The organism is Acetobacter lambici (genome assembly GCF_011516885.1).
In the GTDB taxonomy this organism is placed as follows: Bacteria; Pseudomonadota; Alphaproteobacteria; order Acetobacterales; family Acetobacteraceae; genus Acetobacter; species Acetobacter lambici.
In genome coordinates this window covers 56337-99839 of record NZ_WOTD01000009.1, presented here as the reverse complement: position 1 = coordinate 99839, position 43503 = coordinate 56337, and the positions used below count along the sequence as shown (strand labels likewise).

Below are 43503 nucleotides of genomic sequence, written 5' to 3'. Positions count from 1 at the left end.
GATACTGCGCGCGGGTGATTTCAGTCCAGGCCATCTTGATCTCATCAGGTTATCGCAAACCCATGAATCATAATCCACTGAAATCACTCAACTCATTTTCGGTCAGACACTTATATTAACCCACCCATACTAATACCAGAAGAGAAAAAGCAAAAAAAACAGCCAACTCATCAAAAAAACTGGTTAGCCACCCCTAATTTACACCGGGTTTCTTACTCTTGGTAAATCTTTAGAGAACTATCGCTCCTGTTCCACACATAACCAAATACTTTGGCGTTTGACCTTCCCTGTTTTTATTTACCACGCTTTCGAGCGTGGATTTTACGTGCCGCAATAGGTATAGGGTACGACCTCGTCGGGTTGAGGGGGTGTTGCGTAGTCTTCCATATCTGGCTGTTCCACATAGGGGGTTGCCAGCACACGCAGCATTTCCTCGAACAGCGCGTAATCCTGCCGTTTTATGGCGGCCTGAATCATGGCCTCCACTTTATGGTTGCGCGGAATGTAACATGGGTTGACCTGCTGCATGGCGTGGGCGCGGGCCACATGGTCCGCCCCCCCCTGCTGCACCACACGCGCGCGCCACTGGGCCAGCCACGGGCCAAAACTGGCAGGCAGACCCGTGGGGGGCACATCCCCCCGCACTACCCCGGCGTGGCTGAGGGCACGGAAGGTGTTGGTCATGTCCAGCTTTTCCGCCTCCATCTGGTCCAGCAGGGATTTGAACAGGGCTTCGTCCGCATCATCCTCGCCCACCAGCCCCAGCTTGGCCCGCATGCCTGCAAAATAGGTCGTGTGGAAATGGGGATGAAACTCCGCCAGCACCTGCTGGGCTATGGCAATGGCCTGATCGTCCTCCTCCGCCAGCAGGGGCAGCAGGGCCTCGGCAAGGCGGGTCAGGTTCCACAGCGCTATGGTGGGCTGGTTGGTGTAGGCATAGCGGCCGCGCTTATCAATAAAGCTGAACACGGTGGCGGGGTTGTATGTGTCCATAAAGGCGCAGGGACCATAATCTATGGTCTCACCCGATATGGCCATGTTGTCGGTGTTCATCACGCCATGAATAAAGCCAACCAGCATCCACCGGGCTACAAGTGCCGCCTGCGCCGCAACAACACCCTGCAGGAGCGCAACATAAGGCTGCTCCGCCACAGCCGCCTGCGGGTAAAGCCGGGCAATGGCAAAATCGGCCAGAGCGCGCAACGCCGCCTCATCCTGCCCTGCGGCAAAAAACTGGAACGTGCCAACCCGGATATGGCTGCGCGCCACACGCGCCACAATAGCGCCGGGCAACGGTGTTTCACGGTAAACGCGCTCGCCCGTTTCCACCGCCGCCAGAGCGCGGGTGGTGGCTATGCCAAGGGCTGCCATGCTCTCGCTCAGCAGATATTCGCGCAGGACGGGGCCAAGGGCTGCCCGTCCATCTCCACTGCGTGAATACGGGGTGGGGCCGGAGCCTTTGAGCTGGATTTCATGCACCTGACCGTGCTGGTCGGTCACATCGCCCAAAAGCAGGGCGCGGCCATCACCCAGTTGGGGAGAAAAATGGCCAAACTGGTGCCCCGCATACACCGTGGCCAGCGGGTCCATGCCCTGTGGCACCTGATTGCCCGCCAGCATGGCCAGCCCCTGTGGCCCTGCCAGCCAGCCCACATCCAGCCCCAGTTCAGCAGCGAGCGGTCTGTTCAGCGCAATCAGCCGGGGCGTGGCAACCGGAGTGGGCTGCGTACGGGCATAAAAACGGGGAGGCAGCGTTGCATAACCCTGCCGGATGGAGGAATGGGGCATTGTTGCGCCTCCTAGCAAAAAAAGCTCTGGCCTTGCACGGCGCGGACGTTAAGCCCTGCCTCAGCCGCACAACACACAGGAACGAACCACATACGCACACGTTCGCACCTGTCTGGCACAGACACGGCGAACATGATAGGAAAGAGCCCAACCGGGCCACCGGCAGGCTGCGTTCTGACGCGCCTGAAACAACAGAACAAACCGTATATCGGAGCAACCAGGCCCCTGGTCCCCATACCAGCGCCGCGGAAGACGCGAGAACACCATGACCACCGTAGCTGACAGCATTGCCTTCAAGATCACTCGCAAAACGGATGGCACCCCCGCCGCCGAGCGCGAAAGCCTGATCGCCAACCCCGGTTTTGGCCGCGCTTTTACCGATCATATGGCTGTTGTCACCTACACGGAAGGCAGGGGCTGGCACTCGGCCGAAATTCTGCCCCGCCAGCCGCTCATGCTCGACCCCGCTGCCTCCGTTCTGCACTATGCGCAGGAAATTTTTGAGGGCATGAAGGCCTACCGCGCCCCCAATGGCAGCGTGCAGCTCTTCCGCCCCGAAGCCAATGCCCGCCGGTTCCAAAAATCGGCCGAGCGCATGGCCATGGCCGAACTCCCCGAAGACCTGTTCCTTGAGGCCGTAACCCAACTGGTCAAAATCGACCGTGACTGGGTACCCGCCCCCGAGGTTGGCACGCTCTACATCCGCCCGTTCATGATCGCGACGGAAGCAGCCCTTGGGGTCAAGCCCGCATCCGAGTTCAAGTTCATTGTCATTGCCTGTGCGGCGGGGGAATATTTCTCCAAGGATGCAGGCCCCGTTTCCGTGTGGGTGGAAACCGACACCGTACGTGCCTCCCGCGGGGGCACGGGCACAGCCAAGTGTGGTGGCAACTACGCCGCCAGCCTGACCGCACAGATGGAAGGCAAGCACCACGGCTGCCAGCAGGTATTGTTCCTTGATGCGGAAGAACGCCGCTGGCTGGAAGAAATGGGCGGCATGAACGTGATGATGGTGTTTGAAGATGGCACCCTGCTGACCCCCCCACTGGCAGGCGGGACCATTCTGCACGGCATTACGCGTGATAGCCTGCTGACACTGGCGCGTGATGCGGGGCTAACCGTCAAGGAAGAACGCTACGCGCTCGACCAGCTTTTTGCCGATGCCAAGTCGGGCAGGCTGCGCGAGGTATTTGCCTGCGGCACGGCGGCTGTTGTGTCCCCCATTGGTGCGTTCAAAAGCAAGACGGACACCTGCACAATCAACAACAACAAGGTGGGCGAAGTCACCGCAAAGCTGCGCCAGAACCTGTGCGACATTCAGTTCGGCCGCGCACCCGACCCGCACAACTGGATCAGCACCGTAGCGTAAGGCCGCAGCCTTAATCCACTTGGCACACACCCCGGCTCACCGCCGGGGTGTTTTTGTGTAAAGCCCCCGGCAGACATGCTGGACAGACCGCCCCAAGCGGCATATCCCAAAGCCATGCCTGCTTTTTTGTTCGCCCTCCCTCGCACACGGTTCCCCCAGCCATGACAGACACACCGCATCTGGTTCTTGTGGATGGCAGCGGCTTTATTTTCCGCGCTTTTCATGCTCTCCCCCCCATGACCAGCCCCGAGGGGGTGCCGGTCAATGCGGTTTATGGCTTTACCAACATGCTGGCCCGCCTGCTGCGCGACCATGTAGGCACCCATCTGGCCGTACTGTTCGATGCCAGCCGCCAGACCTTCCGCTCCGAGATTTACCCCCAGTACAAAGCTCACCGCCCCGAACCACCCGAGGACCTGCGCCCGCAGTTCAGCCTGATCCGTGACGCCACGCAGGCTTTTAACGTCCCGGGGATAGAACTGCCGGGCTGGGAGGCGGACGACCTGATTGCCTCCTACGCGGTGGCCGTGCGCAAAATGGGCGGGACCTGCACAATCATCTCCTCCGACAAGGATCTGATGCAGCTTGTGGGGCAAGGCGTGTGCATGCTCGACCCCATCAAACAGACCCCCATTGGCCCGGCGGAGGTGGAAACCAAGTTTGGTGTGCCGCCAGAAAAAGTGGTGGACGTGCAGGCCCTTATGGGCGACCCGACCGATAACGTACCCGGCGTGCCCGGCATTGGCCCCAAAACAGCCTCTGTCCTGATTAACGAATTCGGCACGCTGGAAAACGTGCTGGCCAGCGCCCCGGATATGAAAAAATCCAAAAAGCGGGACATGCTGATCGAGCATGCTCAGGCGGCCCGCCTCTCTCTCCAGTTGGTCACGCTGGCAACCGACGTGCCCCTGCCCGTGCCCGTGGCAGAACTGGTCACGCGTGAACCGGACAAGCTGGCACTGGCCGACTGGCTGGACAGCATGGGGTTCCGCTCCGTCATGTCGCGCATGGGCATGGGCAGTGCGGCTGGTGCCCAACTCCACCGCGCGGCCCGCGCCTCCGCCCATGCCAGTTCCGCCGGACAAACCGGAACCAGCGCCAAAAGCGGGGCGGACGAGCAAAACACCTCCACCTTATCCGATGCAGCCCCCCCCACCGGCCCCGCCAACCTGCTGAGCGCACCTTATGCGGAGTACGAGACCGTACGCACCGCCGAAGCCCTGCAAAAATGGGTCAGCACCGCGCAGGAAGCCGGTGTGTGTGCGGTGGATACGGAAACCGACGGGCTGGACCCGCTATCGGCCAATATGCTGGGCTTCTCGCTCGCCACAGCACCGGGCAAGGCCTGCTATGTGCCCCTACGGCACGAGGGCACGCTGGAAGCCCCGACGGGTGAGCAGCTAACCCCCACACAGGCACTGGACCTGCTGCGCCCGCTACTGGCCGACCCCAGTGTGCTCAAGGTCTTCCAGAACGCCAAGTTCGACCTGCTCGTACTCGACCACGCAGGCATTGACCACGCCACCATTACCCCGGTGGATGATACAATGCTGATCTCCTACAGCCAGTCCGCCGGGTTGCATGGGCAGGGCATGGACGAACTGTCCGCCCTGCACCTCAACCACACGCCCATACCGTACGACGCCATGACCGGCACGGGCCGCAACCGCATACCCTTTGCACAGGTGCCGGTGGACAAAGCCACCACCTACGCCGCCGAGGATGCGGACGTAACCCTGCGCCTGTGGCACGTCTTGCGGCCCACCTTGCGCACCAACAACGCGCTGGCCCTGTATGAGCAGGTGGAACGCCCGCTGGTGCAGGTGCTGGCCACCATGGAAAAATGCGGCATTGCGGTGGACCGTGCGGAACTGGCCCGCCTTTCCGCCGATTTTGAAAGCCGCATGAAAAGCATGGAACAGGGAATTTACGCCGCTGCGGGCCGGGAGTTCAACATTGCCTCCCCCCGCCAGCTAGGCGAAATCCTGTTTGATGAGATGGGGCTAAAAGGCGGAAAACGTGGCAAGGCCGGTGCGTGGAGCACGGATTCCTCCGTGTTGCAGGACCTTGCCGACCAAGGGCACGACCTGCCGGTGCGCGTGCTGGAATGGCGGCAGCTTGCCAAGCTCAAATCCACCTACACGGATGCCCTGCTCAAGCTGACCAGTAAGGAAAGCCGCGTCCATACATCGTTCCAGATGGCCATTACCACAACAGGCCGTCTGTCCTCCTCCGACCCGAATTTGCAGAACATTCCTGTCCGCACGGAGGAAGGTACGCGCATCCGTCAGGCCTTTGTGGCCCCTGCCGGGCGCAAGCTGATCTCGGCCGACTACTCCCAGATCGAACTGCGGCTGCTGGCCGATGTGGCCAACATTCCCACCCTGCGTGAAGCCTTTGAACTGGGTCAGGACATTCACGCCCGCACAGCCTCCGAGGTCTTCAACATCCCGCTCGAAGGCATGGACGCCCTGACCCGCCGCCGCGCCAAAGCCATTAACTTTGGCATTATTTACGGTATTTCCGCTTTTGGTCTGGGCAAGCAGCTTGGCATTCCCGCGGGGGAGGCAAAAAGCTACATAGATGCCTATTTTGCCCGCTACCCCGGCATTCGGGACTATATGGAGCAGATCAAGGCCGAAGCCCGCGCCAACGGGTATGTCATGACCGCCTTTGGCAGGCGCTGCTATGTGCCCGGAATTCACGAAAAAAGCGCTGTCCGCCGCCAGTATGCAGAGCGGCAGGCCATTAACGCCCCCCTACAGGGCGGGGCTGCAGACATTATCAAACGCGCCATGGTGCGCCTGCCCACAGCACTGGAACAGGCTGGGCTGAATAGTGCGCGCATGCTGCTACAGGTCCATGACGAACTGTTATTCGAGGTGGACGACGCACAGGCACAGGCCGTAGCGGAAAAAGCCAGAACCATTATGGAAGCAGCGGCACAGCTCAGCGTGCCACTGGTGGTAGAAACAGGCATTGCCCAGAACTGGGCGGAGGCACATTAATCCATGACACCAGCAGGAAAACGCGTTGCCCTGATCAGTGTGGGCATTCTGGCTCTTGCCGGGGCTGGCGGCTTTTTGGCCACCAGTCTTGCACTCAAACACAGCATTACCCTCAACTCCTACGGCAACCCGGTAGGGGGCTCCTTCCGCCTGATGGACGCCACAACCGGCACCATGACGGACAAGAGCTTTGCTGGCCGGTGGATGCTGGTGCTGTTTGGCGCCACCCATTGCGGGCAGGATGCCTGCGCCCCCGCCCTGCGCGCCATGTCTGCTGCCATGGACGAGGTTGATCCGGGCAAGCGCAAGATGGTCATTATTTTTGTAAGCCTTGACCCCGACCGTGATGACGCCGAGCGCCTGCGCCAGTATGGCGAGACCATAAGCCCCCGCGTGGTGGCAGGTACCGCCGCCCCCTTTGCGCTGGCCGACCTTGCCAAGGAATACCACGCACCAATTGAAAAAGTGAGCGACCCGGAATGGGAGTACGCCATGCGCATGTCCCCGCAGTTTGTAGTCATGGACCCGCAGACCCGCTACCGTGGCACGATTGATGCACAGGCCGACCAGTCCGCCATGGTAGCCAGCCTGCGCCAGATCATGGCAACAGACAAACCCGTGCCCTGAGCACACCCCCCAACCACCCGTTCTGTGTTCCTGCAGGTCTTTACGTGCCCCCATGCCGATGTCTCCCTCATCCGTAAGTGCCTCGGCGCGCTTTTATGCCTCCCTGTTGGTAACAGGGGGCGTTTTTGTCGTGCTGGACGCGGGTTCTTTTGTGCTGCGCCACACCTTGCCCGATGGCGTGCGCCGCAGGCGGGTGGCCCGGCGCTGGCTGTGCACCATGGCGCGGGTGGCCGTGCGTTACCTGCACGCAGCCGGTATTCTGGACTGTGACATGGCGGAACTGGGGGCCATTGCCCAGCGCCGGGACCTTGTGCTGGTTGCCAACCATCCCTCCCGGCTGGACTGCCTTATTCTGGCATCCGCTCTGCCGCATATGGTGTGCGTGACCAAAGCCTCCATATGGGAGCGCGGGGTGCTGGGCAGCACATTACGCACCGCAGGCTACGTGCGGCACGATACATTGCTCAAAATTATTGGCCCGGCCTCGCAGGCCTTGGGCGAGGACTGCCAACTCCTGCTGTTCCCCGAAGGAACGCGTTCGCGCGCGGGAGCGGAACCGGGGCCAATACAGCCCGGCTTTGCCGCCATAGCCCAGCGGACACGCGCAGATGTGCAGGTTGTTCTGATAGAAACGCCGTCGCCCTACCTGTCGCAGGGGTGGTCGTTTTTAAAGCGTCCGCCGCTGCCCATGCGCTACCGCATCAAGCTGGGGCCGGACTTTTCCGCCCCCAAACGGGACGAGGCCAGCGGGCGGGCCCTGATTGACGCAGTGGAAGACTGCTTTAAAAAATCCTCCCTGTTTGGCAGGGAGGATCTTGAACACTCTTAGTAAATTTCGGGAACAATCATGTTCTGTGGTGTAGGCAGGCGTTCGTAATCAGGGTGATACGCACGCGGAGGCAGTTCAACCTCCGGGTGAGAAACAGACTGATAGGGCACCTGCGCCAGAAGATGGTTGATGCAGTTCAGGCGCGCGCGCTTTTTGTCCACGGCCTGCACAACCCACCACGGAACTTCGGGAATGCTGGAGCGCTCCAGCATGGTTTCCTTGGCTTTGGTGTAGAGTTCCCAGCGACGGCGGCTCTCAAGGTCCATCGGGCTGAGTTTCCACTGCTTCAGCGGGTCTTCAATCCGGGCACGGAAGCGGGCTTCCTGCTCATCATCCGTGATGGAAAACCAGTATTTTACAACCTGAATACCACTGCGCACCAACATGCGTTCGAACTCTGGCACGGAACGGAAGAACTCTTCGTATTCTTCATCCGTGCAGAACCCCATAACGCGTTCCACACCGGCACGGTTGTACCAGCTCCGGTCAAACAGAACGATCTCGCCAGCAGCGGGGAGTTGGGCCACGTAACGCTGGAAGTACCACTGTGTTTTTTCACGGTCCGTGGGAGCGGGCAGTGCGGCCACGCGGCAGATACGCGGGTTAAGCCGCTGGGTAATACGCTTGATCGCGCCGCCCTTGCCTGCTGCGTCTCGTCCTTCAAACAGCACCACCAGACGGTGGCCCGTATCCTTTACCCAATCCTGCAAACGCACCAGTTCGCCCTGCAGGCGCACCAGTTCGCTAAAATAGGTATGGCGAAAGCTGCGGTCAGACGGAGAGGTCTCGCCCCCCAGTCCCTCTTCCTGCAATTCGAGTTCGATCTCTTCATCCAGATCGTCAATGATCTCCTGCCGCATACGTTCGCGTTCACGCTCGGCGGCAGAAAGGCTGTTCACATTGGCATCAGACATGATCTTGCCTTCGCAGTTTGGAAGAAACATCGTCTGGCGTGGCAGAGCGCCACGCCAGACCGGAGGTTTTTAGAAAATGTGGCGGAACACCACATACAGCACGCCACTGATCAGCATGGCGGCAGGCAGGGTGGTAATCCATGCCATGCCCATGGCGCGCAGTGTGCCCCATTGCAGGCCACCGCCACCGGCAGCCATGGTGCCGGCAACACCGCTGGAGAGGATGTGTGTAGTGGAAACCGGCAGGCCATAGCCTTCGGCCAGACCAATGGTGCCCATGGCAACAAACTCGGCGGAAGCACCCTGAGCATAGGTCAGGTGGCTTTTGCCGATTTTTTCGCCCACGGTTACAACAATGCGCTTCCAGCCGACCATGGTGCCAAGGCCCAGAGCAAGTGCCACGGCAATTTTAACCCAGACGGGAATAAAGCGGGTGCCTGCGTTAAGCTGCTTCATGAACTTGGCCAGTTCACCATCTTCTTCAACAGTAAAGGACGTTGCCTTACCCATGTTGTGAATGGCTTCGGCTACCAGATACATGTCGGTACGCACGTTAGGCACGGATGCCGCCGGAATTTCGTGCAAGGAGTGATACCCGCTTACGGCCTGCGCAATGTCAGCCGAAAGAACAGACAGGGCGGCATACACTTCGGGGCGGGCAACGGACTTGACGCGCAGGGCATCAGTCACCTGTGCGCGGGCTTCTTCAGCCGTGGGCTGCTTGAGCATGGGCTGGGCATGCACGTCAAACACATGGGATGCCTGCTGTGCGGTTTCCACAAAGCCGGGCATCATGCTGTCTGGCATGGCGCGGTTCAGGGCGTAAGCGGTGGGGGCTGCGCCAATCAGGATCAGCATGATCAGGCCCATGCCCTTCTGCCCGTCATTGCTGCCGTGGAAGAAGGAAACACCCGTGCAGGTGCCAATCAACAGGCCACGGATCCACATCGGGGGCGGGGCGTCGCCTTCTGGCGCACGGTAAAGAGCGGCATTGCGCACCACAACGCGCAGCACCATGAACAGGCCAGCAGCAAGGATAAAGCCACACAGGGGGCTGAACAGCAGGGCGGAGAACACCTTTTTAACCTGCATCCAGTCCACGCCATACAGCGCGCTACCCGAGGGGGACATAAGCTGGTTTGCAAGGCCCACACCCAAAATGGAGCCAACCAGTGCGTGTGACGAACTGTTGGGAATACCAAGTGCCCATGTTGCCAGGTTCCACACAATGGCGGACAGCAGCAGGGCAAAGATCATGGCATGGCCAGCGCCACTGCCGACCTGTAGAATAAGCTCAACCGGCAGCAGCGTAACAACACTGTACGCCACAGCGCCGGAGGAGGTCAGAACCCCAAGCAGGTTCCACATACCCGACCAGACCACCGCAACCAGTGGCGGCAGGCTGTTGGTGTAAATAACGGTTGCGACCGCATTGGCCGTATCGTGAAAGCCGTTCACGAATTCAAAGCCCAGAGCAATAAGCAACGCCAGAGCCAGCAGGGCGAAGGCCCCGGTCGCTATGCCACTGGTACCAACCGCGTGCAGGTCAGCCAGCACGCTGTAACCAACAAACGCCAGAGCTGCTGCAATCACTCCCAAAAAGAACATGCGGAAAGCCTGATGCTCCCCCTTACGCATATTCGGACGTCCTCCAACCGGAGAACTCAGCATTGTATCTGACATAAAAGCACCCTGCGCAGAAAAAGATGGGCGCAAGATAAAACTCTTTTTACTCAGGTTGCGTTAAGAAATTGTGAAAGAAAAATCCCTTTTACATCAAGTATATAATGCGTTCCGCGTTAGTATTGATTCACTCTTGAAACAAGATCAGCGTTCGTTCTGCGCAATCCACTTGGTCTCCTGCGGGGGGTGCCACCGCGCCAGCCCGTCAAGCAGGTCCTCGGGCGTTTTGCCAACCTGTAAAATGGCCCTGTGCGCGGGCTTGAGGAAACCCTCCTCCACCACATGATCCAAAAACGTGCCCAGAGAGCTGTAAAAGCCGTTCACATTCAGCACACCGCAGGGTTTGGCGTGGTTGCCAAGCTGGGTCCATGTCCAGACTTCAAACAGTTCCTCCAGTGTGCCAATGCCACCGGGCAGGGCGATAAACGCGTCGGACAGGTCCGCCATAAGAGCCTTACGCTCGTGCATGGAGCCCACAACCCGCAAATCCTCCAGCCCGTTATGGGCCACTTCGCGCTCCACCAGTGCCTGGGGAATAACACCCGTTACCTGCCCCCCACCTGCCAGCACGGCATTGGCCACCGCCCCCATAAGCCCGACCGACGCACCGCCATAAACCAGCCCTATGCCACGCTGCGCCATGAGCAGGCCAAGCTGCTCCGCCGCATGCAGGTAGGCAGACCCACGCCCGGCACTTGAACCACAAAAAACACAGATCCGTCGCACGACTATTCATCCTCCCAGCAAGTCTTTGGTGTTGCGCCCCCGCCCACGCGGCCTGCGCACAACGCCGCCCGATACCCCACACTCAGGGTGCGAACACACAACAGTGTTGTTTTTTTCATGCCCCAAGTAAGGGGACAACCCTTTCCAAACTGCAACAAGTGGGAGTAGCCTACCCCCCTCTCCAACAAAGAGGCTTGATATAACACAATAACTTTTCGCCAACGCCCTTTGCGGACGCCAAAACAAGAACAATAAAAACAGAAAGATAACCAGCGTGCTTCCCTCTACAGCTCCCCTTTCCAGCTCACATCAGCGGTTCCTGTATCTTCAGGTTCTGGTGGCCGTGGCGGCAGGTATTCTTGTCGGCGCACTGTTCCCGTCCGTTGCAACACTGCTCAAACCGTTGGGCGACGGGTTTGTCAAACTGATTAAAATGGTGATCGCGCCAGTTATTTTTCTGACCGTCAGCACCGGCATTGCAGGCATGGCGGACCTTAAGCAGACGGGGCGTGTGGCGGGTAAGGCCATGCTGTATTTTTTATGCTTTTCCACACTGGCGCTGGCTGTGGGCATGGTGGTGGCCAATATCGTGCGCCCCGGTGCGGGCATGCATATCCGCCCGCAAAGTCTGGACAACTCCGCGGTGGAACAGTTTGTTCAGGCTGCCCATGGGCATTCCTTTACCGATTTTTTACTTCAGATCATTCCCTCCACCACAGCGGGGGCTTTTACCTCGGGTGAGATTTTGCAGGTGCTACTGGTGGCCATTCTGTTTGGCATCAGCATGGCGCAGATGGGTCAGGCGGGAGAGAGCGTGCTCAACCTGTTCCGCAGCCTGACGGAAATGGTGTTTGGCGTGGTCCGGCTGGTTATGTATCTGGCCCCTATTGGCGCGTTTGGCGCCATGGCGTTTACCGTGGGCAAGTTCGGCCTTGGCTCCATTGTGCATCTGCTTGGGCTGGTGCTGACCTTTTACTTTACCGCGGGCGTATTTGTGCTGGTTATTCTGGGGGTTGTGGCCCGTCTGGCGGGGTTCAGCATCCTGCGGCTGCTGATGTTCCTTAAGGAGGAACTGCTGATCGTGCTGGGTACCAGCTCGTCCGAATCAGCCCTGCCCGGCCTTATCAGCAAGCTGGAACAGGCCGGGTGCAAGCCGGGCATTGTGGGGCTGGTTGTACCAATGGGGTATTCCTTCAACCTTGATGGCACCAATATTTACATGACCCTTGCCGCCCTGTTTATTGCACAGGCAACGGACGTGCATCTGGGCTTTGGCGAGCAATTGGCCCTGCTCCTTGTGGCCATGGTCAGTTCCAAGGGGGCCGCGGGCGTTACGGGGGCGGGCTTTATTACACTGGCCGCCACCCTGTCCGTTGTGCCGAGCGTGCCCGTTGGTGGCATGGCGCTCATACTAGGTATTGACCGTTTTATGTCCGAATGCCGCTCGCTCACCAACCTTGTGGGCAATGCCGTGGCAACCATTGTGGTAGCCCGGTGGGAAAACGCGCTGGATACAGAGCAACTCCACAAAACCCTGCATGCCCCCAAAGGCAACGCCCCCACCACCTGACCCTGCACCCCCTGAGCGGGGGAACAGGTTAATCCGGGCCTAGTTCGGGGTTTCGGTTTTTTCCGTACTGGCTTTGTGGTGTGCGTGCTTGCCATGCTTATGCTTGCCGGTCTGCTCGGCATGCTGGCCGCTGGCGGACTGCTGGGTGCTCTCGGCCGAATTGGCGGGCCGGTCATTGGGCGGAGGCTGGGTACCGGGCTGTTCCGCCTCTGTGCGCGGGTTGTTCCACAGCTTCTGGGATGGCTCCACCCGCTTACCGTTTTCATCCAACGCAGCGGGAGGGGTCTGGCCAACCTGTGCGGCTGCGGACCCGGCTGTGGGGGCGGTTGGGGGCGTGCTGCTGTCCTGCGCAAAAGCGGGTGTTGCCAGCAATGTGGCACCAAGCAGAAGGGTGTAAAATCTGGCTGTCATGGTCGACCTCTCTTGTATTGTTGTCGCCTCCTTACAAAACGAGAGAGTTTTCCACGGGTTCCCTTATTTTATTGGGCCAGTTCGCAGCGGCGGGCTGGTCAGCCTGGCTCCCCCGCGCACAGGCGGGCAGCAAGCTGGTTATGCCGCCCCACCAGACCATGCAGGTCCAGGCGAGAAAAATATCCGTCCTGCACAAGCACATTCCCGTTTGCCATGCTCATGGAAACCTGCGTGGGTGAGCAGAACACAAGGGCGGCCACCGGGTCGGTCTGGGCACCCGCATGGGCCAGACCGCGCACATCAAACGCCACAATATCGGCTGCCATGCCTACGGCAATCTGGCCGATATCATCACGCCCCAGAACGGCGGCCCCCCCGCGCGTGGCAAGGGCCAGTGCGTCACGCGCGCTCATCATGCCCGGTGTTTGCGGGCCTTCTGGCAGCAGGCGGGAGAGCAGCATGGCCTGCCGGGTTTCTCCCAGCAGGCTGGCCCCATCATTGGAGGCGGACCCATCCACCCCCAACCCCACGCGCACTCCGGCGGCCTGCATCTGCCGCACCGGGGCTATACCCGATGCCAGCCGCATGTTGGAGCATGGGCAGTGGGCGACCCCGGTGTGTGTGCGGCCAAAGCGGGCCATGCCATCGGCGTCCAGTTTAACGCAGTGGGCATGCCACACATCTGCCCCGACCCAGCCCAGAGCCTCGGCATATTCTGCCGGGGTCTGGCCAAACCGTTCGCGGCTGTAGCTGACATCATGATCATTTTCGGCCAGATGTGTGTGCAGCATGGTGCCTGTGGCGCGCGCCAGCTCCGCCATGTCGCGCATGAGTTCACGGCTGACCGAAAAAGGCGAGCAGGGCGCACCCGCAACCCGCAGCATGGCAAGGGGGGCTGGGTCATGGTACGTCTCGATCAGGCGTTGGGTATCTTTTAAAATATCGGCTTCGCGCTCCACCAGCGCATCAGGGGGCAGGCCCCCTTTGCTCTCACCCACACTCATGGCCCCACGGCAGGCATGGAAGCGCATGCCCATGGCAAAGGCCGCCTCGATCTGGTCGTCCAGCCTGCATCCGTTGGGAAAAATATAAAGGTGGTCACTTGTTGTGGTGCAGCCAGAAAGCAGCAGTTCGGCCATGGCCGTGCGGGTGGAAACCTGCACCATCTCGGGCGTAAGACCTGCCCATATGGGGTAAAGCGTTTTAAGCCAGCCGAACAACGAGGCATCCTGCGCCTGCGGAATAACCCGTGTGAGGGACTGGTACATGTGGTGGTGGGTATTGACCATGCCCGGCAGCACCACATGGCCGCGCAGGTCTATAACATGCTCGGCACTGGGTGGGGGTTCATGCCCTCCCCCACCCAGTGCCACAATCTGCCGCCCTTCGACCAGAACCCACCCGTTTTCCAGTTCGGTGCGTGCATCATCCATACACACCAGTCTGGTTATGTTCGTGAGCAAAGTGCGGCGAGACATGCAAACTCCTGTCGCACCCGGCAAAACCGGGTGCGCTGGTTAACTGATCAGAAGGACGTGGAGACGGAACCTACCATGGTAAAGCGTGGTTCCACCATGAACGAGTTGCCGTAGCCTGTGCCTGCGCCATTACTGCCGCTCCATACCGAATGCGAGTTTCTATCACTCCCAGTATATACGGCCCCCATGGCACCAGTACGGACAATGGACCCTGTCAGGTTGGTAAAGTTCAGCTTGAACGTAGGCGATTTAAGAAAGCCGAATGGTTTGAAATGATACCCAAGCGAAAGCGTGTTGGTAACATACCCCGGAATACGCTGGTCATCGGCGATACTGACGGACTGCGGACCTGTGTAATGCACAGCACCGTTAGCAAAAAACCCTTTATAGGTATAGGTCAGACCAAAGTTAGCCATAACACGTGGCGCCATGATCGCCTGCGTGCCTTTGGAATGGATCATCGTGCTATTGTCGGGGTCCCATACATTGCTATCCTGCGTGGCATGCAAATACTCGACCGATGCATAGGGGCTGAAGCCATGGTAGGATGTGCCTGCAATCATGAAGTCAAACCCACGCATGGTCTGGCTACCAATAGACATGGGGCTAAAGCTGTTCATGCCCATATACTGGTCAACAATGCGGTTTTTCACATTGTAGTTGAACAGAGACATGTCAATCATGACGTATTTGTTGTGGAAGCGGTAGCCTAGCTCTTCCTTAACAGAATACTGGTTTTTCAGCATGGGCTTACTTGTGTACATCCACCCCATATCCGTAGCACTTGGCTGGCGGTAATCCCCTTCCGCGTTCACGTAAATCTGGTTGTTCTCGTTAATCTGGTAGCTGATGGACAACTGGGGCAGCGGCTCGGTCGTGTTATTGCGCTTACTATTGCTCGCACCCGGAAGCATATTTTTGCTGTCACCACTCCAGCTCTTGTTCCATGCGTTGGACATAACAAACTTGAACCCTGCGTTAATCAGCAGGCGGTCGTTCAGGTAACGCGACTGGTTTTGGATGAACAGGGAGTGCAGTTCATAGCCTGCGGTTTGCCCAAATACAGGACCATTAATGGTATTCCCCGACGCCGTGGGCCCAGAAGCCGCCCCACTCGCTGTAACGGTCGCCGTGGGGTAGGACTGAATGGTCTGGTTATTTTCGTACCAGTAGCCAAAGCTCAGGTGGTTATGGCGGTCAATATCATACCCCAGCTTGGCAACAGCACCGACCTGCCGGGCTTCGTTTTCCAAGAAGTAGCTGGTGAGGTTCGTGCCTGCAGCAACATTGGTACCAGTGCTGTTGTATACATATGAGTTAGTACCATCAGCCTGCCCACCGGGGGAAGCATCCCAACCCTGCCCGAAGCTGAAGTAGGGCTGGATGTCGAATGTCAGCTTTTTAGGCAGCACAATATGCACAGGAGCCGTCAGAAAAATCTGGTTCCAGTGGTCATTGTTGTTGCGCCAGTAGTTGACGTTTTTCGAATCGGCGGAGCGGCCGTAACCTTCGCCCGTGTGCTTGTATTTATAAAACTGATCCGCAGTCGGGTAGTTGTCGATCACGAAGTCTTCGGAGTTCCAGGACAGGAACAGGTGGGCGTTGGACCCATTTTCCCAATCCTTACGCACGCCAAAGTCAATGTGTTTGCGCTGGTTGGAACCAGCACCCATCCAGCTCCGGTCATGCGTATTGGAGAAGGAGAAATAGCCTTTGACCCCGGTCTTGCCGATCTCGCCCGATTCCAGACGAATGAACTCGCGCGAGAGGTTGTTGGTGCCATAGGAAAAATCGACCATACCGCCCATTTTGTCGGACGGCATATGGGTGCGCGAGTTCATGACCCCGCCTGCAGCGGACATAACCGGCAGGTCACGTGCAGCACTGCCGGGGGTTACGCTGACTTCGTCCAGATTTTCCGAATCAATATCTTCGGTCATGTATTTGGCAGCGGCTGCGGGGGCACCGTCCACCATAAGCGCCATATCAAGGTCCGTCAGCCCACGGGACTGAATGGAACCACCCTGCATACCCGATGCATCGGGGGTCATCACGTTCATGCTGGGCAGGTTCTTGACCAGATCCAGCGGCGTGGAGGTGGGGCTGCGCATGTTAATGTAGGCTTTGGTCACGGTCTGCACCGCGTGGGGGGCCACTTCCTGGCGCATCATGCCGCCACCGCCCGAACGGGCCGTGCGGTTGGATGCAACCGAAATTTCTTCCGCACCAGAAGCCTGAACCGAGGTGTTAGCAGGCTTGGCATGCGTGTGCGCGGCGGATGCTTTGGCCGAGCTATGCCCTGCCTTGCCAACAACTGGTGCTTTCGGGTCGGTCGTGGCGGCAGATGCCTGCCCCACTCCCTGAACACTGGCGCAAAAACCGGCAACACCGGCCAAACAGGTCAAGGTCGCAAGGCGCTGCCGATACGTCAGGGGCGAACCGACGGAACGACGCATGGGAAAAAATCGGGAAGGCATGGCGTAGTCTCCCAAAAGCAGAAGCTGGAGCAGGGGTGAAAGCGGCGGGTGCAGGCATTATTGCGGTGAGTTACCCCTTTGAGTGTGCCTAAGCGGGGGTGCGTTCCGAACTCTGCCCATAAACGATACGATTCCGATATATAATTGTGAGTTCCCTTTCTCACAAAATAAAAAAAAGCACTTTCTCATTGCTTTTTTCAGCACGGGGGCTGCGCTCAATTTTGCAACGCGAAATTGCCTTTTTTGCTTTTGGGAGAACGGACCAAACCCGTCTATGATTGACAGACCATCGCAGCCACTTCTGGCTCCCCCCGATCAGGCTTTTGCGCACCAAGGACGAAAAAAATCACCCCGACCCCGCCCTCCCCTAAAGGCCTGCCAGAGGCCACCAGAGCGGACTCCCGTCCGGTCAACCGGTGTGACCACCTTGGCGCACACCCGTTTTCGGACACGCAGGACGGTCTTTTTCGCGCATATCTGTCCGATGCCTACGCCGCCACCTGCAAACAGGTCGCCCAGTGGATGCACGAGGCAGGCATGACCACCCGCACGGATGGCGCAGGCAACCTGATCGGCCGGTACGAGGGACAAACGCCCGGCGCACCGGCACTCCTTATTGGCTCGCATCTGGATACCGTGCGTAACGCGGGTCGGTATGACGGCACATTGGGAGTTATGCTGGGCATAGAGGTGGTGGCCCATTTTGCCGCCCATGGCGAACGCCTGCCCTTTGCTATTGAGGTCATCGGTTTTGGGGATGAGGAAGGCTCGCGCTTTCCTGCCTCCATGCTGACCTCCCGCGCGGTGGCTGGCACGCTCGACGCACTGCCCCTTGATGCGGTGGACGCCAATGGTGCGACCTTGCATGAGGTGCTGCACAAGAACGGACTGGACCCCACACGCTATTTGGAAGCCGCCTACAGGCCCGAACAGGTTGTGGCCTATATGGAAGCCCACATAGAGCAAGGCCCCGTGCTGGAGGCCGCCAACCTGAGCGTTGGCGTGGTCAGCGCCATTGCCGCACAATACCGCTTTAAGGTGAGCATACAGGGGGTGGCGGGCCACGCAGGCACCATGCCCATGTCCCTGCGCAAGGATGCGCTGGCAGCGGCGGCAGAGGCTATGGTCGCCATCGAACGCATTGGTGCCGCCGGCCCCACGGACCTGGTGGCGACGGTTGGCCAGTTGCATGTAGGGCCGGGGGCCAGCAATGTTGTGCCCGGCCAGACCACCTTTAGTCTGGACATCCGCGCAGGCACGGAACTGGTGCGTGATCAGGCTGCCGCCGAAATTTGCGAGACCTTGCAAACCATTGCGGACAAACGCGGCGTGGGCCTGAGTATTGAACTCCAGAACGACCTGCCCGCCACCCCCTGCAACCCGGACCTGACCACGCAACTGGCCGCATCCGTAACCCACATGACCGGGCAGGCAGCACGCAAACTGGTCAGTGGCGCCGGCCATGACGCCATGGTCATGGCAGCGCTAACGCCGGTGTGCATGCTGTTCCTGCGCTGCCATCAGGGGATCAGCCACAACCCGGCAGAAGCCGTGCGGCATGATGACGTGCACACCGCCCTGCTGGTCATGCTTGATTTTATACGCACATTTGCCACGACCACGGCACACAAACCAACGGAGTTTTCTGCATGAGTTCCACTTTTTTCCGGCAGATTGACCCGCCCCAGCGGATGTTGATGGGCCCCGGCCCCATTAACGCGCACCCCCGTGTGCTGCGTGCCATGTCCGCCGACATGCTGGGCCAGTTCGACCCGGAAATGACAGAGTACATGAACGAAACCATGGCTCTGTACCGTCAGATTTTCATGACGCAGAACCAGTGGACCTTTCTGGTGGACGGCACGGCTCGCGCGGGTATTGAAGCAGCTCTGGTCTCCCTTGTGGAACCGGGCGATAAAATCCTGCTTGTGCGTGCGGGGCGTTTTGGCCTGCTGCTGTCCGAAATAGCGGAGCGCATTGGCGCACAGATTTGCGCGCTCGACCTGCCATGGGGCGAAGTGGCCACACTGGAGCAGATAGAAGACGCGCTTAAAACCCACAAACCCAAAGTGTTCGCCTGTATTCATGGTGACACCTCCACCACCATGGCCCAGCCGCTGGAAGGCGTGGGCGCACTTTGCCGCAAATATGGTGCGCTGTCCTATACAGATGTTACGGCAACGCTGGGTGGCATGGCCATCAACACAGATGGCTGGGGGATTGATGTGGTCTCCGGCGGATTGCAAAAATGCATGGGCGGGCCACCGGGATCTGCCCCCATTACCGTGTCCGACCGGGCAGCGGAACATATTATGGCCCGCCGCCACGTGGAGGCCGGAATCCGGGCCGAAGGGGCAACCAACGGCAACCGGGCGCGCATTTTGTCCAACTACTTCGATCTGGCCATGGTCATGGACTACTGGTCGGAAAAACGCCTCAACCACCATACAGAGGCCACAACCATGCTCTACGGTGCGCGCGAGGCAGCACGCATTGTGCTGGAGGAAGGGCTGGAAGCCCGTTTTGCCCGCCACGCGCAGGCCAGCGCCTGCCTGATTGCCGGGCTACGCGCCATGAACCTGCGCATTTTTGGCGATGACACACACCGCATGACCAACGTAACCGGCGTGTGGATTCCCGATGGTGTGGACGGCGAGGCCATACGCACCCGCATGCGTGATGATTTTGGCATAGAAATCGGCACCGCCTTCGGCCCGCTGGCCGGGCGCATCTGGCGCATTGGCACCATGGGGTACAACGCCGTCAAACATAAGGTTCTGCTGACCCTTGGCGCGCTGGAAGCCTGCCTTGCGGCACAGGGCCACCCCCTGCCCCGTGGCGCCGCCGTGGATGCCGCACTGGCGGAATGGCCATAACCCGTAGTCCACTGACAAAAGGACCGCACGCGCATGAAACTGGATGACGCCCGGACCATTCAGGCACTCACACACTGCTCGGACCAGTACGAACACGCACTGGCCGAGAACGATGTAACCGCACTGGACGTCCTGTTCTGGCAAGGGCCGCAGACCGTGCGCTACGGGGTGGGAGAAAACCTTTATGGCGCGGCCGAAATTGCCGCATTCCGCCGTAACCGCACGGGCGGTTCACCCCCACGCACCATGCTGCGCCGCACCATAACCCCCATTGGCACAGATGCGGGGGTTGTCAGTCTGGAGTTCCGCCGCATCGGCTCCACCCGCACGGGTCGGCAGATGCAAACATGGATCAACACCCCCAATGGCTGGAAAATTCTGGCGGCCCATGTGTCCATCATGGCCGAACAGCCAGAAACCGAACGGCCCACACTGTAAGGAACGGAGCATGCCATGACCACGCCTCCCTTCTCTGATGAGGTTCTTGTTGCCGCCCGCGCGCAGGCCATGGAGCTTGACCTCCCCCAGGCCTGCGTTGCCGGTGTTATTTCCAACACACACGTATTGCAAAACTATGCTGCCCTTGTAATGGATTTTGCACTCCCTGACACATGCGAACCAGCGGGGGATTACACGCCATGACCCGCTTTGCAAGTGCGCTGGGCATTGCGCAGGATATCCGTAGTGGCAAACGCAGTGCCGCCTCCATTATGCAGGCCGTGCTGAGCACCATAAACCAGCATGATGCCGCCATTCACAGCGTGACCCACCTGTTTGCGCAGCAGGCCATGGAACAGGCTCGCGCGGTGGATGCCAGACTGGCCCGCAAGGAAGCCCTGCCCCCGCTGGCGGGTGTGCCTTTTGGGGTCAAGGACCTGTTTGACATTCAGGGCCACGTAACCACCGCAGGGTCCATTGTGCTGCGCAATACGCCTCCCGCGGCACAGGATGCCGCCATTGTGGCCCGCCTGCGCACCGCCGGGGCCATTCCGGTGGCAACGCTGAACATGGACGAATTTGCCTACGGTTTTGCAACAGATAATGCCCATTACGGCATTACCCGCAACCCGCATGACACAAGCCGTATGGCCGGTGGGTCCTCCGGTGGGTCGGCGGCGGCTGTTGCCGCGGGTTTTCTGCCGCTCACGCTGGGGACAGATACAAACGGTTCCATCCGTGTGCCGGCATCGCTTTGCGGGGTATGGGGGCTAAAACCCACCATGGGCCGTCTGCCGCGTGAGGGCGCATACCCTTTTTCCGCCAGTCTGGATGTTGTGGGGCATTTTGCTGGCACACTGGATGACCTTATGGCCGCCTTCTACATTATGGCGGACAGCCCGGCCGAACCCGAACCCCAGAACCTGCGCGCGGCATGCCTTGGCGGCTGGTTTGCCCAAAATCTGAGCCCCGCCCTTGCCGCTGCCATAGGCCGGGTCTGCCAGCACCTTGGTCTTTCGGGCACGATAGAACTGCCACAAACACCAACGGCGCGGGCAGCCTCGTTCCTGATAACGGCGGCGGAGGGTGGCACGCTCCACCTGCCCCGCCTGCGCGCGGCAGCCGAGGAATACGACCCTGCAACCCGTGACCGGCTATTAGCGGGCGCCATGCTGCCCGCCAGCACCTATGTGCAGGCCCAGCGTTTCCGCCGCTGGTTCCGCCAGCAGGTGCATGCCATATTTGAACAGGTGGATGTGCTGATCGCCCCCGCCGTTATGTGCGAAGCCCCCCGGCTGGATGACCCGACCGTTATAGTGGATGGCAAACCCGCCTCCGCCCGCGCCAATCTGGGCCTGTACACCCAGCCGATCAGCCTGCCGGGTCTGCCTGTGCTCTGCCTACCACTCGACAACACCGGCACCCTGCCACTGGGCCTGCAACTGATTGCAGCACCCGGGCGGGAGGCTGCACTGTTCAGCCTTGCCCGCAAGCTTGAACAGGCAGGTCTTGCCGGTCGCTGCCCGCTGAACGCACAACAGGCGGCCTGATAAAAAACCATGTGCCGGGCAGGTATTTTGCCCGGCACATGCCCAGACCCCGCAGGGCCAAGTGTGCTGGCATTGGCTTTATTGCTGCATTATTTGTGGGGTTTAATCAGGCTTTACCGACAACCAGTCCACCCAACATATCCCTCAGCAGGCGTTACGCGCGCCAAGGAATACATCAGGCACTGGCACCAAGGCTGGGGGTAGCAAAACCCTGCTCCTGCTGCGCGGGGTGGAGCAGTTTTTCCACCACCTCGGCCGCCACCAGTGCGGCTATGATCTCTGGCCGTTTATCACGCACGCCCCGATCGCCTATGGGGCAAACCAAAGCGGCCAGTTGTTCTGACAGAACCCCTATTTCCAACAAAGACTTTTCAAACCGCAAACGTTTTGTGCGTGAGCCTATAAGCCCCACATAGGCCAGACCGGGATGCTGGAGTGCGGCCTCCACAATAAGCGCATCAAGCGTGTGCGATGGGGTCAGCACCAGCACACCAGCGCCCGGCGGGGCTGTTGCCAGCACATCCTCCCACGCGGAGGTCACGCAGGCTTCCACCCCATCTGGCACATTACCAAATTCATGCGCGCGCGGGTCCACCCAGACCAGCCGCAACGGCAGGGGGGCCAGTGCATAGGCCAGCGCCCGCCCCACATGCCCCGCCCCGAACAGGAACAGGCTTGGGCGCTCGGCGGCCTGCTGTGCAAGCTGCTGCTCAAGCTGGGCACATAAGGGGGGGGTCAGCACCTCCAGCCGCACGGCCACACGGCCACCGCAGCACTGGCTTACGTTTGTGCCCCCCAGCACAATCTGTTGCTCGCGCAGGGCCTCGCCCGAGTGGAGCATGGCGCGGGCATGCTGCTCACATGCCAGTTCCAGAGCGCCACCGCCAACCGTGCCCGCAACAACAGTGTGCCCTACCAGCATAAAAGCCCCTTCCTCACGCGGGGTGGAACCACGGGTTAGCGTTACGCGTGCCACCACAAGGGGCTGGGGGGCCTGCCGCCACTGGCGAAGCAGAATGTTAGGTGTGTACCTGCGCATGACCTACTCCACCTTTTGAGCGCAGGCGCTCGGCCACGCGCAAAATCTGTTCGGGCGTTGCCGGAGCGTTCAGCCCCGGGTAGGTACGGTAATCATCCACGCTGGCCAGCGCATCGGAAATAGCGTGCAATACGGCCAGACCATGCACAAAGGGGGGCTCACCCACCGCCTTGGAGCGGAAGATGGTCTCCTCCCTGTTGGGCAGGTTTTCCATGAGTTTGACATTAAAAATGCGCGGCCGGTCGGAGCAGGCGGGAATTTTGTAGGTGCTGGGCGCATGGGTGCGCAAACGGCCCGATGGATCCCAGAACAGTTCCTCCATGGTCAGCCAGCCCGCACCCTGCACAAACCCGCCCTCTATCTGCCCAATATCAATATCGGGGTTAAGGGAGAGCCCGGCATCGTGCAGAATATCCACCCGCTCCATGCGGTTTTCACCCGTCAGCAGGTCCACCACAACCTCCGCACAGGCAGCACCATAGGCAAAGTAATAAAATGGCCGACCACGCCCGGTCGCAGCATCCCACGAGATTTTGGGTGTTTTGTAAAACCCTGTGGAGGACAGGGAGATACGCGCCATATAGGCCGCATTGACCAGCGTTGCAAAAGGCACCAGCGTGTCCCCCACACCAACGCCCTCGGCTGTAAACCGCACCTGTTCGGGCAGCACCTGCCATTTGGTCGCGGCAAAGGTGATCAACCGGTCCTTGATGGTACGCACCGCAGCCAGCACGGCCATGCCGTTCAGGTCCGCACCGCTGGAGGCCGCCGTGGCAGACGTGTTGGGGACTTTGCCTGTGGTCGTGGCGGTAATACGCACCCGATCCTGCGGCAACCCGAATTCGCGCATGGCAATCTGCACCATTTTGGTGTGCAGGCCCTGCCCCATTTCCGTGCCGCCGTGGTTCACCTGCACCGAGCCATCAGTGTACACATGCACCAACGCTCCGGCCTGATTGAAATGCGTGGCCGTAAAGGAAATACCGAACTTGACCGGGGTTAACGCAATACCGCGCCGCATGTGCGGGCTTGTCTTGTTAAATTCCCTGATCTGTGCGCGGCGTTTTCTGTAATCACACTCCTGCGCCAGTTGGGTCATGACCTCCCCGGCAATGGAATCCTCCACAGTCATATGGTACGGGGTTATGTTGCGCTCGGTGATGCCATACACATTGCGCAGGCGCACATCCAGCGGGTCCAGCCCGGTGACAAAGGCAATTTCATCCATCACCCGTTCGGCTGCGGCTGCCCCCTGCGGGCCGCCAAACCCACGGAACGCGGTGTTGGACTGCGTGTTGGTGCGCAGCGGCATGGAACGCAGGCGCACATCGGGGTAGTAATAGGCGTTATCGGCATGGAACAGGGCGCGGTCAGTGACCGGGCCGGACAGGTCCGCTGACCAGCCACACCGCGCGGCCAGCTCCATATCCACCCCCAGAACATGGCCCTGCTCGTCAAAACCCACGTCATAATCAATTACAAAATCATGGCGCTTGCCGGTGATCATCATGTCGTCATCACGGTCAAGGCGGAGCTTGGCGGGGCGACCTGTGCGGGCGGCGGCAAGGGCTGCAAGGCAGGCCACAATGTTGGCCTGAGTTTCCTTCCCGCCAAAACCACCGCCCATGCGCCGCACTTCCACGGTCACAAGGTTGTTGGGGCAGCCCAGCACATGGGCCACCATATGCTGGGTTTCGGTCGGGTGCTGGGTGGAGGAACAGACGCGCATCTCCCCGTCCTCGCCCGGCCATGCAAGGGCGGCTTGCCCTTCCAGATAAAAATGCTCCTGCCCGCCAATGGCAAGCTGGCCCGCAAGCCTGCGGGGGGCGCTGGCCAGCGCCTGCACGGCGTTACCGCGTGTCATTTCCAGCGAGCGACAAACCAGAGCACTGCCCTGCGCACGGGCCTGCTCTATGTTCAGGACCGCTGGCAGGTCCGCATATTCCACCTTTGCCAGAACGGCTGCATGGCGGGCGGCGTGGCGGGTCTGGGCCACCACGGCAAACAGGGGCTGGCCGCAAAAAAACACATGGTCTTCGGCCAGCAGGGGTTCATCCCCCGCACCCACGGAGCTGATCTGGTTATGATGTGCAATGTCATGCGCCGTAAGCACACACACAACGCCGGGGTAAGCCTGAACAGCCCCCAGATCCATACTGAGAATGCGGGCATGGGCACGGCTGCTCAGGCCAAGGGCCACATGCACGGCATTGGGGGGGAGTGGCACGTCATCCACGTACCGGGCCTCGCCCGCTACGTGCAGATGGGCACTTTCATGCCGCAAGGAGGAGGACGCCCCCCCCGCCACAAGTGTGGGGCCATGTGGGGGCACGGCACCCGGCTGGGCTTGGGCTTGGGCTTGGGCTTGGGCTTGGGCTTGGGCTTGGGCTTGTTGTGCTACCGTTTTTTGTGGGTCAACCATGCGCCACCTCCTGCCAGTTCTCTAATGTTTGGGAGTTGGACGGGTTGCCTGTGGCCCCAGTATCAAACAGACGGGCCAGCAGGTTGGCAGCTACCGTTGCGCGGTACCATGCACTGGCGCGCATATCCGACAGAGGCGTAAAATCCTCCTTTATGGCGGCTTGAGCCGCAAGCAGTGTGGCCTGTGTACGTGCTTGCCCCACCAGTGCGGCCTCCGCCTTTTTGGCGCGGCACGGTATGCCCGCCATGCCGCCATAAGCCAGACGGGCCTGCTCTATGGTGCCATCCTCGGCCAGAAGCAGCACAAACGCCCCCAGCACGGCGGAAATATCCTGATCAAAGCGTTTGGAAACCTTATACACCCCGCACACACTGCCCTGAGCCAGAGGGGGAATAAGCACGCCTTCTATGAACTCCCCTGGGCGGATGTCCTGCTTGCCATATTCCAGAAAAAACGCTTCCAGCGGTACAACCCGGTGCTCTGGCCCGCAGCGCAGGTGCAACTGGGCACCTGCTGCCATAAAAATGGGCGGACCATCACCAATGGGCGAGGCATTGCCAATATTGCCGCAGACCGTTGCCGCGTTACGCACCTGTGTAGAGCCAATGCGCCGCAACGTATCCGCAGCAGCGGGCAGATGGGCGACCAGATGCGGCATGGCCTCGGTGTAGGTTACACCAGCGCCGATCCACAATGCGCCATCGGGGCGGGTATGGACCTTATGCAGATCCTGTGCCGTGCGCACGGCAATAATGTGGGGGAGTTGGCGCAACCTTTTGGTAACCCACAGCCCCACATCCGTACCACCCGCCACCAGAACAGCCGCCGGGTCCTGCGCGTAAGCGCTGGCCAGCGCGTCCACACTGGCGGGGAGCGTTACGCGCCCTTCGGGGCTGCGCAGTTCCACCGTTTTGCCGTCTTGCAGGCCACGCAGGCGCGCGGTCAGTTCTGGCGTACGCGCGCTTATGGGTTCGCCATGTTCGGCACAGTAGGCTGCGGCTTTTTTCATGGCACGCACAATGGGGGCATAGCCCGTGCAACGGCACAGGTTGCCTGCCAGTGCCTCGTTTATAATGCGTTCGCCATCCAGTGTGCCTTCAAGCTCCGCCAGATCCGCCCGCGTGGACAGCGCCACCATGGACATGACAAAACCGGGCGTGCAGAAACCGCATTGCGAACCATGTTCGTCCACCATGGCCTGCTGCACCGGGTGCAACTGACCATCGGCCCCGCGCACGTCCTCCACGGTTAAAAGCTGCGCGCCATCAAGCATCCATACCATGTGGATGCAGGCATTGACCGCGCGCCACACCAGAGCCCCCTGCTCCAGCCGCCCGACCAGCACGGTGCAGGCTCCGCAATCGCCCTCGTTACAGCCTTCCTTGGTGCCTGCGCGGTTTTGCTGGTCACGCAGCCAGTCCAGCAGGGTCATCTCTGGTGGCAAATTGGACAGGGTGTGGAGTGTATCCCCCACATAAAAGCTGATGTGCTGGCGCATTGTGCCCTCCCGTCTTATGTTTTTATGCGTATCAGGCACGATGTTTGCAAAATACTGCTGGTCAGTCGGTTTGGACATGGCCGATCTGGCCACTGGTGGCCTGTGGTTTGTCCTGCGTGCCAACCACGTTCCAGACCGGGGTTTCCAGTATGACCGCATCCTGCTCCACGGTCTGTTCCGTGGAGCACAGATTGCCAAAGTTGAACACCAGATGCAGCACAATGGCCGACAATGCGCCCAGCGTAATGCCACTGCCAAAAATAACCTGCATCCATGCGGGAAAGTGATCGGCAATATGCGGCTGGGCGGTAGCCAGCATGCTCAGCCCGATGCTGGTGCCCACAATAACCGTGTTGTTCAGATTATCAAAATCCACTTTGACAAGGGTCTGAATCCCCACCACGGCCACGGCGGCAAACATGGCCAGCGCGGCACCACCCAGCACCGGCAAAGGCACACTGGCAATAATGGCGGCAAGCTTGGGCAGGCAGCCAAGCCCCATCATAATAAACGCCGCCGCCACCACAACCCAGCGGCTGGTCACACGCGTAAGCCGGACAAGACCCACGTTCTCGGCAATGCAGGTGTAGGGGAAGGAGTTGAGCACCCCGCCAATAATGGTTGCCAGACCATCCGCGCGGATGGCCCGCGTAATATCAGCCGAGGTAATATCCTTTTTAACAATGGAGCCTGTGGCAAACACGTCACCCGTGGTTTCCAGCATGGTAATGATCATGACCACCAGCATGGACAACACAGGCACCACATGGAAGGTGGGCATACCAAAGTAAAAAGGCTGCGCAACCGTAACCCACGGGGCGGAAAGCACACCGCTAAAGCTGGCATCCCCCAAAAACCACGCGGTCAGCGTGCCAACCACCAGCCCGAACAGCACGGCAATACTGGCCACAAACCCCTTGAACATACGCTGGATGAACAGGATGGACACCAGCGTGCCCAGCCCATACGCCACGTTGCGCATGTTCACCGGGTTCTGCATAACCCCCGTGCCCTGCCCGTTAACAATATCGTTCGCAGCAACCGGCAACAGGGCCAGCCCGATAACCAGAATGACCGAGCCCGTAACAACGGGAGGGAAGAACTTGACCAGCCTGCCAAACCACGGAGCGGCCAGAAAGGTAAAAATCCCCCCCGCAATGACCGCGCCAAAAATCTGGGGCAGCCCCTGCACGCCCCCGCCAGCGGCCACGCCAATGGCAATCATGGGGGTTACGGCCACAAAGGTGACCCCCTGCAACAGCGGCAGCTTGACCCCGATGTAACGCCCAAGCCCCGCGGACTGGATGAAGGAGGCAATGCCGCAGGTAAACAGGTCAGCCTCGATCAGATGTTCAAGGGCTGCGCGGGGCAGGCCCATGGCACCTGCCAGCAGAACAGGCACAATAACGGCGGCTGCATAGAATGTGAGCACATGTTGCAGCCCATAGAACCCGAGCTTCCATGCCGGGAGCATCTGGTCCACGGGGTGAACGGCCTGTGGTGTTTTGCTGGCTGGTTGCATGGTTCAACTCCCCCTGTAGGTCGAGTACGCGTATGGGGCGACCAGCAGGGGCACATGCGCGTGCCCGCTGCCGCCAAGACCAAAACAGATTGGCACAATATTCAAAAAAGGTGGCTCGGCCAGCGGTGTACCCTGCTGGCGGAAATACGCGGCCACCTCAAACTCAAGGCAGTATGCGCCTGCTTCCAGCTCCAGCGCCTTCAGCTCCGGGCAGCGGCCATCCGCATCGGTCTGCCCCTCGAACAGAACGCCCGCAGCCCCACTCAGGCGCAACGCCACCCCCACCGCCGGACGACCGGAAACCGTGTTGAGAACGTGGGTTGAAAGAGAGCTCATGCCACCACCTTATCGTGCAGACGTAATGCGGCTATTGCGTCAATCTGGTGCAGGGCCTCGGCCAGTTCGGCCTCGGGCGTGCTGGCAAGCCGCCGCTCCATTGCCTGAGCAATAACCTGTTTGGCATGCCCGCCCACCTTGCGCACGCAAATAACAAACGGCATGCCGAATTTTTGCGTGTACGCATCATTCAGTGCGCGAAAATGCGTGTATTCCTCAGGCGTTAACCGGTCCAGACCCGCCCCGCCCTGCTCCTGTGCGGAGGCTTTGGTCAATCCCGGGTCCACCCCAAGGCGGTGCCCCAGTTCGGGGTGGGCGCGCACAAGGGCATACTGCTCGGCCTGCTGAGCACCACGCATAGCGGCGGAAAAAGCCCCGCACATGCCGCCAAGATCGGCAAAAGGGCGGCTCTTCGCAGCAATAGCCGCAACCCAGGGGGAATGCTCGTAAACACTGCCAAATGCCTCCACAAAGGCGGCATCGGGCATGGCGTTAACCTGCGCCAGAGTGAGCGTGCCAGACGTGGTCATGCCGGGTGCACCTTAAGCCAGTGCCGGGCAATATCGGCCCGGGTAGCGACCCACGCATCGGCATGGGCGGCCACATGCTCCAAAAAGCGGGCAACGGCCAGTGCGCGCGCGGGCTTGCCCGCCAGACGGCAATGCAGACCAATGGACATCATACGCCCGCCCTCACGGTAGAGCATGTCAAACGTATCACGCAGGTAATGGAAGAACTGCTCACCCTCGGTAAAACCGTTCAGGGCAGCAAACTTCATGTCATTCACATCCAGCGTGTAAGGCACAATCAGTTGGGATTTGCCGTAACGCTGGTCGTAATAGGGCAGGTCGTCGGCGTAGGAATCCGCGTCGTATAAAAACCCGCCTTCCTCCACCACCAACCGGGCGGTGTTGGGGCTGGTGCGGCCCTGATACCACCCCAAAGGAGGCGCGCCCGTTACCTGCGTGTGCAGGGCAATGGCCTCGCGCATATGGGCGCGCTCCACATCCTCTGGCACGTTCTGGTAATCTATCCAGCGCAGGCCGTGGGTTGCAATTTTCCACCCCGCTCCATTCATGGCGACAACCGCTGCGGGGTTGCGGGCCAGAGCCATGGCAACCCCAAAAACCGTAACCGGCACACCTGCTTTTGCAAACAGGCGGTAAAGCCGCCAGAACCCGGCACGACTACCATATTCATACAGACTTTCCATCTGCATGCAGCGCGCACCCACTATGGAACTGGTGCCCACCATTTCGGACAAAAAGGCCTCGGACCCGCGATCATTGTGGAGCACGCAGTTTTCCGCGCCCTCCTCGTAGTTAATAACAAACTGCACGGCAATGCGTGCGCCACCGGGCCACTGTGCATCTGGCGGGGTGGCGCCATAACCGATCATGTCACGCGGGTATGTCTGGTTCATTTTTGTCCCGTTTTACGCTTGTTTTTTCTCAGGCCGGCTCGGGCGGATCAAAGCTGGTCAGTTCGTCCACATTATAGTCCAGCAGGCTTTGCAGGTGCAGTGCCCCGTCCTCCACAAACAGGCTGCGGCCTATGCAGTTGGTCAGCTTTTCCACCCCAAAGCGCATACCGCTGATGGTAGCACCCGCAAGCCCCATGCTGGGCATGGCCGAGAAGGTAAAGTTGTAGATGCACTGCATCATGGGGGAGAGCGGGTCCCCAGCTTCGAGCGGCTGGAACTGGAATGCGTTGCTCAGGTACGGGTGGCTCCCCAGCAGCGCGCTCTGCTCATCCGCGGGGGCCTCAAACCGGTCTTTCCACAGGGCAATGCGGCTGGAAATGCGCGCAAGTTCGGGCCGCTTGGTCAGGTCGATAATAAAGCCCGTGCCAATGATCAGGAAGTCAAACTCCATCTCACCCTTGGGGGTGGTCACGACCACGGCACCGTTTTCCTCCCGCACGGCGGTCCATGGGGTGCCGGGGTGGTAGGCAAAATTAGGGTGCTTGCGGCAACGCCAGAACGTGTCCTGCGGGGGCGGCTGGTTCAGGTCGTAAATCTTGTACATAAAGCGCCAGCGCAGCAGGTCTGGCAGGTCGGCCAGATAGCTGAGGAAGCCTGCGTTTTCCATCCAGCGGTACGGGTTGACCGTGGGTATCTGCTTACGGCGCAGGCACAGGTCCACGCTGGCGGCACCGTGTTCGAGCACGGTTGCCGCGTTATCAAATGCCGAGGCTCCTGCCCCCAGCACACCAATGCGCTTGCCACGCAGGGATTCAAAATCGATCTGTTCGCAGGTATGGGCATACCGGCTTTTGGGCAGACCTTCCTTGATAAAGTCGGGAACATGCCATGCCCCGCCCCCTTCAATACCGGTCGCCAGCACCACGCGCCGCGCCCACACAACATGCGCCGCCCCACCAGCAGCAGCAGTGAAGGTCAGCTTAAGCAGCCCGTCTTCCCACGCAATGTCGGTCAGGCGCTGTTCGTTGCGAACGGGCAGGTCCAGCACATCACGCAGCCAGTTCAGATAATCCTGCCAGTCATGGCGGGAAATTTTATCTAGGTCACGCCACGCCTGCTCGCCGTATTTTGCCTCAAACCAGGACTGCGGGGTCAGGCTGGGAATACCAAGGTCCGGCCCGGTAACATGTTTGGGCGTGCGCAGGGTGATCATGCGCGCAAAGGTAACCCACGGCCCTTCCGCCCCCTGTGGAGCCATATCAAAAATACAGGTGTTGGTCACACCGCGCCGCCGCAGCCCAAAGCATGTGGCAAGCCCGCCCTGCCCGCCGCCAATAATGGCAACGTCCAGCACATCCTGACCGTTGTGCTGGTGAGGAACGCACCAGTTACCCGAGGCAAACTCGATTTTGGCAAGATCGTCCCGGACGCGTTTGTTTAGCTGTTCCATACCCATTTATCAGTCCACATTATGCAGATCGGGAATCCTGCGTGGTTCCTGATCGCGCCAAATAAAATCAGACTTACTGTTTCACACACGTATCGTTCTTGTATATGACTTAATTCAGCATGGTGCGTTCGCAAAAAGAGAGCAAAAGCTGATGCCCGTTTTTTCCCGCTTTCTCCGTTATTTCATGGCCGTGGCGCAGCATGGCTCCATCCGCAAAGCCTCGGACGAGTTGCATATTGCCGCATCCGCCATAGACCGGCAGGTGTTGCAGGGCGAAAAAATTCTGGGCACCCAGTTGTTCGAGCGCCTGCCATCTGGCCTGCGCCTGACCACGGCGGGGGAACTGCTCCTGACCTCCTGCCGCCGCTGGTCGCGCGACCTGAACGCGCTACAGACCCAGCTTGATAACCTTAAGGGCCTGCGCCAGGGATCGACGGATATTTTAATCCCCGACGCCCTGACCAAGGGGTTCCTGCCCACTCTTCTGGGCAAGCTGCGCCAGACGCACCCCGGTATTATGGTGAGCATACACGTGCGCAAAAGCCACGATATGGGGGAACTGCTGGTTAAGGGCCATGCGGACTTCGCGCTCATGTTCAACCCCGGCCACATGCGCGAATTAACAGTACGCACCCACAAGGAAATTCCGCTGGGCTTTGTCTGCCTTCCCTCGCACGAGATCGCGGGGCTGGACGAGGCACGGTTCAGCCTTGCTGCCGAATACCCCATGATCGTACCCGCCCCCCCACTGGCCCTGTGGCGGCCCATTGGTGTGCTGGAAGCCGAAACGGGGGTCAAGGTGGCCACCGTGGCCAAGGCGGACAATATTCAGATGATCAAATCCATGGTGCTCGAAGGTGCGGGGGTGGGAATTCTGAGCTACCTTGATGCGTATGACGAGGTACAGAAAGGCCAACTGGCCTTTACCCCCATTACCAACCGCAAGCTGCCCCCGCTCACACTGGCGCTATGCGTGGACCGCTCACGCCAGCTTTCCACCGCAGCGCGATTTATTATCACCGAAATTGAAAACTTTTTTGCCGAACAGTTCTAACGGCCCGAAAGCAACCAGCCCATGCCCAACACCCCCGACCGCCGCGCCATAAGAGGCAGCTTTGTGACTTTTTGCGCCAACCCCTTTGTCGCCCCCGCGCAGGACGCGCTGGTGCTGGAGGAGGACGGACTGATCATTATGGAGCACGGGCGCATTACCCATTGCGGCCCCTATGCCTCCCTGCGCGAGTTGTTGGGGAACGACACCCCCCTGACCCACTACCCCGACGGCCTGATTAGCGCGGGATTTATAGATGCCCATGTGCATTACCCCCAGATTTCGGCCATTGCCTCGTGGGGGGAGCAGCTTCTGCCGTGGCTGGAGCAGTATATTTTTCCCACCGAGGCGGAATTTGCCAACCCGGACGTAGCCCGGCGGACCGCAAAGCTGTTTTTGTCCGAACTCCTGCGCAATGGCACCACCACGGCTGCGGTGTACTGCACGGTACACCCCCAGTCGGTCGATGCGTTTTTTGAAGAATCGGCACGCCTTGGCACCCGCATGATCGCGGGCAAGGTGCTCATGGACCGCAACTGCCCGCCCAACCTACAGGACACAGCCCAAAGCGGGCATGACCAGTCCGCCGCCCTGATCGCGCGCTGGCATGGCAGGGACCGCCAGCTTTATGCCGTAACCCCGCGCTTTGCCATAACCAGCACACCCGAACAACTGGAACTGGCGGGCACGTTGTTCCAGAGCACGCCGGGTCTGTACATGCAGACCCATCTGGCCGAAAATCTGGACGAAATAGCCGCCGTGCGCAGCCTGTTCCCCAACAATACGTCGTATCTGGATGTGTATGCAAAAGCGGGGCTGGACGGCCCACGCGCCATATTTGGCCATGCCATCCACATGAGCGAGCATGACTTTGCCCATTGCCACCACTCCGGCTGCACACTGGCGCACTGCCCCACGTCCAACCTGTTTTTAGGCAGTGGCGCGTTCCGCCTGTTTGACGCCCTTAAACCCAGCCGACCCGTGCACGTAGCACTGGGGACGGATGTTGGAGCGGGCACATCGCTCTCCCTGCTTGCTACAATGGGGGAGGCTTACAAGGTCTCGCTCATGGCGGGGGATAAACGGCTTTCAGCAGCACAGGCGCTATGGCTGGCAACGGCAGGGGCAGCCCGCGCGCTGGACCTGCATGACCGGATCGGCCTGATTGCACCGGGCATGGAGGCCGATCTGTGCGTAATGGACCCCACCGCCACACCCCTTATGGCCCAGCGCAGCGCGCGCTGCACCAGTCTGGCCGAACGCCTGTTTACCCTGATGGTACTGGGCGATGACCGGGCCATACGCGCCACATGGGTCAATGGCAAACTGGTGCATACAAGGGTGGATGCAGGCTAGTACGCGCCAACACACCCATCGCTCCGCGGGTCGGCCGCCCCTTCAAACAGACCGCTCGCGTGGCGCACCACCGCTCCGGCATGGCCCATCATGCTGGTAAAGGGAGCCACACGCTCCACCTCGTGGCCCGCCTGCTCCAGCCGGGCAATGACCCCCGCATCAAACCGGCTTTCTATTTTAAGCGAGTGGCTGTTGCTGCCCCATGTGCGCCCCAGCAGCCAGCGCGGCGCGGTAACGGCCTGCTGTAGGGGCACACCAAACATGGCGTAGCGCGTAAACAGGGCGGCCTGCGTTTGCGGCTGGCCCTCGCCCCCCATGGTGCCGTAAACCATGACCCGTCCATCCTCAAACCGGGCCAAGGCGGGGTTGAGGGTATGGAAAGGCTTGCGGCCGGGCACAAAGGCGTTCCACGCCCCTTCCTCCAGTTGGAAGGACGCCCCACGGTTCTGCCACAGCAGCCCGGTCTGGGGCAGAAACACACCGGACCCGAATTCAAAATACAGGCTCTGGATCATGCTGACCGCAACACCGTTGGAATCCACAGCCCCCATCCATGTTGTATCCCCCATTTGCGCGGGTGCTGGCCACGGCATGGCGCGGCGGGGGTCAATCTGGGCAGCCATGGCGTTAAAGCGGGCATTATCATCCAAAAAGGTCTGGGCGTCTTCGCTCATCCAACGCGGGTCGCCCACATGGGCATTGCGGAAGAGGAAGGCATGCTTTGTAGCCTCCACCAGCGCATGCACATAGGCAAAGCCGTCCACCTCCTGCACGTTGAGTTTTTCAAACAGTTTGAGAATGGCAAGCGACGCCACCCCCTGCGTGGGCGGAGGCGCGTTATATACCTGAGCCCCAGCCACGCGAGCATGCAGGGGCGTGGGGGTGGCAACACTGTGGTGGGTAAAGTCGCGCGCGCGCAGGGGGCTGCCTGCGCGGGTCAGGTCGTCTAGCAATTTGTGCCCGACGGTCCCTGTATAAAAACTCTCCAGCCCGTTGCGCGCCAGACTTTGCAAGGTGTCGGCCAGTGCCGGATTTTTGCGAATATCCCCTGCATGGGGCAGGCGTCCATCTGGCGCATAGGCCGCTGCAAATGCGGCATTACCCAAGAGCTCGGCCTGTTTTTCAGCCAGAAGGGAGGCTTCGCTCAGGGTGAGCGCATAGCCATTTCTGGCGTACCAGATTGCATCTTCCAACACGGCTTCCAACGGCAAGGTGGGCTGGAGTGCCGCACTGCGCGCCAAGGCCGTCTGCCAGCCAGAAACCGTGCCCGCCATGGTGTTGGCAGCCATACCCCCGCGCCAAGGCACGCTGGTATGGCCCGCAGCGGCGTAATCCGCCACGCTCCCGTGCAGGGCAGCCGCGCCACAGGCCTCCAGCACCTCGGTCCGGCCATCGGGGTAGGAGATCAGCCAGAACGCATCCCCCCCCATACCGGTCATGTGCGGATAAACCGCGCATAGTGTGGCCGCCATGGCGGTGACCGCCTCCAGCGCCGTGCCGCCTTTTTTAAGAATGGCCAGACCACTCTGGCTGGCCAGATGGTGCGGGGATGTGACCATCCCCCGGGTGGACTGAAAACTATGCAGCATGTTCTGGGTGGCTCCCGCTCTGGTATGGCCAGTCTGTGCGCACAGGATACCGCGCTTTTGCGCCAGCCCCCATAAACAAAAAAAGCACGCCCCCATTGCCGGGCTGCGAGAGCCCCCGGCACCGGGGCTGTCCCATATGCCTTTGTGCCTGACAGCACGCACAAAATCTGACAACCATACTCACCCGACCACCCAAGCAGGACCCCACGCAATGCCAGACCGTCAGGCAGGCTCCCGGCCACAGCAGCCCACCACAGCAGAACCCGCCGTTTATCTGGCGGGGCCGGGCGTGTTCGCGCAGGATGCACGCGCGCAAGGAGCGCAACTGGTCGCCGCCTGCGCCCGTATGGGGCTACGCGGCCTGTACCCGCTGGATGCGGAACTGGACCCGCAGGCCCATGCAAGCCCACCCGCCCTTGCCCGCGCCATTGCCAACGCCAATATGGGGCTGATCCGCCAGAGCCATGCCGTTATTGCCGATCTTTCGCCCTTCCGTGGTCCCAATGTGGATGACGGAACGGCGTTTGAAATAGGGTATGCCCACGCACTCGGCCTGCCGGTTTTTGGCTACGCCCACACAGCCGCCCCCATGGCCGCCTACCCCGAGCGCGTGCTGGCCTGCGGGGGCAGCATGAGCACGCTTATGCTGGATAACCGCGCAACGCTGGTGGATGAACACCAGATGGTGGTGGAAGACTTTGGCCTGCCTGTTAATCTGATGATCGCAACTATTCTTTCCGATTCCGGTACAATTTTTTCCTCCGCACAGGCGGCAATTGCAGCGGCGGCGGCCCATCTGCTTGGCCAGCAGACCCGCTAAACCGCGCCGGACCGCCAGCCCCCTGCCCCCCAACAGAACCGTTTTGCCCATAGGGGTAGCGCACGCACGGCAAACCCTCTTATGCTAAGGGTTCCCTCCGCCAGTTGAAACACGATTAGGAATACGCAGATTGAAACGTAGAGACCTGTTTGCGGCCTCTCTGGCAGCCGGAATAGCAGGGGCAACCCGCCGCCGCGGCTGGGCCGCAACACCCGAGGCCTCCGCCGCCCTTGGTCGCACAGCCCTGCACGGGACCATTCCCCACCTTGTGCCCATTCGCGCCCATGCGGACCAGATCATGGACATAAAGGTCTGCCTGCGGCCTTTCCGCCCCGCAGGCCCACGTATGGATGTGGAGCGTGTGGCGGGCAAAACCGTGGTGCATAATTACGGCCATGGTGGCAGTGGGTGGTCGCTCTCATGGGGGGCGGCCCACATTGCGGTCGGGCATGCCGCGGCAACGCTAGAGCGCAGGGTGGCCGTTATTGGTTGCGGCATTATTGGCCTGACCTCCGCCCTGACCGCCCTGCGCGCGGGGCTGGACGTGACCATTTACACCCGCGACCTGCTCCCCCACACCCGCTCCGTGCGGGCCAACGGCAGCTGGACCCCGGATTCGCGCATAGCCCTGACCCAGCAGGCAGGCCCCGAATTTGCCAAAACATGGGAGCAGATGGCCCGTTACTCCTGGCAGACCTACCGTGACTATCTGGGCCTGCCGGGTAACCCGATCGACTTCCGCGACAACTACACCCTGTCCGACACCCCACCAGATGCGGCAGACCACGCCCCTACCCCCACGGACCCGGCCAAGGGCAATTTTGCCACCACCGGAGCCCCACAAAGCAGTGCGGAATTTGCCGAATACGCCAGCCGGATAAGCGACATTATTCCCGCCCCCGAACTGCTGGCCGGGGCGGACAACCCGTTCCCCGTAGGCTATGCCCGGCGCACGCCGCTCATGATCTATAATTTTGGGGCGTATGGCCACCTGCTGCTGGAGGAGTTCCATCAGGCGGGCGGGCGTATTGTTATCCGCGAATTCCATAGCCCGGCTGATCTGGCGGATCTGCCCGAACGCGTGGTGATCAACTGCCCCGGCTACGCCGCGCGCGACTGGTGGAACGACAAATCCCTTATTCCCATCCGGGGGCAGACAAGCTGGCTCCCGCCCCAGCCCGATGCACCTTACGCGCTGGAATACAAAGGGGCCGCCATGATCTCCAAATCCGATGGGGTGATGATCCAGGGCTACGACATGTACGGACTGGGCGAGATGGACGGCGTGGGCAACAGCTTTGAACATCCCGACCGCGCGGAAGCAGAAAAGGCCATAGGTATTATTGAGGACCTTTTTACCCGCTTTCAGCCACGCAATGGATAAGGGAACATGATGTCTTTTTCCTTTCCCCTTCGCGCAACCGCTCTTGCCTGCGTAATGGCATGCCTGCCCCAGACCGGCGGCGCATGGGCGCAGTCATACTCCACCGGCCATACAGGCGGGCGGGCGGGCGCTGCCCAGCCTGTTTCGTTCTCAGCCGAGCAGGTGGCACATGGCGCGCAGATCTACGCCGGAGCGTGCGCCATGTGCCACGGCGCGGACCTTGACGGCGGGCATGATGTGCCCGACCTGAGCACGTATTTTACCGCACGCTGGGCCAACACCCCGCTTGACCGGCTGGCCGGGTATATTGCCCACGCCATGCCCCTTATGGCGCCCGGCACACTGCCCCCGCAGGACACAGCAGCTCTTGTGGCGTTCATACTGCACCACAATGGCGCAACCTCCGCCACTAACGCGCCCCTGCCCATGGAAGAGGCCCGGCTGGCCAAATTCCGCTTTCCCGCACCTATTACCCAGCCACCAGCCTCAGGCGGTAAACCCTAGGTGCTGGCAGGCCTTACGCGTGGGGGTTAACCCTGCGCGGGGGGCTGGAGCAGCGTTTGGCAACGGACGTAGGAATCCTTGTCCTTAAAAATGAACACCACATAATAATCCAGCGCCCGGCCACGCCGGTGCGTGGTGTGGGTGTAAAATGGATACACGTCCTGTGCCGCGCCAAACCCGGCAGGCAGCGGTTCGGACGCCATGACCGTATTGACCCTAAACAGCGGCACATAAACATGCACAGGGCCGGGGTTACGCCGCACATGCCACAGGTGCCTGCGGAACTTGCGCAGCCGGTCTGGCAGAATGAACACCATGTTCTCTTCAATAAACCGTTCATCCGGCTGGGGGCTGCGCAGGTACTGTGCATCCTCCGGCATGTCGCAAAAATAATTGTAACCCTGAATAATCATGCCCTGCTTTTAATCCCCCCACACCTTGCGGAACAAGCCATTCAGGCTGCCTCCCTTTTGCTCCCCACCGGGCAAAAGGCCAGAAAGCCGTTGTGCCCGCACGCCAAACGGCCATACTGCTGACAATTGGCAATAACATGAGGAACCACGCCATGGCTTGGCCGCGTATTCGTTCTTTTCTGGCTCCGGGCGCACTGGCTCTTGTGGGGGCGTGTGCTGCGCAAACCCAGCCCATTGCCACGACCGGGACTGACAGTAGCGTGTATGAGGCCCGCGGGAACGAGCCATTCTGGAACTTCAGCATGGCGTCTGGCACGCTGGCCCTGAGCACACCCGACGGCCCGCGCCTGACCCGCCTGATAACCCGTGCCTACACACGCGGGGACACGCGCCATTACGAGGCCCCCGACCTTGCCGTGGCCATTACCCCCACCCCCTGCCAGGACAGCATGAGCGGGCAGATGTTTACACAAACCGTGAGCATTACCACCAAGGAGCAGACACTCAATGGCTGCGGGGGCAACCTTGTCCCCCCCACACGCCTGAACGCCACGCGCTGGGTTGCCACGCAGCTTGATGGCCACACTCTGCGTAACGGCAACGTTCTGCCCGATGCGCATGACAGCGCAACCGACGAAAACCCCGACCCGGCAGCAGATATGTTCACCCCCACGCTGGACATTAACGACACGGGCAAGGTCTCCGGTTCGGATGGGTGCAACCGTTATGCTGGCGGGCTTGTGTTTGGGCATGATGGCAAGGTGAGCACAGCCCCGCAGGCCGGGATCAGTACTCTCATGGCCTGTCCGGGCGCGCATGGTCAGGTTTCCACCCTTTTTCTGGCCCTGTTGCACAGTGTGCAGTCATGGACAATGGAGGACGGAACCCTTGTGCTGCATACGCAGGATGGAAAAACCATGCGACTGCGACAGACTTTTTAACACTGGCGCGCCGTGGTGCCTGTGTGGCGGGGGCACCACCCCTGCCATGCATAAATTTCGCACAAACATGGCGGAAAACCACACAACGAGACGGGGGCGTTTTCCCTCGCTCTTTTAAAAAAAGATTTTATAACGCCGCCAAAGTCTATTTTTAACTGTAAATTTACCATTTTTGTGCAAAAAAGCATGAGTGTATTTTAAGCATAGCCTGCTCAAAAGGATTCCGAAGCACGCCATGATACCCCATGTTTTTAAAACCCTACCTGTTTCATTCCCTTTTCCCTAAAGTACCACCATGCCCAACACTCAGCTTTCCGGGCCTTTTATCCTCACCAAAGCCAGATTTTACGATAAGTTTGTGGACTTAACCCACGAACAGAGCCAAAAATTCCGCACAGTTGTCCATAGCATTAACCACGACGAGCTTCTGGCCATAACCCTGCGTGCGCTCAAGGGCGCACAATTGCGGGTTTCCAGCATTCTGAGTGTGGCAAAACGCTTTGCAGACCTGAACGGCACAGTCCCGTTTGAGGTAAGCGCCTGCCTTTACAAAAACTTCCTCAAGGCCACCGCGCGCGATACTGGCATTTATACAAAAATTACGTTTGCGGAATACTTATATTACTCAATTAATTACGAACAATGCAAAGAGACCTATAACGCCGAAACACTGATCCCCACCATTTACAGCCCGACGCTGCCCCTTGGCCGGGTCATGGGGGGGCATATTGCGTTGGAAATTGTGCTGCTGAGCATCTGTCAGGCCAACGCCCGACGCCTGAACGAAACGGAATGGCTGGACACAACCCCGGACATGGACTGCCACGCGCATATCATGCATAGCCTCCTCCGCTACCAGCTTTTGACCTTTGAGGATGTGCAGGAAGAATTCGAGCGCATTATGCTCTATGTCACCGGATTTGTGCTGGACACCGTGCGCGCACTGTCCTGCGGGGGAGAGCAGCCCCCTGCCTCCCCCTCGCAAGGGGTATAAACACCCGCCACCCCGAACATCTGGCACGGGCCTGCCTGAGTGCATGCCACAAGATCTGGCTGTTAAGCAGCATACAAAAAAGGCGCCACAGGCAAAGCCGTGACGCCTCCATAACACCAGAAGAACTGTGTGCCTGTTACAGGCGTTCCTCCCCCTGCTGGCTGGCTGGCGGCTGCGGCTGGGTGGCTCCGGGCTGGGGCGTGGTGGTGGGCGTTGTGCTACCGGGGCTTGTGGAGTGTTCCACGTCGTAGGCCGTGGCTTTCTGCTCGTATGTGCCTTTTGCGCCGGGATGTTCCAGATCGTATAGTTTGGCCTTGTTTCTGGCTTCCTTGCGGTATTCGTGCCTGCGGTACATGCCTGTTACACACCCCGCCGTAGCACCCAGAACAGCATGGTTGGCCAGATGCCCACCAACGGCCCCCGCGGCACCGTATTTAAGGCACCCACCCGGTTCGGCCTGCACAACGGTTGCGCCCACTGTTGCGGCCATCAGGCCCGCCAGCCCCAGTGTTATCACGCGGTGGTGTCTCATACGCTTTCTCTTTTCCATTCCCGACCAGCCCGACCTTTCCGGGCCTGTTTTGATCATGCCTGTATCTGGTGGCAGCATTATGGTTTTTAAAGGCCCGTTTTTTTCCAAGGTGCCCAAACGCCACCGCTACGGCCCCAAGCACGGTCGTGGGGCATGGCTCCCCCCATGCCTGCGCGGTTTACACGGTTTTGCGCAATGGCACAGTATGCACACGCCCCGCACCTGAGCTAACAATACCCCCACACCATGCCAGACACCCCACCCCCATACCCGTATCCGCCCGCCGTATTCTGGTGCTTGGCATACTGGCCGGGCACATAGATGCACTCAGCTTTGCCCATCTGGGGGGGCTGTTTGCCTCCGCCATGACTGGCAACACCACGCATCATTCCGCAGCACTGGCTCATGCAGACTGGCACTATGCGGTGCTGCTTGCCTGCGTGCTTGCCATTTTTTTTGGCACGGGTTTTCTGGCAAGCCTTGCGCGCCTGTGGTGGGGGGCGGCCAATGGCATTGGGCTTATGGTGCTTTTGCTGCTGGTTGTGCAGGCCGCACAGTTTGGAAGCCATGCGCGGCTGGCCGAGCTTGTGTTGCTCCCCGCCCTTATGGCCATTCAGGGCGAGAGCATTGCCCGTTTTTCCGGCAATGCCATCCAGACCGTGGTGATCACCAGCAACATGCTCAAATGTGCATCCGCTCTGGCCAGCGCCGTGGCCCTGCGGTGCGGAGCCTGCAAGGCTGGTGCCCAACCTGCGGGGGCTATTATTCTGCCAGCGCTCTCATGGATCGGATTTGCCGGTGGGGCCATGCTGGGCGCGCTGGCGCTACTATGGCACGCACCTTTGCCCTTTTTGTGGCCCCTGCCATGGCTTGCCATTCTGTATATTGACATGACCCCCGCCAAAACCAGACACTAAGGGATATGTCTGCCTCCCCTGCTCCACGCCATTTTGCCCTGCCCCTCCGCCTTATGCCCAGCCTGACCCTTGGTGCGCTTCTGGCACTGGGCGGGTGTGGCTATTATTCCTCCCGCATTGCGCATAAGGGGCAACTGGCCGTGCTAGGCATGACCAACGAGGATCTGCTGGCCTGCGTGGGTGTGCCGGACAGAACGCAGATCATTAACGAGCATGTGCGGGTTTACCAGTACACCCGTGGCACCAACATTCCCTCCACTAACGATTCGACGTTGATCCCCCTGCAAACTCTGGTCAACCTGACCCAGACAACCCTTGGCGGCGCGGGCACCAGTTGTGTCGCCACCATCCGGCTGGTGGATGGCAGGGTGACAGACATGCATTACAGCGGGGACAACGACCAGATGATCGGCAGCGACGGGGTGTGCTCAACCATTGTCAAAGGGTGCCTGAACACCCCCGTCCCTTCGGCGCATCCGGTATCGGGCACGATTTTTGGCCCGGTTTCCGCCTTCCATGCGCCTGATATTACGGGGTTTTCCCGCTCCCCACAGAACACGCACGCAGGCGTACCGCAAGATCAGCCAGTACCCCCCTCAACGCCTGCACCCTCTGCGGCACCCGCTCAGCCCTAGTCCACCAGCGGGCCGCACACTCCTCGAAAATGCCACAATGCCATGCAGCAGATAGCTGTTGACCCTCAAAACCAAAGGAGTAGTGTGACGCTGTCAGATTTGTGAATGAATCCGGCAGGTTCTGCACAGTAGGCATTCCGCGCCAGAACTCCAGCAGCTCCTGCCTTACAGGCTACAAAAGGGTTTTTGGAATGGGCATTTATCTGTGCGTAACACTTCTGGGTCTTGACCTGATCGCTTACCTGCTGGGTGGCAACACCGCGGCTCTGGGCATTGCGGTTGTGGCATTCCTGGTTCCGGTTATCATTATGAGCAGCTACACGCTGACCCACATTGAAAAAGACGGCACCCCCGACGCTCATCACTGAGCCTTTACGGGTTTATCCGTTAAAAAAAACCGCCAGCCCGTAAGGTCTGGCGGTTTTTTTGTGCCCTGACTGACTAATGCAGGATCAGGGCGCGGAACACATCAGCCAGCAAGGGCTGAATAACGTACTGAATACCCAGCAGCACCACCATGGGGCTGAAGTCCACCCCACCGGGTGTTGGCAGCACGCGCCGGACCGGAGCCAGAACAGGCTCGGTCAGGCGCTCCAGGAACATGCCAATCTTCCAGACCAGCTGGTTACGGCTATCGAGTATGCCAAACGCATACAGATTGACGAAAATACAGGATATAAGGAGAATCCAGCAATAAATCTCCAGTATCCGCGTCAGCACCATGAAAAGCGAAAACACAAACACGATAAAAAACCAGCTCCTTACGACCAGCCCGAAGGCATACCACCCTTGGTTATACGCCTTACAATACAGCTTGACAGAAAAATCGTAAGCCCTGTAAACCACTCGCTAACAAAACAGGCGGGGCTGTAGCTCAGATGGGAGAGCGCCTCGTTCGCAATGAGGAGGTCAGGGGTTCGATTCCCCTCAGCT

39 protein-coding genes and 1 tRNA gene (1 of these 40 cut by a window edge) are annotated in these 43503 nt (G+C 60.0%); 21 read left to right on the top strand and 19 right to left on the bottom strand.

All coding sequences use genetic code 11. The features are described 5' to 3' along the window. Positions 1–321: 321 nt before the first annotated feature. The gene (locus GOB86_RS06780; protein ID WP_165991596.1) at positions 322–1788 is read right to left on the bottom strand and encodes a protein adenylyltransferase SelO; all 1467 of its coding nucleotides are present in this window, start codon (positions 1786–1788) and stop codon (positions 322–324) included. A 265-nt stretch (positions 1789–2053) separates the two neighbouring features. Here GOB86_RS06780 and GOB86_RS06775 point away from each other — a divergent pair, with 265 nt between their 5' ends. The 4 genes from GOB86_RS06775 to GOB86_RS06760 all read left to right on the top strand — a co-directional run bounded on the left by GOB86_RS06775 (position 2054) and on the right by GOB86_RS06760 (position 7621). Further along, a complete protein-coding gene (locus GOB86_RS06775) occupies positions 2054–3157 on the top strand; it encodes a branched-chain amino acid aminotransferase (RefSeq protein WP_165991595.1) in 1104 nt (367 codons plus the stop codon). A gap of 161 nt (positions 3158–3318) precedes the next feature. Then, positions 3319–6165: a DNA polymerase I gene (gene polA / locus GOB86_RS06770; protein WP_165991594.1), complete on the top strand. Its 2847-nt coding sequence runs from the start codon at positions 3319–3321 to the stop codon at positions 6163–6165. A gap of 3 nt (positions 6166–6168) precedes the next feature. Further along, a complete protein-coding gene (locus GOB86_RS06765; protein ID WP_165991593.1) occupies positions 6169–6792 on the top strand; it encodes an SCO family protein in 624 nt (207 codons plus the stop codon). 52 nt (positions 6793–6844) lie between these two features. Beyond that, positions 6845–7621 (top strand): lysophospholipid acyltransferase family protein, encoded by a 777-nt coding sequence (locus GOB86_RS06760; protein ID WP_242012535.1) that lies wholly within the window; start codon positions 6845–6847, stop codon positions 7619–7621. Here GOB86_RS06760 and ppk2 read toward each other — a convergent pair. The 3 genes from ppk2 to GOB86_RS06745 form a co-directional block, all read right to left on the bottom strand. After that, positions 7618–8535, bottom strand: coding sequence for a polyphosphate kinase 2 (ppk2, locus tag GOB86_RS06755; RefSeq protein WP_165991592.1), 918 nt, complete (start codon positions 8533–8535; stop codon positions 7618–7620). The genes GOB86_RS06760 and ppk2 overlap by 4 nt on opposite strands. Positions 8536–8604: 69 nt before the next feature. Next, positions 8605–10218 (bottom strand): inorganic phosphate transporter, encoded by a 1614-nt coding sequence (locus GOB86_RS06750; protein WP_165991591.1) that lies wholly within the window; start codon positions 10216–10218, stop codon positions 8605–8607. Between the two features lie 144 nt (positions 10219–10362). Continuing rightward, the gene (locus GOB86_RS06745) at positions 10363–10944 is read right to left on the bottom strand and encodes an LOG family protein (protein ID WP_253543759.1); all 582 of its coding nucleotides are present in this window, start codon (positions 10942–10944) and stop codon (positions 10363–10365) included. 274 nt (positions 10945–11218) lie between these two features. On the opposite strand from GOB86_RS06745, the gene GOB86_RS06740 reads away from it, so the two are divergent. Then, a complete protein-coding gene (locus GOB86_RS06740) occupies positions 11219–12514 on the top strand; it encodes a C4-dicarboxylate transporter DctA (RefSeq protein WP_165991590.1) in 1296 nt (431 codons plus the stop codon). Between the two features lie 39 nt (positions 12515–12553). Here GOB86_RS06740 and GOB86_RS06735 read toward each other — a convergent pair whose 3' ends face one another. The 3 genes from GOB86_RS06735 to GOB86_RS06725 all read right to left on the bottom strand — a co-directional run bounded on the left by GOB86_RS06735 (position 12554) and on the right by GOB86_RS06725 (position 16880). Beyond that, complete coding sequence (locus tag GOB86_RS06735; protein ID WP_165991522.1) at positions 12554–12925, bottom strand: hypothetical protein; 372 nt, start codon at positions 12923–12925, stop codon at positions 12554–12556. A 98-nt stretch (positions 12926–13023) separates the two neighbouring features. Beyond that, on the bottom strand, positions 13024–14403 hold the full coding sequence (locus tag GOB86_RS06730; protein WP_165991589.1) for an 8-oxoguanine deaminase: 1380 nt from the start codon (positions 14401–14403) through the stop codon (positions 13024–13026). A gap of 47 nt (positions 14404–14450) precedes the next feature. Next, positions 14451–16880, bottom strand: coding sequence for a TonB-dependent receptor (locus tag GOB86_RS06725; RefSeq protein ID WP_242012534.1), 2430 nt, complete (start codon positions 16878–16880; stop codon positions 14451–14453). 345 nt (positions 16881–17225) lie between these two features. Between GOB86_RS06725 and GOB86_RS06720 the strand changes: the two genes are divergently transcribed. The 5 genes from GOB86_RS06720 to GOB86_RS06700 are packed head-to-tail and all read left to right on the top strand — an operon-like array spanning position 17226 to position 21744. Beyond that, complete coding sequence (locus GOB86_RS06720; protein WP_165991606.1) at positions 17226–18533, top strand: allantoate amidohydrolase; 1308 nt, start codon at positions 17226–17228, stop codon at positions 18531–18533. Beyond that, the gene (locus GOB86_RS06715; RefSeq protein WP_165991588.1) at positions 18530–19756 is read left to right on the top strand and encodes a pyridoxal-phosphate-dependent aminotransferase family protein; all 1227 of its coding nucleotides are present in this window, start codon (positions 18530–18532) and stop codon (positions 19754–19756) included. The genes GOB86_RS06720 and GOB86_RS06715 overlap by 4 nt, the downstream gene beginning before the upstream one ends. A gap of 33 nt (positions 19757–19789) precedes the next feature. Further along, on the top strand, positions 19790–20194 hold the full coding sequence (gene hpxZ, locus GOB86_RS06710; RefSeq protein WP_165991587.1) for an oxalurate catabolism protein HpxZ: 405 nt from the start codon (positions 19790–19792) through the stop codon (positions 20192–20194). A 15-nt stretch (positions 20195–20209) separates the two neighbouring features. Next, positions 20210–20398, top strand: coding sequence for a DUF4089 domain-containing protein (locus GOB86_RS06705; RefSeq protein ID WP_165991586.1), 189 nt, complete (start codon positions 20210–20212; stop codon positions 20396–20398). Then, positions 20395–21744, top strand: a complete 1350-nt coding sequence (locus tag GOB86_RS06700) for an AtzE family amidohydrolase (RefSeq protein ID WP_165991585.1) — start codon at positions 20395–20397, stop codon at positions 21742–21744. Before GOB86_RS06705 ends, GOB86_RS06700 begins: the two co-directional genes overlap by 4 nt. 175 nt (positions 21745–21919) lie before the next feature. On the opposite strand, the gene xdhC is transcribed toward GOB86_RS06700, so the two are convergent. The 8 genes from xdhC to GOB86_RS06660 form a co-directional block, all read right to left on the bottom strand. Then, positions 21920–22783, bottom strand: a complete 864-nt coding sequence (gene xdhC / locus GOB86_RS06695; RefSeq protein ID WP_165991584.1) for a xanthine dehydrogenase accessory protein XdhC — start codon at positions 22781–22783, stop codon at positions 21920–21922. Next, a complete protein-coding gene (gene xdhB, locus GOB86_RS06690) occupies positions 22764–25205 on the bottom strand; it encodes a xanthine dehydrogenase molybdopterin binding subunit (protein ID WP_165991583.1) in 2442 nt (813 codons plus the stop codon). Before xdhB ends, xdhC begins: the two co-directional genes overlap by 20 nt. Then, positions 25198–26703, bottom strand: a complete 1506-nt coding sequence (gene xdhA / locus GOB86_RS06685) for a xanthine dehydrogenase small subunit (RefSeq protein ID WP_165991605.1) — start codon at positions 26701–26703, stop codon at positions 25198–25200. Before xdhA ends, xdhB begins: the two co-directional genes overlap by 8 nt. 61 nt (positions 26704–26764) lie before the next feature. After that, positions 26765–28225: a nucleobase:cation symporter-2 family protein gene (locus tag GOB86_RS06680; RefSeq protein WP_165991582.1), complete on the bottom strand. Its 1461-nt coding sequence runs from the start codon at positions 28223–28225 to the stop codon at positions 26765–26767. A 3-nt stretch (positions 28226–28228) separates the two neighbouring features. Next, positions 28229–28561 carry a hydroxyisourate hydrolase gene (gene uraH / locus GOB86_RS06675; RefSeq protein ID WP_165991581.1) on the bottom strand — a complete coding sequence of 111 codons (333 nt, stop codon included), beginning with the start codon at positions 28559–28561 and terminating at the stop codon, positions 28229–28231. Further along, positions 28558–29091 (bottom strand): 2-oxo-4-hydroxy-4-carboxy-5-ureidoimidazoline decarboxylase, encoded by a 534-nt coding sequence (gene uraD / locus GOB86_RS06670; RefSeq protein ID WP_165991580.1) that lies wholly within the window; start codon positions 29089–29091, stop codon positions 28558–28560. Before uraD ends, uraH begins: the two co-directional genes overlap by 4 nt. Beyond that, complete coding sequence (gene puuE / locus GOB86_RS06665; protein WP_165991579.1) at positions 29088–29984, bottom strand: allantoinase PuuE; 897 nt, start codon at positions 29982–29984, stop codon at positions 29088–29090. The genes uraD and puuE overlap by 4 nt, the downstream gene beginning before the upstream one ends. Before the next feature lie 28 nt (positions 29985–30012). Beyond that, complete coding sequence (locus GOB86_RS06660) at positions 30013–31434, bottom strand: NAD(P)-binding domain-containing protein (protein ID WP_165991578.1); 1422 nt, start codon at positions 31432–31434, stop codon at positions 30013–30015. 151 nt (positions 31435–31585) lie between these two features. Between GOB86_RS06660 and GOB86_RS06655 the strand changes: the two genes are divergently transcribed. Together GOB86_RS06655 and guaD are read left to right on the top strand one after the other, a co-directional pair. Continuing rightward, a complete protein-coding gene (locus GOB86_RS06655) occupies positions 31586–32488 on the top strand; it encodes a LysR family transcriptional regulator (protein ID WP_165991577.1) in 903 nt (300 codons plus the stop codon). A 21-nt stretch (positions 32489–32509) separates the two neighbouring features. Next, positions 32510–33841, top strand: coding sequence for a guanine deaminase (gene guaD / locus GOB86_RS06650; RefSeq protein ID WP_165991576.1), 1332 nt, complete (start codon positions 32510–32512; stop codon positions 33839–33841). Here guaD and GOB86_RS06645 read toward each other — a convergent pair. Continuing rightward, positions 33838–35430, bottom strand: coding sequence for a gamma-glutamyltransferase family protein (locus tag GOB86_RS06645; protein WP_165991575.1), 1593 nt, complete (start codon positions 35428–35430; stop codon positions 33838–33840). The two genes, guaD and GOB86_RS06645, sit on opposite strands and share 4 nt — an antisense overlap. Positions 35431–35641: 211 nt before the next feature. On the opposite strand from GOB86_RS06645, the gene GOB86_RS06640 reads away from it, so the two are divergent. From GOB86_RS06640 to GOB86_RS06630, 3 genes are all read left to right on the top strand, one after another. Further along, the gene (locus tag GOB86_RS06640) at positions 35642–36250 is read left to right on the top strand and encodes a nucleoside 2-deoxyribosyltransferase (protein ID WP_165991574.1); all 609 of its coding nucleotides are present in this window, start codon (positions 35642–35644) and stop codon (positions 36248–36250) included. Positions 36251–36380: 130 nt separating this feature from the next. Then, positions 36381–37634, top strand: a complete 1254-nt coding sequence (locus tag GOB86_RS06635; RefSeq protein WP_165991573.1) for an FAD-dependent oxidoreductase — start codon at positions 36381–36383, stop codon at positions 37632–37634. Between the two features lie 6 nt (positions 37635–37640). Continuing rightward, positions 37641–38138, top strand: a complete 498-nt coding sequence (locus GOB86_RS06630; RefSeq protein ID WP_165991572.1) for a c-type cytochrome — start codon at positions 37641–37643, stop codon at positions 38136–38138. 26 nt (positions 38139–38164) lie between these two features. Here the strand turns inward: GOB86_RS06630 and GOB86_RS06625 are convergent, their stop codons facing one another. Continuing rightward, positions 38165–38551, bottom strand: a complete 387-nt coding sequence (locus tag GOB86_RS06625) for a hypothetical protein (protein ID WP_165991571.1) — start codon at positions 38549–38551, stop codon at positions 38165–38167. A gap of 152 nt (positions 38552–38703) precedes the next feature. Between GOB86_RS06625 and GOB86_RS06620 the strand changes: the two genes are divergently transcribed. Beyond that, positions 38704–39492: an META domain-containing protein gene (locus GOB86_RS06620; protein ID WP_242012533.1), complete on the top strand. Its 789-nt coding sequence runs from the start codon at positions 38704–38706 to the stop codon at positions 39490–39492. Between the two features lie 295 nt (positions 39493–39787). Continuing rightward, on the top strand, positions 39788–40486 hold the full coding sequence (locus GOB86_RS06615) for a hypothetical protein (protein ID WP_165991570.1): 699 nt from the start codon (positions 39788–39790) through the stop codon (positions 40484–40486). Between the two features lie 136 nt (positions 40487–40622). Here the strand turns inward: GOB86_RS06615 and GOB86_RS06610 are convergent, their stop codons facing one another. Beyond that, positions 40623–41018, bottom strand: coding sequence for a hypothetical protein (locus GOB86_RS06610; RefSeq protein WP_408737333.1), 396 nt, complete (start codon positions 41016–41018; stop codon positions 40623–40625). 146 nt (positions 41019–41164) lie between these two features. Here GOB86_RS06610 and GOB86_RS06605 point away from each other — a divergent pair, with 146 nt between their 5' ends. The 3 genes from GOB86_RS06605 to GOB86_RS06595 all read left to right on the top strand — a co-directional run bounded on the left by GOB86_RS06605 (position 41165) and on the right by GOB86_RS06595 (position 42938). Beyond that, entirely contained in the window at positions 41165–41935 is a 771-nt protein-coding gene (locus GOB86_RS06605) for a YoaK family protein (protein ID WP_253543763.1), read from the top strand. A gap of 5 nt (positions 41936–41940) precedes the next feature. Further along, the gene (locus GOB86_RS06600; RefSeq protein ID WP_165991569.1) at positions 41941–42570 is read left to right on the top strand and encodes a hypothetical protein; all 630 of its coding nucleotides are present in this window, start codon (positions 41941–41943) and stop codon (positions 42568–42570) included. Between the two features lie 191 nt (positions 42571–42761). Further along, complete coding sequence (locus GOB86_RS06595; RefSeq protein WP_165991568.1) at positions 42762–42938, top strand: hypothetical protein; 177 nt, start codon at positions 42762–42764, stop codon at positions 42936–42938. Positions 42939–43011: 73 nt separating this feature from the next. On the opposite strand, the gene GOB86_RS06590 is transcribed toward GOB86_RS06595, so the two are convergent. Then, positions 43012–43314 (bottom strand): YggT family protein, encoded by a 303-nt coding sequence (locus GOB86_RS06590; RefSeq protein WP_242401051.1) that lies wholly within the window; start codon positions 43312–43314, stop codon positions 43012–43014. A 119-nt stretch (positions 43315–43433) separates the two neighbouring features. Here GOB86_RS06590 and GOB86_RS06585 point away from each other — a divergent pair. Beyond that, positions 43434–43503: transfer RNA gene (locus tag GOB86_RS06585), tRNA-Ala, on the top strand; it runs 6 nt beyond the window's last position.

Bases quoted from the DNA above. Each gene is read 5' to 3' on its own strand.
- GOB86_RS06775 (WP_165991595.1), top strand. From the start codon at position 2,054: ATGACCACCGTAGCTGACAGCATTGCCTTCAAGATCACTCGCAAAACG.
- hpxZ (WP_165991587.1), top strand. From the start codon at position 19,790: ATGAAACTGGATGACGCCCGGACCATTCAGGCACTCACACACTGCTCG.
- puuE (WP_165991579.1), bottom strand. From the start codon at position 29,984: ATGAACCAGACATACCCGCGTGACATGATCGGTTATGGCGCCACCCCG.
- GOB86_RS06640 (WP_165991574.1), top strand. From the start codon at position 35,642: ATGCCAGACCGTCAGGCAGGCTCCCGGCCACAGCAGCCCACCACAGCA.
- GOB86_RS06765 (WP_165991593.1), top strand. From the start codon at position 6,169: ATGACACCAGCAGGAAAACGCGTTGCCCTGATCAGTGTGGGCATTCTG.
- GOB86_RS06610 (WP_408737333.1), bottom strand. From the start codon at position 41,018: ATGAGACACCACCGCGTGATAACACTGGGGCTGGCGGGCCTGATGGCC.
- GOB86_RS06705 (WP_165991586.1), top strand. From the start codon at position 20,210: ATGACCACGCCTCCCTTCTCTGATGAGGTTCTTGTTGCCGCCCGCGCG.
- GOB86_RS06760 (WP_242012535.1), top strand. From the start codon at position 6,845: ATGCCGATGTCTCCCTCATCCGTAAGTGCCTCGGCGCGCTTTTATGCC.
- xdhB (WP_165991583.1), bottom strand. From the start codon at position 25,205: ATGGTTGACCCACAAAAAACGGTAGCACAACAAGCCCAAGCCCAAGCC.
- GOB86_RS06680 (WP_165991582.1), bottom strand. From the start codon at position 28,225: ATGCAACCAGCCAGCAAAACACCACAGGCCGTTCACCCCGTGGACCAG.
- GOB86_RS06630 (WP_165991572.1), top strand. From the start codon at position 37,641: ATGATGTCTTTTTCCTTTCCCCTTCGCGCAACCGCTCTTGCCTGCGTA.
- guaD (WP_165991576.1), top strand. From the start codon at position 32,510: ATGCCCAACACCCCCGACCGCCGCGCCATAAGAGGCAGCTTTGTGACT.
- polA (WP_165991594.1), top strand. From the start codon at position 3,319: ATGACAGACACACCGCATCTGGTTCTTGTGGATGGCAGCGGCTTTATT.
- xdhC (WP_165991584.1), bottom strand. From the start codon at position 22,783: ATGCGCAGGTACACACCTAACATTCTGCTTCGCCAGTGGCGGCAGGCC.
- xdhA (WP_165991605.1), bottom strand. From the start codon at position 26,703: ATGCGCCAGCACATCAGCTTTTATGTGGGGGATACACTCCACACCCTG.
- GOB86_RS06595 (WP_165991568.1), top strand. From the start codon at position 42,762: ATGGGCATTTATCTGTGCGTAACACTTCTGGGTCTTGACCTGATCGCT.
- uraH (WP_165991581.1), bottom strand. From the start codon at position 28,561: ATGAGCTCTCTTTCAACCCACGTTCTCAACACGGTTTCCGGTCGTCCG.
- GOB86_RS06620 (WP_242012533.1), top strand. From the start codon at position 38,704: ATGGCTTGGCCGCGTATTCGTTCTTTTCTGGCTCCGGGCGCACTGGCT.
- GOB86_RS06715 (WP_165991588.1), top strand. From the start codon at position 18,530: ATGAGTTCCACTTTTTTCCGGCAGATTGACCCGCCCCAGCGGATGTTG.
- GOB86_RS06735 (WP_165991522.1), bottom strand. From the start codon at position 12,925: ATGACAGCCAGATTTTACACCCTTCTGCTTGGTGCCACATTGCTGGCA.
- GOB86_RS06655 (WP_165991577.1), top strand. From the start codon at position 31,586: ATGCCCGTTTTTTCCCGCTTTCTCCGTTATTTCATGGCCGTGGCGCAG.
- GOB86_RS06700 (WP_165991585.1), top strand. From the start codon at position 20,395: ATGACCCGCTTTGCAAGTGCGCTGGGCATTGCGCAGGATATCCGTAGT.
- GOB86_RS06780 (WP_165991596.1), bottom strand. From the start codon at position 1,788: ATGCCCCATTCCTCCATCCGGCAGGGTTATGCAACGCTGCCTCCCCGT.
- GOB86_RS06615 (WP_165991570.1), top strand. From the start codon at position 39,788: ATGCCCAACACTCAGCTTTCCGGGCCTTTTATCCTCACCAAAGCCAGA.
- GOB86_RS06750 (WP_165991591.1), bottom strand. From the start codon at position 10,218: ATGTCAGATACAATGCTGAGTTCTCCGGTTGGAGGACGTCCGAATATG.
- uraD (WP_165991580.1), bottom strand. From the start codon at position 29,091: ATGACCACGTCTGGCACGCTCACTCTGGCGCAGGTTAACGCCATGCCC.
- GOB86_RS06645 (WP_165991575.1), bottom strand. From the start codon at position 35,430: ATGCTGCATAGTTTTCAGTCCACCCGGGGGATGGTCACATCCCCGCAC.
- GOB86_RS06725 (WP_242012534.1), bottom strand. From the start codon at position 16,880: ATGCCTTCCCGATTTTTTCCCATGCGTCGTTCCGTCGGTTCGCCCCTG.
- GOB86_RS06730 (WP_165991589.1), bottom strand. From the start codon at position 14,403: ATGTCTCGCCGCACTTTGCTCACGAACATAACCAGACTGGTGTGTATG.
- ppk2 (WP_165991592.1), bottom strand. From the start codon at position 8,535: ATGTCTGATGCCAATGTGAACAGCCTTTCTGCCGCCGAGCGTGAACGC.
- GOB86_RS06660 (WP_165991578.1), bottom strand. From the start codon at position 31,434: ATGGAACAGCTAAACAAACGCGTCCGGGACGATCTTGCCAAAATCGAG.
- GOB86_RS06600 (WP_165991569.1), top strand. From the start codon at position 41,941: ATGTCTGCCTCCCCTGCTCCACGCCATTTTGCCCTGCCCCTCCGCCTT.
- GOB86_RS06625 (WP_165991571.1), bottom strand. From the start codon at position 38,551: ATGATTATTCAGGGTTACAATTATTTTTGCGACATGCCGGAGGATGCA.